This window comes from Desulfurellaceae bacterium, assembly GCA_021296095.1.
Taxonomy (GTDB): Bacteria; Desulfobacterota; Binatia; order Bin18; family Bin18; genus JAAXHF01.
Map to the genome: position 1 here is coordinate 1 of JAGWBB010000074.1, position 56,129 is coordinate 56,129.

A 56,129-nucleotide genomic window follows, 5' to 3' on the forward strand; every position below is an offset into this window, starting at 1 on the left:
AAGGGACACAACACGCGCCGCTTTCAGAACAGGCTTGATCGAAAACGGCGAAACATGGATGGCCATGATCCAAAGCCGCAACACGACCTCGCATACCTGTAATGAGGACACTGCCAGCCAGATTGTTGCGGCGATTCTTGACACCTACGCAACGCCTTATTTGTGAAAGCCCGGCATAAGGCCTGAGAGGCGGGCCGGGCTCAGCCGCACGTGGTTTCTAGCAGCGCGGCGCAGACCTGATAGGGGTCCATATTGGCGGCCGGTCGCCGATCCTCCAAATAGCCGCGTCCCTCGTTGGCCGTGGCCATCGGAATACGCACCGAGGCACCCCGGTCGCTGATACCGTAGCGGAATTCGTGGATGCTGCACGTCTCATGCAGGCCGGTCAGGCGTTCTTCGTTGTGGGCGCCGTACACCGCAATGTGTTCCTCGTGCCGTTTTTCCAGCGCCTCACAGGCGGCTTTCACCACTGCTAAGCCCCCCTCCTCGCGCATGGCTTTCGTGCTGAAATTGGTGTGGGCGCCAGCCCCGTTCCAGTCGCCTTTGACCGGCTTGGGATGCAGGGTGGCATTGACGCCGAAATCTTCGGCGATGCGATACAACAGCCAGCGGGCGACCCACAATTGATCCGCTATCTCGGGCGCCCCTATCGGGCCGATCTGGAATTCCCACTGACCGGGCATAACCTCGGCATTGATGCCGGAGAGGGCCAGCCCGGCTTCTAGACAGGCACTCATATGCGCCTCGACGATTTCTCGGCCAAAGACCTCATCGGCCCCAACGCCGCAATAGAACGGTCCCTGGGGCGCGGGATAGCCACCCTCCGGCCACCCCAGAGGCGAGCGCCCGCGGAAAAACGTGTATTCCTGCTCAATGCCGAACCAGGGTTCGTGGTCTTGATACTGGTCTCGCAGTTGGACGAGGCGCACCCGCGTGTTGGACTCGTGCACGGACCCGTCCGGGAGCCGCACCTCGTTCATCACCAGGATATTGTCGCCGCGGCGGATGGGGTCAGGCACATAGTAAATGGGGCGGAGCAGACGGTCGCTGTCATGGCCTTGGGCCTGCATGGTGCTTGAACCATCGAATCCCCACAGGGGAATCTCTTCGAGGCTGCTGACCGGTCCGTCAAGGATTTTCGTTTTTGAGCGCAGCGTGGCCGTCGGTTGATTGCCGTCTATCCAGATGTATTCCGCGTGGGAAACGGAGAGGCTGTCGCAAAGCATGGAGAACGGATTCAATTCCCCTGCAATCCTCAGTGGAGCGTATCTGCCTGTTCCGCCTCGTTTCTGGCGGCGACGGCTTCTGGAGGCGGCTCAAGCGGCAGGACAACCGTCATCTCGGTAAAAGCGTCCTCCTGGCTGTCCACACGAATCGACCCCCCGTGGCGGGTGAGGATGTCGGTGGTCAGCGACAGGCCGAGGCCGGTTCCCTCACCCGTCTTCTTGGTGGTCACGAAGGGCTCGAAGATCCGCTCCCGCATCTCCTCCGGGATGCCGGGGCCGTTATCGTGGACACAGAACTCGGCCCGATCCCCGAGGCGGCGGCTGCTCACGCGCAGCTGCGGGTCATAGTCATCGTCCGACTGCTGGCGCTTTTCCTCAATCGCCTGGCAGGCGTTCGTGACCAAGTTGAGAAATACCCGGCCGATGTCCTGCGGCACGACCTCCAGCGGCCCCATCTCCGGGTCAAGGTCCTCGCTCATCGTCACGTTGAAGTTCGAATTGTGGGCACGCATGGCGTGGTAGGCGAGGTCCATGTACTGCTTGAGCAGGGCGTTCACGTCGGTCTCCCGCCACTCGCCCGGCGTCGAGCGGGAATGCTCAAGCATGCTGCGTACGATGCCGTCAGCGCGCTGGCCGTGCTCCTTCACCTTCTGGAGGTTGAGCCTGAGATCGGACAGGATGGCGTTGATTTCTTCAACAGTCTCAGCCTGGCCAGCCTGCCCGTCCTGGCCAGGCTGGCCAGGCTGGCCTTCCTCGATGATTTCCTCGATCTCGTCAATCAGTTCGACCGACACATCCGAGAAGTTGTTGATGAAGTTGAGCGGATTCTTGATTTCGTGCGCCACCCCGGCCGTCAGCTGGCCGAGCGAGGCGAGCTTTTGCTCGGCCACGACCTGTTCCTGCGCCTGTTTGAGATTCTCCAGGGTCTGCTCAAGCGTATGGTTCTTGGCGTCCAGCTCTTCGGCCAGCTTCTCGACCAGGTTCAGCCGCTGCACCTCCAGCGCATAGCGCCGGAACACTTCCAGGGCTTTGGCCATATCGGTCACCTCGTCATTGCCCCCCACCTTGACCGGTACCTCCAGGTCACCGACGGCCATGGAGCGCATCGCAGTCGCCAGCCCGACCAGGCGACGGACAAGATGGCGTCCGACGAATAACCAGCCGATGAGGAAAGCGCCGACGGTGCTCAGGATGTTGAGCAGCACGAGCAGGACGATGCCGGTCTGGGCGGCAGACCGCGAGGAGTTGCTGGCTCTGACGGCCTCGCTGTTGATCTCGGCCACCAGCTTGTTGACTTCAGCCAGCAGCAGTTCGGAAGCCGCCTGTCCTCGGGTCAGCGCTTCCTGTTCCTGTTCCAGCCGACGCAAGGCTTCCAGGCGCAGCGGAATGATACCGCCCTCGTCCGATTCCCCCATTTGCGTCAGGCGTTCCAGATCCTCGCCAAACAGGCGGTCGTGGGCGCGAACCGGCAGGGCCGCATAGGCGCGTCGGAAGTTCTGCACGGCGCTGTGGAAGCGCTCCTGCAAGGGCAACAGGAGCCCGCGGTCAGACAGACCGAGCGCCTCGTCCAGCAGCAGCACGGCGAGGTTGGCCTGGTGGTTGACCACAACCAGATTCCGATAGTAGGCGAGTTCGCCTTCAGACGCCCGCTCGGCGAGCGGACTCGGCCGGTCCGGCAGGTTGCGTAGCCCCTCGACCAGGTAAAAGGCCTGGTCGTCGATGGCGGTGGCAAGGTGCCGTTCGATGCGCCGGTTCGTCTCGGCCAGTTCCTCTCGGAGGCCCCCCAGGGTCTCGGCGATGACGAGGCGCCGGGCGGCCGATTGCTGGATCAACTCCAGGTAGGTGCTGAGTTCGCCCAGGTGGACTTCGATCAGCCGGGTCTGCACGCCGAAGGCGGAACGGGATTCCAGCTCTTGGATGAGCCCGCTGAGGGCGGCCCGCTCCCTGGCTATGGCTTTCGTCACCGCCTCGTGCTGCTGGGGCGAGTCAGCCGAGATGAGCCGTAGCGCCCCGGTGACCACGACGGCGCTTTGGCGAGCCGCGTCGACCGCACCGCTCAGGTTCGGGATGCTGTAATCCGAAAGCCGGATCTCGTAGTAGAGGATCTGGCGAAATGAAAAATAGGCCACCAGGCTGGCGCTCAGGGTGAGGAGGACACCGACCAGCAGGCCGATATACAGCTTCGGTCCAATCCCGAAGCGCATGCCGACATCCGCAGTGAGGAGTTGCACATAATTGGATCGATCGACGAGAGGGCGCTGTGACTCACTCCCGGCCCGACCTGCCTGTTCCGGTTTTGCTTCATTCACAGACGCCGCAGACTGCGGCGCGGACGCGGTGTCGGCAGAGGACAGCGAGTTCTCTTGTTGCTGCTCGTCGTGCTCACGCTTCCCTTTGGAATTGGAATCGGTGACAGGCTGACTCATGGCCGCGTCATTCTTCGCACGGGGCGAACCCGGCCCCGCTGGTCAATGATCGTCAGATACACACGGTCGGACCCCTGGTTGTCGGCCGGACCGTAGCGGAGCAGGAAGCCGCCCAGGTCTATGCTCTCAGCCTCCAGCAACGCGTTCAGAAAGCCTTCGCGGGTCGGATTCAGACCAGCCAGCCGTACTCCTTCCACGACCAGGCGGCCGGCCAGATAACCTTCCAGCGACACAAAACCCGGCTCGCTGTCAGGGTCTATGGCGGCCAGGGCCTGCTGATATTGGGCGACCACGGGAAGGCTGGCATCGGTGGGAAAGGGGACGACTTGCGTCACATACACTCCAGCGCCGTCCGGACCGAGCTCCCGCGCCAGGGCCGCACCGCCGACAAAGGAGATAGTGATAAAATATGGGTTGAAGTCGAGGCGTCGCGCCCAGCGGATCAGGGCGGCGGCGGGCTTATAGGCACCGATGATGACAATCGCCTCGGGCCGGGGGCGGCGCAGGTCGAGCAGGGCGACTTTGACCGCCTCGGTATTGCGCGGATAGTCCGCTTCTACGACCAAGGGCAGATTGTAGCGAGCGACAGCGCGCCGGACGCCCGTCAGCCCGGCGCGGCCGTAGGAATCGTTCTGGTAGAGAATGCCGATCCGTTGCACGCCCAGGTCGGTGGTCAAACGGGTCAGGATCTCCTCGGTTTCCTGGTAGTACGAGGCGCGCATGTTGACCACGTTGGAGCGCTGCCGTGCGTCGCGCAGGAACTCGGCCCCGGTAAAAGGGGCGATATAGGGCACCCCCGCCTCGGTGGCGATAGGCTGGGCGGCCATGGAGGTAGGGGTGCCGACGGCGCCGACCAGGGCGAAGACGTCGCGCTGGTCAATGAGCTGACGAGTGTTGGCGATGGCCGCCTCGGGCTCATACGCGTCGTCCAGAGACTCGAGGACGAAACGGTGGCCGTGCACCCCGCCCTCCCGATTGATTTCCTCGAAGGCCGCCAGCAGGCCCAGACGCATGCCCTGCCCCAGTTCGCTGGCCGGCCCGCTCAGCGAGGCCGACTGGCCAAAGACCAGCTCGCCGGTCGTCTGAGCCGGACTGTCCGCCGGCACCAGCCCCAGCAGGGGAATGACGAACACGGCAACTCGGACACAGGCGAACAGGAAACGCATGGAGTACCGTCCGCAGTTAAGAAAGCGTGGCGTTGAGGCGCAGCGCAACACAGGTGATATCGTCCGACTGTGGGGCGTCCCCGGCAAAGTCCTGCGCGGCGTCGACCACCGTCTTGACGATATCGCCGACAGTCGCCCCGGCCAGGCTGGCAAGCGTCCGGTCGAGCAGCGCTTCTCCAAATTCCTCCTGACCGGCGTTCTCGGCCTCGGTGATGCCGTCCGTATACAGGAAGAGGGTGTCGCCAGGGCAGAGCTGGATTTCGGCGTCGCGATATTCGTGCCCGGCGACCACTCCCAGCACCAAATTGCCCGTCGGCGGCACGATCTCAACCTGCGCATCGGCCCGCAACAGGCGGGGAGGATTATGGCCGCCGTTACAGTAGCGCAAGACGCCGCTGCGCAGGTCCAGCACCCCGTAGAAGAGGGTGACGAAGACACACCCATCGTTGTCCTCAGCCAGCAGATCGTTCACTTCGGTCAGACAGCGGGCGGGTGACGGGGAGTTTCTGGCCGTGCTCTTGAGCAGGCTGCGGGTCACCGTGGTGAACAGGGCAGCCGGAACTCCCTTGCCCGAGACATCGGCAATGACCAAGCCGACCCGGTTATCATCCAGGCTGAAAAAATCGTAGAAGTCTCCGCCAATCTCCCGGGCCGGGATCATCCGCGGCTCAATGGCGTGGGTCTCGCTACTCAGCGAGTTCCTGGGCAGGATGGACATCTGCATCTGCTTGGCAACATCGAGTTCTCGGGTCAGGGCGACCAGCCGGTCTCTCGACTCCAGGGCGCTTTCCAGGGTTTGGAGATGCTTGAGTGTCTTTTCAATGGTGATTTCGAGATCGTTGAAGTCGATTGGCTTGGTGACAAAATCGAACGCCCCCCGGTTCATGGCGGTGCGGATGTTCTTCATGTCGCCATAGGCGGAAATAATGACCGCCCGGACCTCGGGTCGGGTGTCTTCGAGCTGGCTCAGCAGCGTCAGCCCGTCCATCACCGGCATGTTGATATCCGACAGAACGAGGTGAATGTCGGGGTGCTCGGCGAGTTTTTCGAGCGCTTCCTTACCGTTATGGGCAAAAACGAAATCGAGTTCGCCTTTGCGGATCCGCCGGCGGAACTTCTGACGGACGAGCAGTTCAAGGTCTTCTTCGTCGTCTACCACGAGAAGCCGGATGGGTGATGCCTGCAAGGCCGACCGCCTCCTTTCGGAACAGGTGTTTAGAGACTGCTCAGGGCCTCATCGCGGCTGCCGTACACCGTCAGGATGCTATTGAAGCCGCTGATTTCAAAGATGTGCGCGATGTGTTCGGCCAGCCCGCAGAAGAGCGCTGCGCCGCCCTCCGTCTGCAGACGCCGGGCCGCCACCAGGAGCGTTCGCAGACCAGCGCTGCTGATATAGACCAGATGCTCAAAATCGAACACCAGCTTCTTCTCGCCCGCTTTGAGCTGTTCCTGGATAACGCTTTCCAGGATCTCGACGTTACTTCCGTCCACACGTCCCGAAGGACACACAATCGCAGCCTTTTCACTGCGCTCGGTTCGGACCGACAGGGTCTGCTCATTCGCCATCGGACTTTCCTCCTATCAGGTGACGCACCGTAATGCGATTCCGTCCGCCGACACGCTCATACGTGCTGCTATCGGCGAGCTGTTTAGCCAGAAAGACCCCCAGGCCACCAATAGGCCGGTCGGAGAGATCCAGACTGAGATCCGGCTCCGGGGCTTCCTCAAACGGGTTGAACGCCGGCCCGTTATCCTCAAGCTGGGCAACCACGGCGTCCCGGTCAACGGCCAGGCGCAGGCGCAACTCGGGTTCGGCAACCTCCGGCAAGCCATAGCTGACGCTGTTGGTGACGAGTTCGTCCAGAACGAGATTCAGGCGGCCTTGGAGATCCTGGGGCAGGGCGCGCGCCGCCCCGAAGTCCTCGACGGCCCGGGCCAGCACACTCAGGACCGACAGGTCGGGAGTCAGGGACAGCTCAACGACATTGTCGCTTGGGAACGATTCGGAAGACGGCATCAGCTTCCTCAGGTGCGCTCGCCGGACACGCGGGCTTCGGTCGGGTAATACACGTATGTCCGTTCCAGGGCTTCGTGGAACTTCCAGCCCAGGTCAATAAACTCGGTAAGTTCCTTCTCACCCCGCCCGCCCGCTGTCAAGTCGATGGCCGTTTGGCGGGAGAGGAGATCGTCCAGACGCCCGGCAATGTCGTGAGGCTCTGCCGGAGAACGCCCACGGACGGGCGGATCGATGACCTCCAGGCTGCCGCGCAGCCGGTCCACCGCAAAACGCAGCGAATAGGGGAACTCGGGGTCGTAGGCCAGAAAGTTGATGACCTCTGCACCGCTGATCTGGGCGCCGTGCAAATGGCAGTAGGTCTCGAAGGCATGACAGCCCTGGAGGAGACCGGTCCAGTCATTTTCCTCCTCGGCCGAGTCCTTGGCATGTGCGCCGATGAGGGCGGCGATGAGCTGGGCGCGCTCAATGAATCGCCCGACACGCATGAAGTGCCAGCCCGCATCGCGGCGCATCGCACTGGCACACACGCCGTCAAAGAGCTGCACCGCCTCGCCGATAGCCCGGTACAGCATAACGGGTTCTCTCTCCCAGACATCCACCAGGCTCGTGGCCCGCAGGCGCAGATACTCGCGGTTGAGGCTTGACCAGATCGCGTTGCTGAGAGAGTCGCGAACCTGCCGCGCGTTCTCCCGGGCTGCGGTCAGGCAGAAGATGATGGAGGCGGCATTGGCGGCCTCGAAGCTGAGGTAGTCGGTCAGGGTGTAACCATCGGCGAAAAAGAAGGCGTCCTCGTCCTCTGGACCACCGTAGATCTCCGCACCGGGCGGACGTGTGCCGAGGCTGTGGAAAATCCGTCGCCAGCCAGCGGCAATTTCCTGGGCCGGGCTGGACGGCAGGCGTTCGAGCTGCAACTCAAGCAGGCGGGCGGTGTGCGCGACCCGCTCGAGGTAACGGTTCATCCAGTAGAAAGAATCGGCGACCCGGGCGAGTATCACGGCGCATCCTGTTCAATCACCCAGGCGTCCTTGGACCCACCGCCCTGGCTCGAATTCACCACGATGCTGCCCTTACGCAGGGCCACCCGACACAGCCCGCCCGGCACCAAGCGGGTGTCTGCCCCGTGGAGCACGAAGGGCCTGAGGTCAACGTGACGGGCTTCGAGCCGTCCCTCAATCAGGCACGGCGCCCGGGACAAATCCAAGGTGGGCTGGGAGATGTAGTTCTCAGGATTGGCGCGGAGCGTGGCCGCAAACGCCTCCCGCTCTTCCCGGCTGGCGTGCATCCCGACCAGCATGCCGTAGCCGCCGGACTCGCCGACCGCCTTGACCACCAGCTGATCGAGGTGCTCAAGCGTGTAGGCCAGCGCCTCGGGTTCCCGGCACAAATAGGTTTCGACGTTATCCAGGATCGGCTCCTGGCCGAGGTAGTAGCGGATCATACGAGGCACATACGAGTAGATCGCCTTGTCGTCCGCCACACCGGTGCCCGGCGCGTTGGCGATCGCCAGATTTCCCGCGCGATAGACCTCAAACAGCCCGGGAACGCCGAGGCAGGAATCCGGGCGGAAGACTTCGGGGTCGATGAAGTCGTCATCGAGTCGCCGGTACAGCACGTCAACGGGCTGCAAGCCGCCAACGGTACGCATGTACAGCCGCTCCCCCTGCACGACCAGATCATCGCCCTTGACCAGTTCGATACCCATTTCTCGGGCCAGAAAGGCGTGTTCGTAGTAGGCCGAGTTATAGACGCCCGGGGTAAGCAGGGCGATATGTGGCTCTTCCCCCTGCCGGGGCGAGAGGGAGCGCAGGATGCCCAGCAGTTCCCGACCGTAGTGGTCCACCGAGCGCACCCGGTAGTGGCGGAAAAGACGCGGGAAGGCGCGTCGAATCGCGTCCCGGCAGGCCAGCATGTACGACACCCCCGACGGGACGCGGAGGTTGTCTTCCAGGACCATGAATCCGTCTGCGGTGCGTACGATGTCACTCCCACACACCGAGACGTAGGCCCCGTGCTGCACCTGCACCCCCTCCATTTCAGGCCGATAGTTCGGGCAGCCGTGCACCAGGTCGCGCGGCACGGTGCCGTCGTTCAGGATATGACCCGGGCCGTACACATCGGCCAGAAACAGATTCAGGGCCTGCACGCGCTGAGTAAGCCCGCGTTCAAGGTAGTCCCACTCCTGGGCCAGCAGGAGACGAGGCACGCAGTCGATGGGGAAGACCCGCTCAATGGACTCGTCGTCCCCGTACACGGTGAAGGTGATGCCCTCGTGCAGGAATGAGCGGGTCACCCGATCCTGGAGCCGCTCCACTTCGTCCCTGGACATCCCGCCCAGCGCGTCGAGGAGCATGCGGTAGTGAGGGCGCGGCCGCCCCTCGGACTCGAAGGTCTCGTCGAAGAAGCGGTCCTCAATGTCGTAGCGTCCAAAGAGATCGGACATGTCGTCCCGACCGTTGCTCGATCCAGACGAATCGCTCAAGGTCATGTCTCTGGTATTGCTGTTTTTTCCTGCCGTGTCAATCTTGGTCTGGGACGTGTTTTTCACGGTCCGGAAACGAGATTCACTGCTGACACGATGTCGCCTCAGCAAGGGCATCGTGGAATTTCGTAAAGCCGACCGAGCGGTTACGCGCCGGGTTGATATAGGCGGCAACGGCCCGCGCCGTTTCCACCTTGCGTAATCCTGTCTTGAAATACCCACGCTCTTTCAATATCCGCTCGAACGCCTCCCAGGTTCCTCCCTGGACTGAGTCGGGATTGCGATACCGGCTTTGATTCGGAACAGTCGGCGATATTTTCGGATAGGCGTTGCGCACAGCCTCCCAGTCACCGAAATACCACGCCTCCAACTCCTCAACAGCAATCCGATTGACCAATTGCCAGGACCGGTCATCCACTCGCGACCTCGTGCGCAGATTTGCTCCTGATGCTGCGTCTTCCAGTTGTTGCTTAAGCCGCAGGCAGTCATCGTCATCGCGGTCTACGACCACAACGATGCGCCAATCAGCGGGCAGCCATCGCGCGTAGCCCCTCAAACGATTTTCTAATTTTCCTAGCAGGTCGCGCTTGCCCTGGAACGTATGGATCTCGAAACTACGGTCTACGGGTAAAATGCACGGTAAGAGTTCTCGCAGAAACGCTTCCATTGAGAGCTCTTCAACGAGTAGTTCCAAGTGTCTGACAATCACCGCTTGGGGCCCCGTGGAGGAGCGGTCGGTACGCCTTGATTGACCAGCGGATCGCCCACGCCGAAATATCCCTCCATCCACAGGTTCCCCAGCAGACCGCCGTGCTCCAGGAAATTGCGCACCCTGGGGAGATCGGCCACGTGCTGGGACTGCGTATAACTCTGCTCGTCACGCCACAGGACGCGCACCTCTTCGGACTGCAAGGCATTCAGGAAAAAGGGCGAATGGGTGGTCACGAGCAACTGCGTGCGCTCACTGGCCGCGCGGCATTCCTCGGCCAGTTCGGACAGCAACCGGGGGTGCAGGAAGTTCTCCGGTTCTTCGATACCTAATGAAGGGCGGCGGTTGGGGGTCGTACAGCAGCACAAGGTAGGCCACCAGCATCTTCAGGGTGCCATCGGAGGCGAAACGGGCCAGCACCGGATGGCTGAACGGGGCGTCCTTGATCTGCAACAGCAAGCGACCGTCGGGCACTGTCTCGGCCAGCACCCTCTCAATACGCGGCACCCGGCGGCGCAGCACATTGAAGATGTCATCCAATCGTTCTGGATGCTGTTCGGCCAAGTATTGGATGACGTTGGCGAGATTGTCGCCCGTTTTGCTCAGCCGTTCTTGGGGTCCTGCCTCGGGCTGTCCGCGCGCGCTATCGGCTGACAGGTAGGACACGTGCCAGCCGGTGATAAAGTCGCGCAGCGCTGCCACGCGCGGGTGCTCGGCGAACTGCCCTGGCGCGTTGACTGCCAGCAGGTCGGGGGATTTGAGCGGAATATCCGTCCGCCGTTCTTGGCTGTTAGGTCGGTCTCCGCTGATGGCCTGACCCTGGCCCTGGCGATAGTCAAGGAAACGAAACGGTTGCCCATAACTCCCCCGCTTCCAGCGCAGCCACTCCTCCACGACCACCGGTGCGCGGTCACGTTCATCAACGACCAGATGAAACGACCAGATGATAGGTGACGAGCGGGTAGCCGGGCTCACGATACTTGATCTCGATGGTCACCGGTCCCTCTGCACCGCGCGTCTTCAGTTCCCTGGCCCGCCCACGTTTATCCCAAGCCCGGCGCAGCCCCAGTTCAAAGCACTCGGCGAGAAATGCGAACACGTCAAAGACCGTTGACTTGCCGCTCCCGCTGGGGCCGAGCAGCACGGTCAAGGGCGTCATTTTCTTAAATTCGGCTTCCCGCAGCGCCCGGAAATTCTGTACCTTCAGAGACTCAATGCGCGCCGGGGAATGTTGCCGGTTTCCGGACATGGCAAAGCGCCGCTGAACCTATGCGTTTTCATCCTCATTCCTCATCGGGCACATCCCGCCCCAGCCAAGGCATCAGGCGTGAGCCGGAGGGCGCGGCCATTCTGGCCAGCCAGCCGGCCCGCCGGGTGAGTTTCTTTTGCGCCACGATGGTCTTGTCCATCAGCAGGGCTTGGAGCGCGTTCAGCCAGCACTCGTAGTAGGTCGGCCTCGCGTCAGACGGCTGGCGGTCGGCCTCGCCGATGGCGGCGATCAGCCGCTGCTGGAACTCCGCCCAGGCGAAGTGGCCCCGCTCACACAGAGCCACCGCCATGGCAAAGGCAATGCCTTCCCACGGGTCTTGGAAGAGCAGCTCTCCGCTCTGCCGGGGCAGGGCTGTCGGTCCGGCCATATCGGCCACCCGACGGTCGGCGGCGGGTGGCCGGGGATGTGTGTCACGTGGGGCCTCGGGCACACCGATCATGGCGGGTCGGGTGACCAGGGGGGCTCTTGGGTGCCGGCCGGACGTTGGGGGAGTACCAGATAGCGGGTCTGGGCAGTGCTGTTCCAGACCAGGATTTCGCGCTCTGGAGCGATCTCCAGACCAAACTCGCTCAGGACTTCGCGTGGCCGGCCACCAATCCGAGAACGGTAGGCCGAGCTTTTGTACCAGAACGGGGGCAGGCCCAGGACCGGCCACGGATAACACGAACACAAGGTGCACACGACCGCGTTGTGAACCCCAGGCGTGTTCTCGACCACCGTCAGCTCCTCGCCCTGCAAGCCCCCAAAGCCCAACTCGGCAATCGCCTCGGCGCCGTTCCGCAGCAGCCGCTCCTTGTAGGCCGGATCGACCCAGGCCCGGGCAACCACCTTGGCCCCGTTCAAGGGTCCGATGTCGTTTTCGTAGGTGTCCAGGACGGCGTCAAGATCGGCCGGCGTGACGAGCCCGTCCTCTTCCAGGACAGACTCCAGCGCTTTGGCCTGGACCTCACGCGCCTTGTTTTCCACCCGGCTGAGCCGGCGCTGGGTGTAGGCCGGTGTTGGACCGTGGTGATCGTGCTGATCGCTCATGGGCGGCACGCTAGTCTGGAACAGACGGCGAGTCAAACAAACGGGCTTGGACCGTGTGTGGTGCCGATCATCTTGCGTTCCCCACCCGTCCCGCGATAGGTATAGGCTGACACGAGGAGGAGACTACTGTGCACGAGTTTGATTTCGCCGCTCCAGACAGCTTGCAGCAGGCGGTCGAGCTGCTGGGTCGTGCCGACGGCGAGGCGCACGCCCTGGCCGGCGGGACCGACCTGATCCCCCAGATCAAAGAAAACCGGCGTCGCCCGAGTCTGGTGGTGGACATCAAAAAGATTCCAGAACTCAACGTGCTGTCATACGACGCCGCCGGCCTGCGCATCGGCGCGGCGGTGTCGTGTACCCGTATCGCCGAGTTTGACGCGGTCAAGCAACACTATCCGGCCCTGGCCGAGGCCTGCGCTCTGGTCGGCTCGTACCAGATTCAGAACCGGGCCGCCCTGGGCGGCAATATCTGCAACGCTGCACCCTCGGCCGATGCGGTGCCGCCGGTTCTGTCGTACGCCGGCAGGCTGCTGCTGGCCGGTCCGAACGGCCAGCGTGAGTTGGCGGCAGAGACATTTTTTACCGGTCCGGGGCAGACCGTCCTGGCCCGCGGAGAAGTGCTGGTCGCCATCCAGCTGCCGCCGCCGCCGGCCAACTCGGGCGCGGCGTATCTGCGCTTTATCCCGCGCGAGGAAATGGACATTGCGGTAGCCGGGGTTGGCTCCTTCGTTCAGCTCAGCGCCGACGGGCAGCGCTGCCAGCAGGCGCGGATCAGCCTCGCCTCGGTCGCTCCCACCCCGGTCCGGGCCGACGAGGCCGAGGCGTTTGTGGCCGGCAAGCCACTGGACGCGGCGACCATTGCCGAGGCCGGTGAGCTGGCGGCACGGGCGGCGCGGCCCATCTCGGATGTACGAGGCTCGGCCGCCTATCGGCGTGAGCTGGTCAAGGTGCTGACCCGCCGGACCCTACAGACGGCGCTGGACAGAGCCAGGAGAAGCGCATGAAACGGATGATAGAACTGACCGTCAACGGTGACTCCCACACCGCCATTATTGATGCCCGCGAGACCCTGCTCGACAGCCTGCGCTATAAGCTGGACTTCATGGGTCCCAAGGAAGGCTGCGGAAACGGCAACTGCGGAGCCTGCACCGTCGAGTTGAACGGCCAGCTGGTCAACTCGTGTCTGGTCCTCAGCCTGGAAGCCGAAGGCGCCGAGATCAAAACGGTCGAAGGGGTAGCCGCCGGAGACCAGCTGCACCCTGTCCAGCGGGCCTTTATCGACAACGCCGGGCTACAGTGCGGGTTCTGCACGCCGGGCTTTATCATGTCGGCCAAAGCCCTTCTGGAGCGTAATCCGAATCCCAGCGAGGCCGAAATTCGGCTGGCCATTTCGGGCAATCTGTGCCGCTGTACCGGCTATGACAAGATCGTCAAGGCCATTCAGGCCGCATCTCAGGCTCTGTCACGGGCCGCCTAAGACGAAGAGGCAGCGTGTCCTGCGACCCAAGGGTGATACGTTGCCTCTATGAGGAGAAGGTATATGGCAGAATATACGGTTATTGGCACGCGTTTGGCAAAGGTCGATGGTCCGGAGCGGGTGACCGGCAAGGCCGCCTTTGGCGCCGATCTGAGCCTGCCCAATATGCTGTGGGCCAAGCTGGTCCGCAGCCCCTACAGCCACGCCCGGATCAAAAAGATCGATCCCAGCAAGGCCCTGGCCCTGCCCGGGGTCAAGGCCGTCATCTGCGCCGACGATCTGCCGCCCCTGGCCAAGGGCACGACCGCCCCGCTGGTCGGCGAGGTCAGCATCGACATGAGCGCTATCCGCGAGCTGGTCATGGCCTCGGACAAGGCCCGCTATCACGGCCAGGCCGTGGCTGCGGTGGCCGCCACCGATCCGTTTACGGCCGAGGAAGCGGCCGAGCTGGTCGAGGTCGAGTACGAAGAGTTGCCGGTGGTCGGCGACGTGATGGAGGCCATGCAGCCCGACGCCCCGCTGGTGCACGAAGACTTGTACACCACCGAGGAAGCGACCCAGGAAAAGTCAGCCCACCCGAGCAATATCGCCACCCACATGGTGTACAGCCACGGCGACCCGGAGGCCGGTTTCAAGGAGGCCGATGTCGTCCTGGAAAAGACCTACACCACCCAGATGGTCCATCAGGGCTATATGGAACCCCAGGCGTGTGCGGCGCGGGTCGAACCGGACGGCAAGCTGACCGTCTGGACCTCGGCTCAGGGGCATTTTACCGTCCGCAACCAGCTCGTCGCCCTGCTGGATCTGCCGGCCAGCCGCCTGAACGTCATTCCGATGGAAATCGGCGGCGGCTTTGGCGGTAAGGCCCTGGCGCTGTTCGAGCCCACCGTGGCGACCCTGGCCAAAAAGACCGGCCGACCGGTCAAACTCGTCATCTCCCGTGAAGAGGTGCTGCGGGCGACCGGACCGGGTTCACCGGCGGTCATCACGGTCAAGGCCGGGGCCAAAAAGGACGGCCACCTGACGGCCGCCTCGGCCATCATGCGTTACGACGCCGGGGCGTTTCCCGGCTCGCCGGTCTCGCGCGGCCTGCTGGTCGGCCTGGCGCCGTACAAGCTGGCCAATATGCACGCCGAGGGCTATGACGTGGTCACCAACAAACCCCGGGTGGCCGCCTATCGGGCGCCGGGCGGGACGCCGGCCGGGTTTGCCGTAGATTCCCTGATGGACGAACTGGCCGAAGCCCTCGACATCGACCCGCTGGAATTCCGCCGTCGCAACGCGGCCGAGGAGGGCGATATCCTGCCGCTCGGCATGCCGCTCAACCGCGTCGGTCTACGTCAGATGCTCGACCAGATCAAAACCCACCCGTGCTGGACCGACCCCCTGGAAGGTCTTAATCGGGGCCGGGGGCTAGCCCTGGGCTACTGGATCGGCGGGTCTTTCACCTCCAGCGCCGAAATCAAGATCAACCCCGACTCGACGGTGTCGATCTTTGTCGGGACCGTCGACCTGACCGGGACACGGACGACGATCAGCCAGATGGTAGCCGACGAACTCGGGCTCGATCCCAGCGAGATCACCATCAAAGTCGGCGATACCGATAGCGCGCCCTACGCCGACCTCAGCGGCGGCAGCCGGATTACGTATACGATGAGCGCGGCCACCCATCAGGCCTGTCAGGATGTCCTGGGGCAGCTCAAAGCCCGGGCTGCGGAAAAACTCAAGGTTTCACCCGACGAGGTCGAGTACGCCCAGAAAAAGCTGTGGGCCAAGAGCGATGCGAAGGCGGTGGTGACGCTGGAAGAGCTTGCCCGCGAGAGTGTGGCCTGGGGCAGCGGGCCGATCATCGGCAAGGGCAGCACGACCCGCATGCAGCCGGCCCACGCCTATGCGGCCCACGTGGTCGACGTGGAAGTCGATCTGGATACGGGCAAGGTCCAGATCCTGCGCTACACCTGTTTCCAGGATGTTGGCAAGGCGATCAATCCGGCCCAGGTCGAGGGGCAGATTCAGGGTGGGGCGGTCCAGGGCATCGGCTGGGCGCTCAACGAGGAGTACGTCTTCGACAACGGGGTACTGACAAACGCCAGCCTGCTCGACTATCGCTGCCCGGTTGCGCTGGATCTGCCGATGATCGAGGTCTCCTTGACCGAGGTCCCGGCCTCGGAAGGCCCGTACGGGCTGCGTGGGGTGGGCGAGGTGCCGATTGTGCCGCCTGCGGCCGCACTGGCCAACGCCATCTATCGGGCGACCGGCGCGCGCCTCCAGCAGCTGCCGATGAACCCGGAGCGTATATTCTGGGCGCTGCACCAGAAGACCGACCAGCCGCTGGCTGCGGCAGACTGAAGAGCAATCCGGTCGGTATGGGGGGGAGCTGCGGCCCCCGGTCCGAGACACGTCCGGTCCATCCCAGGCGGCCACCGCCTTCCCGGGCTCACGCGCCGGTGGAGGCCGGACTCTTTCTGCAAACGAGGATGAACACATGCCATCAGACACAGAGGCGCTGAGCTGGTCGCCGAGCGGGCTTGAAAGCCTGGCGCAGAAAGTCGGCACGCCCTTCCTGATGTATCGAGCCGATATCATTCGGGCCAAGATCGCCGCCATCACAGCCATGACCGACAGCCCGGGCTTGCAGGCCCGCTTTGCCATGAAAGCGTGTTCCGGCCACCAGGTCTTGCACGCCATGCGACAGAACGGGATCTGGATTGACGCGGTCTCGGGCAATGAGGTCTTGCGGGCGCTACGCGCCGGGTTTCCGTCCGGTCAGAATCCGCCGACCATTCTCTACACCTCAGACGTGTTCCGCGACAACGCGCTAGAGGTCATCCGGGCCGAGAACATCCTGCCCAACCTCGGCACGCCGTCCATGATCGGAGCGCTGGCCCAGGCCGGCTATCGGGGCGCGGTTGGCCTGCGCCTCAACCCCGGCTTCGGGCACGGCCACGTCAAGGAGTGCGATACCGGCGGACCCAGCTCCAAACACGGGCTGTGGTACGAAGATATTGAGGCCATCAAACACGAGCTTGAGACGACCGGTTTCAAGGTCAGCCTGCTGCACGCCCATATTGGCACCGGGCCTGAGATTGCCGAGTTTCAGACCAATATGCGCCGCCTGGTCGATTTTTTTGTCGAACGCCTGCCGCTCTTTCCCCAGGTTGAGGCGATCAACTTCGGGGGCGGCATTCCGCATCCGTACAAGCCTGGGGCGGCCCGCATCGACCTGGACGCCTGCGGAGCGGTGTTCCGTCACGCCCAGCAAGCGTTTCAGGAGGCGGCCAGGCGCAACATCCGGGTCGAGATCGAGCCGGGCCGTTTTTTTGTCGCCGACGGGGCGTCGCTGATCACTCGGGTTCATGGCCTCAAGTCGACCCGGACGAACGAGAAAGGCCCGGGTCAGAAATTCGTCATGGTTGACGCCGGGTTCTGTGACCTGGTCCGTCCGGCCATGTACGGCTCCTACCACCACATCGAGGTCATCGGCAAAACCGGCCAGCCCGAGGAAGACCTGGTTGTCGCCGGCCCGATGTGCGAATCGGGCGACGTGTTTACCCGCGATGCCGACGAGGTGCTCGACCCCCGCCCCCTGCCAACCCCGGAGGTCGGCGACCTGATCGCCATCCACGACGCCGGCGCCTACGGCGAGACCATGAGTTCCAACTATAATTCGCTCGGCCGTGTGCCCCAGGTGTGGTGTGACGATAATGGCGCCTACCTCGTCTCTCGGCGTCAGACGCTGGACGATATCATCCGGACCGAGTGTTTTGAGGAGTTGTAAGCGGGGCACGGATGTACAGGTGGGCCGTGCGCCATCCCTCATGTGGCCGGTCAGGACGACCCGCCTTGTCTGCCGCAGTGTGTGGGTCGCGGTCGCCTGCCTGTGCCTGTTGTCCGGCGGCTCGGGCGCGACGACCGAGGCTCCCCACACCGCCTTTTTCCAGGCCAACACCTTGTACAGCCAGGGCGACTACGACCGGGCCATCCACGCCTATGAACAGCTGCTGGCCGCAGGCCAACATAGCGGGCACGTGTATTTCAACCTGGGTAACGCCTATTTCAAAAATGGTCAGATCGGCCGGGCGATCCTGAACTACGAGCGGGCGCGGCGCATGACGCCCGGCGATACCGATATTCAGGCCAACCTGGCCTATGCCCGTTCCGTCGCCGGCACCGAGGACTGTCCGCCCAAGCTGTGGCAGAACCTGGCTTTTCCCCTGACCCACCACTTGTCCACCGAAACCCTGGTGTGGATGACGAGCGCGGCCTACAGCCTGGCCCTGCTGACCTTTGCCGTGTACCGCGTGTGGTCGCGGCATGCCCGCTGGCTGGTGTCCCTGGCCCTGGTGTGGGTCGGGCTGTTTGCGCTAGCCGGGGGGTCGCTGGCGCGTCAGGTCTATGTCGACAGCTGGCAACGGCCAGCCCTGGTCCTGGCCGACGGACAGACACCGGTCCGCTTTGAGCCGGCCGAAACCGGAACCGAGCACTTTGTCCTCAAACAGGGCGCGCTGGTCCGCCTGCTCGACAGCCGTCCGGGCTGGCATCAGATCGCCCGCTGCGACGGCCGGCGCGGCTGGCTGGCCGCACCCAGCCTGGAGCGCCTGTGGACAACCGACGATTAGGGGCTGAATCGGCGGGCGTGGGTTTTTGAGCAAGTCAACGAGTGGTTTGCCAGGACCATAGCGGCGGAACACTTGATTCCGCAGCTGTTCCCTGGTGATGTCCTGCGTTTTGACTTGGCGGCGGCACATTGACGATTTGCAAGAGTTCAAGGAAAGATGTGAATATCTGGGACAGGTGCAGCGAAAAAGAGGGGGGCGGGGCTTCGATATCAGAGGACCTCGAAGCTGCCTTTGTTTCGGCGCAATCTCATACGACCTGCTGCGCAAGCTGGATGTGAATATTTGCGGCCTACGAGCTTATGAGAACCGGGCGGCAAGCGGCCCGAACCGCCTGATGAGGCCAGTGGCGTTACGGCAGCAGATCGGGCAGCCCCCGGTGGTCTGCACGGTCCGCGGCACCGACCGCTATGACCGCGCACTCGGGATCTGTCAGGACGCGACCGGCACGGACCTGAACGGCTGGTTGGTGGCCTACCGGCGCTACTCGACGACCTCGGTGCCAAAGGAAGATCAAGCCAAGACGGCAAAATCAGGCATCTGGGCGGATGAGTTCGTGCCCCCCTGGAACTGGCGGTGTGGGGACCGACTCGACTGACGCAACCGTAGCACGACAGAAAGGAGATACTGATGTCTTTCCTGCTTCGCCTTTGCCTTGGGCTCACGGTCTTGGTGCCGTCTCTGGCGCACGCCCAACTCACCGGTGTCCTTGAGATTCCCGGCAACGGGACCACCGTGTCGGGCGTCGGGATGATCGCGGGCTGGAAGTGTGAGGCCGAGGGGGACATCACCATCACACTCGACGGGGGAGCCCCTTTTCCCGCGACGTATGGGTTGTCCCGTGAAGATACCCGTGGGCGCTGTGACAATGACGGGAAGAATGGATTTTTCAGCTACGCGAACTGGGGGACCTTGGGCGATGGAGAACACACCGTCGTCGCCTACGACCATGGCCAGGAGTTTGCCCGGAGTACGTTCTCGGTGACAACCTTCGGGACGGAGTTCCTGACAGGAGCACACACCCAGGTCAGTGTCCCGGACTTTCCGCAGGCCGGTGAGACCACGAACGCAGCATCTGGAAGCGGACTCGCGGGAACCGGTATGCCGAGCGACGCTCACGATGAATCCGGGAGAGACGTGCCGTGGCACCATCTCTCTTGAGCTTGAGACCTCCCGCCTGGGTGCGGTCAGCACCGGCTTTACTTTTGCGGTTGAGGCGGAGGGCCGGGGGTGCATCAGTATCAGTGGCATTCCTGCACTCGACTATTGCTATTCGGCCCGCCTGCCGGACGTGCTGGGGCGGATCGGGGTTACTGTCATCAGGAATGAGGATGGGAGTTGGACCATTGATCGCTTCCCCCTTGTTGATCTTGGGGAGTGCGTTGTTGACTTAACGGTACAGCCGGGAGCGAAGTGCCGTGGCTCTCTCGACCTGCCCGTTGGCGAGATTGACTTTACTTTTTTTGTGGAGGACAGCGGACGCGGGTGTATCGAGGCCGAGGTGGATGTGCCTCTCGTCGGTGATGAGGACATCGAGGCGTGTTTTGATGATCGTGAGGCGTTCCAAAAGGCGCTGAACAAAATCGACGACATTCTCGAAATCAGCGCGTTTGCCGCCGAGAACGTCGATGGCAGTTGGACTATTCTCGACTTCCTGTAGGCGCATCCCCTCTCGCCGGAAAGCACGGATGGCAGTGTGGGCAGCGGCCGGCGCTGGTCCGCCTGCTCGACAGCCGTCCGGGCTGGCATCAGATTGCCAGCTGCGACGTCCGGCGCGGCTGGCTGGCCGTGCCCAGCCTGGAACGCCTGTGGCGACGGCTAGGGTTCACTGGCGCGCGGCCTGTCTCTTAACCCCAGGTCGCCTCGTCGCCTAGCAGCTCGAGCGTGTCGTCGGCGTCGACCGGGTGAAACAGGCCGGCCCGCACGTCACGGAAATAGCGCTCCAGGGGTAGCCGTTTGTAGTAGGAGATGCCGCCGACCGTGCGCATGGCCAGATCGACCACGCGGACCGAGTTTTCAATGGCGATCATCCGGGCGGCCACGCTTTTGCGGCCCCACATGCGGATGTCCTCGTGTTCGACCTCGGCCCCGGCTTTCCACATCGCCGCCCGCGCGCCCTCAATCAGGACGTCCATTTCGCCGACCTTGTTATACACGCTGGGCAGATGGCTCATTGGCTGCTTGTGCGGAAAGCGCGGGCGGTCGCGCATGAACTCGACCACAAAATTACGCGCCGCCACCGCAATGCCGATATATACCCCGCCCATGGAAAACGGGGCTTTGAGAAACAGGCTCAGGACGCCGCCCCGGGTGAAGACCGGCCGCTCCAGAAAAATCGCGTCGTCCGGGATAAAGGCGTCCTGGAGTTCGGTGCTGCGCGACTCGGTCGCCCGCATGCCCATCGTATTCCAGTCGTCTTTCATCAACAGGCCGGGGGTGTCGCGGGGAATCAGAAACGAAATGATCTTGCCCTCTTTGGGATTGTCGCTCGGTCCCCAGGTGGCCTCGGAAAAGTAGCGATCCAAGGCAATGCTCTGGGTGCTGAAGATCTTCTTGCCGCTGACCTTCCAGCCGCCGTCCATCGGTTCGGCCGTGGCCCTGGGCCGCAACACGGTGACCGCATTATTGGCCTCCGAGCCCGAGCCGCCGACAATCCAGCGGTTGGCCGCGATCTGGCGCAGCAGGGCTTCGGCCCGCGCGTCTTTGGTCGTGCGCCACACGTCGGTCACTACGCCGAGAATGTTGAAATGCATATTGATCGCCAGGGCGGTCGGACCACAGCCCTGAGCCAGGCGTTCCTGGGCCTTGATCCGCTCCAGCAGACTCACCCCACCTCCCCCCAGCTCGGTCGGAATGGTCATGATCGAGTAGCCCGTCTCGCGCAGCTGAAGGAGCGCTCTTCGTCGTGCTGGGCGGCGCGCAACGCAAAATCGTCGGCCATGCGGCCGGCTATCTCGATCCAGTGCTGCTCACCCGGGCTGTGATGTTGTTGCATGTCCATGCTGTTCCCCTCCGTTCCCTATCTGGGTGTGAGTCCGACTTCCCCGGCAAAGCGTTCCATCAGCCTCAGCACCTCGTCAAACTGATCGGTCCAGGCAAAGAAGGCCAGGACAACGTGGTCCAGACCGCCGGCCTCATAGCGCGGCAGGGCGGCCAGCACGTCCTCGAAGCTGCGTTCGTACGACAGGGCGGCATAGGTCAGCGAGTCGGGGTCGCGGCCGGCCTGCTCGGCCAGCCGTTTGATGGCCGCAATATCCCCGGCAAAGGCGTCCGGGTCACGCCAGAACACGTGCCCATACCAGCCGTCGCCGAGCGTGGCGGTGCGCCGCAGGGCGCGCTGGCTGTGGCCGCCGATCCAGATCGGCGGATGCGGCTTCTGGACGGGTTTGGGCGCGCACACAATGTCGGAGAATTTCTCGTAGCGTCCATCAAAGTGGGCCTGGTCCTGGGTCCACAGCGCTTTCATAACCTGCAAGTATTCATCGGTCTGATCCCCACGCTGACGGTAGGGCGCGTGGAGCACCTCAAATTCCTCTCGCAGCCAGCCCGAGCCACCGCCGAGTATCACCCGTCCGTGCGACAAGACATCCATGCTGGCCACCATCTTGGCCGTCACGACCGGATTCCGGTACGGCACAATCAGCACCCCGGTACCCAGCCGGACGGTCGTGGTACAGGCCGCGACATAGCTCAGGACGGTCAGGGGATCGAGAAAGTTATCGTTGCTGTCAACCGGGAACCTGCCCTCGGGGTGATACGGATACTTGGACTGGAGCTGGGCCGGAAACACGACGTGGTCGCCAACCCAGACCGAGTGATAGCCCAGCGTATCCGCCCGCTGGGCCACGGCCTGAATCCGCTCGACCACCTGCTCGCGGGCAAACGCGCCGATGTGGGGAAGCACAACGCCGAATTCCATGCGCCCTCCTTTTGCCAGCCTCCGAAAAGCGGTGCCGGTCTTCTCAGCGTCTTGCCACGTTTTGGCCGAAAAGCCAAGAACCACAGGGCCACGTTCCAGCTTGACAGTCCCGCGACCTGACGGAAGACTTGAACGCTCAGGATGGAACATAATGGACACGGGTGCAGGGAGAAAGCCGCAGCTTGTGGACGCGGTCGGACTGTGGTGCGCCCTGGGCTACGCGGTCCTGGCCGTTCTGGCCCGGCAACCCGGCGAACCGCAGCTGCCCGCCTTCGGCGTCCTCGTCATCTGGAGCGGTCTGCCGGTCTTCGGCCTGTTCCTGTACTTCCGCAGCCGTGAGGAGTCTTTTCCTGTCGGCCGGCTGCTGGTGTGGGCGATCGTGTTCAGGCTCTGCGGCTTGATCGGCGGACCGTTCTTCGAGGACGACTTCTACCGCTACCTGTGGGACGGCTACCGTTTTGCCACGACCGGCAGCCCGTACGGCAGCCCACCCGAAGCGTTTTTTGTCGATCCGGGCGTTCCCCACGCCTTCCGCGCGGTGCTGGACCACATCAACCACCCCGAACTGCCGACCATTTACGGTCCGACAATGCAGCTCGCCTTCCTGTTGAACTACTGGCTGTGGCCGGCCAGCGTTGCAGGCTTGCAGGCGCTCCTGATTCTTGTCGATCTGGCCAGCATAGGACTGCTGCTGCGCCTGGCGCCGGCCAGGAACGTCCTGCTGTACGCCTGGTGTCCCTTAGTCATCAAGGAGGTCGCCTTTACCGCCCACCCGGACGGTATCGGCGTGTGTCTGCTGCTGGCCGCAATCGTGCTCGTCCGGTCGTGCTACTGGCACGCTGCGGCCGTGTGTCTGGGGCTGGCTGTCGGGGCGAAGATATTCGCCCTGGTCCTGGCCCCGTTCGTGCTGGTCAGGGCCAGCGCCCGGCACTGGGCGCTGTTCGCGGCCGTGCTGGCCGGGCTGTATGCCCCGTTCGCCCTGAGCGGTGGGACAGACCTGGAATCCCTGCTGGTCTTTGCCCGCGAGTGGGAGTTCAACTCGGCCGTCTTCGGGCTGGTGACACTCGCCGTGCCCGCATTCGAGACCAGGCTCGTGCTGGGGATAGTGTACGGGGGGTTCTGGGGTTGGTACTATTGGCAGTATTGTCGAAACGACGCGCGCGGCATCCCGCGGGGCGACTGGCTGTACGGCGTGTTGCTCGTGGTGTCGCCCGTTATCAATCCATGGTACCTGCTCTGGCTGTTACCCTTTGCCACGGTCTTTCCAAGCGCGTGGGCGTGGACAGCCTCCGTGGCCGTCCTGCTGTCATATATGACCGGGCTCAACATGAACGACTACAGCCTGCAAGCCTATCAACAGCCGACCTGGGTGCGGCTTGTGGAGTTCGGTCTGATCCTGCTGGCGCTGACCTGGCCGTTGTTCGGAGCCCGTCTGCACGGCGCCGTCCGCTAGACTACAGACGCGACCCTGCGCAAGGAGAAATGCTTATGCGGTTTGTCCAGATCAAGAAGAGCCTCGCCCGTGCCAGGGACCGGATCATGCTGGGACTGCTCGGCGTCGCGCTGCTGGCCGGCGTTGCCAAGGCCGCCCCCGGCTCGGAACTGCTGTCAACCTGGGAGGCGAGCGTCGAAACCAACGCCGCGGCTATTGATCACAGCGCGTGGCAAAGCATCCTGGACACCTATCTCACCAGCCATCCGTCGGGCATCAATCGCTTCGATTACGCCGCGCTCAAGGCCAACGCCGAGGACGCCGCCAGGCTGGCCGACTATCTGACCTCGCTGCAGGAACTCGACCCGCGGCACTACTCCCGCCAGGAACAACAGGCCTACTGGATCAACTTCTACAACGCGCTCACCGTGCGGGTCGTGGTGGACGCCTATCCGGTGGACTCCATCCGCGACATTTACCAGGGCTGGTTGCCGCTCGGTCCCTGGGACGACGTACACGCCGAGGTCGCGGGCATGCCGCTGACCCTGAACAATATCGAGCACGGCATCCTGCGCCCCATCTGGCGCGATCCGCGCATTCATTACGCCGTCAACTGCGCCAGCCACGGCTGTCCGAATTTATCCCCGACGGTGTATACCGCGGCCAATACCGAGGCACTGCTTGAGGCCGGTGCGCGCGCCTATATCAACCATCCCCGAGGCGTAAGCTTCGTGGACGACGACTTCCTGCTGATATCGAGTATCTACGAGTGGTATGTGGAGGACTTCGGCGGCACCGAAAAAACGGTCATCGACCATCTCATGCAGTATGCCGAGGAAGCACTCGCTGCGCGCCTCAAGACCTTCAGCGGATCGATAGACTACGAATACGACTGGAACCTGAACACACCCTGAGGGATCGCCATACTCAGAACGCGTAGGTGTCAAACGCGTAGCCGAGCGACACGCTGAACACGTCGGACGCTGCGGTATTCCGCCCCTCGATGACCGTCGCGTACTGGAACCCGAGGTTAATGGTGTCCGTGATGGCGAGATGGAACCCACCGCCGATGAGTTCCATCTCCTCTTTGAGTTCGGGAAAGACCCCGGTGACCGGAGAGAAGCCAGGGTCGCCAATGTCGAAGCTGGACCACGGAGTGTCAACGCGCTGGTAGCTGATGTTCAGTCCCAGGCGATCAAACAGGATGATCCCACCCGACAAATTCAAAAAGAGATTGTCCGGGATCCCGTCGGTCCGGGTTCGGTAGCCAAATTCCGAGGAGACGGCAGACATATCTCCGAAGAACTTGCCGGCCAGCCCCGAGACCTCAAAGCCGTCACCGCCGTCACCGATCGAATTGATGTCACCGCTTTCGTAGTCGCCAGCAATGATCCCGCCGATGCGTATAGCCAGACTGGGCAGCAGCGGGTTCTCGGTGATCGTCTCGTCGAGGAGGCGATAGGTGAGGCCCAGGTTCACATCGGCCAGACCGTCGGGACTCTTGTCGCTGATCGCGCCGTTGCCGCGTGAAGGGTCAAAGCCATAGTGGCCCTGCGCGTAGCCGATGCGCCCATCCAGGGCCAGCTGGTCCAACAAGCCGTAGCGTACCTCCAGATACGTCGTGTGCTGGACGAGTTCTTCGCCGACATTGCCCGGCGTCGGGACTTTTGTGGTGTTGCGATAAAATTCGTCCGCAGTCTGGTAGGTGTAAGACAGACTGATGTCGCCGCTGCCCGGAGCCGGCAGCCACGGCGAGCCGCCCGAGAAGGCGGGTGAGACGGTGAGCGCTATGACCGGAGCGGCCACGGCAAAGATGAATGCGTACAATCGCTGCATGGATGTCTTCCTCCGGGTGTATAGGGATGTCACAGGCCCTGGGCGGCCGGGTGAGCGGACGGCGCGGGGCTCACAGCTGGTAGCGCCGGGTCAGGTAGTAGTGGACGAGTTCCTGTTCATCCGGCCTGCCCGCGCAGTCGGCGCCCTGACTCCCCGGACATAAGACCTGGATATGCTCATCGTCGGGCGTGCCCGGCTTGGCGTCCGCATCCCGGGCTTCGAGGCTGTTCTTGAGGCTCTGGGCGCGGGTCCGATCCAACTCCCCGCGCTGGATGGGACACGAGGAACAGACGAGCTTTTTGAAGGTGAGAGCCTTGCCCTGGGTGTAGGCGTCCCGGGGGCTGATGCCGCCGGCCGTCGTAATAGAGCCCGAGGTAAAGGCCGTCCCCGGCAAGAAGCTCCCTACGATGACCAAGGCCAGCAAACCGATACAATATTTCATGATTCCCTCTCTCCTCTCCTGACATTCTTGCAAACTCTTAACGCGTCTGGAGTTATAGGACAATACACATACCTACATTTACTCTGTATGTAAGATGAACAGCACACGCTTACCCGTCCCGGGACGGGGCAGCAGCCTCGCAGTCGGGTCAGAGGAGACGACATCGCACGGACCGGCTTCGTAGGATTGAGTCGCGCCGGTCTATCTCTCGGCCCAGCCCCCCAGGAGCATTCTGGCCTGCTGCAAATCCGCGGTGTCCAGCCCGGGGGCAAACCACCCGGACACCTCCGCGAGCAGCTGCCGTGCCTCAGCCGTTTTGTTCTGGGTCTGCCACAGCCGGCCCAGGCTCATGGCCGCCCGTAGCTCCAAAGACTTGGCCCGCTGTCTCCGGGCCGTCTCGGTCGCCCGCTGAAAACACACCTCAGCGGCGGACGTCTGGCGAGGGGTGCCCGTGTGGTCTTCGCGCGCGAGCAGGCACTCGCCCCTGCGCCGGTGTAGCTCGGCCTCATAGAAGCGCTCCCCGTGCTCTTCGACGGCCTGCAAGGCTTGGTCGAGGCTGTGCAGGGCGGCGTCCACCCGGCCCGTTTTGTCCTGCACCTCGGCCACCAGAGACAGAAAATACGGACGCAGCAACTCTGAGCCGGTCGCCTGCCAGGCGGCCAGTCCGTCTTCCAGCTGCGCCAAGCCGTCACCGGCCGGCGTCTGCATTGCCGTAGCCCAGCCCTGCAGCATCCGACCCATCGCCAACCAGTGGGGAAAGCCGTGTTTCTGGGACATGGCCACTGCGGCCGCAGCCGTGGCGTGGCTGGCCGACAGGTCGCCCCGCATCTGGTGCAACATGGCCAGCCAATTGTGGGCTGCGGCGAGGCTGTGGGGGAGGCCGTGGGCGGCGTCCAGGGCTTGCTGGCACTGGCGCAGAGCCTGGTCGGGATAGCCGAGCGCCCACACAGTCAAGGCGTTGTAAAACAGACACACCACCTTGGGATCGGAACCGTAGCGAAAGGCCAGGCTACGGTGGGTATCGGGCTGGTAGAGGGCAATCGCGTGTTCGAGATGCTCGCGGGCCAGGCCGAACTCACCCAGCCAGAACAAGGTGTTGCCGCACGCCCGGTGGACTTCGATCAGCGAGGCCGGATCGGGCAGACTGGAGGTCATCGACAGCAGCTGTTCGCCGAGTTCCCGGGCGGTGTGGAGTTCGCCCCGCATCTCATGGACCATCCACAGCCCGCGCAGGGCGGAAAACGCGCGGGACGGCTGACCAACCTGGTGGCCCAGTTCTTGGGCCCGGACGTAGGTGTCTTTGACCTCCGGGTCGGCATAGCCCTTGGTGGCAATCAGGCCGGGTCCACGCGTGGTGTGGAAATCCAGCTCGTGTTCGGCTCGCTCGGCTCCCTCGGGCAGGGATTTGAGCAGGGCCAAGCCCTGGCCCAGGTGTTCGACCGCTTCGACATAGGCCGAGCGTTCAAACGCACGTTGACCGGCACGTTTCCAGTAGTCGAGCGCCGCTTGCTGCAGACCCGCCTGGGTATAGTGGTGGGCAATCAGCTCGGGCTGGGTTTCGGCCGTCTCAGGAAAACGTTTCTCCAGGACGCGGGCAATATGGGCGTGCAGTTCGAGGCGCTGGCTTTTGAGCAGGGACTGATAGGCCGCGTCCTGAATCAGGGCGTGTTTGAAGACCCAGCGGGGGTGCGACGGCTCTCCCCGGCGGGAGATGATCTCGGCGACCGCCAGTCGCTCCAGACCGTGCTGCAAGGACTGGTCGTCGAGCGACCATACGGCCCGCATCACCTCGTGGGGAAAAGCACGGCCCAGGGCGGCACCGAGCTGGGCGACCTCTTTGGCCGGGCCGAGCTGGTCGAGGCGGGCCATCAGCAGGTCGTGCAGGGTGGCCGGAATGGCCAGGTCAGGCGTCTGAGACGCGGACAAAGAGGATGATTCGGCGTCCAGCACCATCGTGGTCAGTTCTTCAATGAACAGCGGAATGCCGTCGGTCTTATCCAGAATCTGTGCGACGAGGGCATGTGGCAGGCCCCGATCGCCGGCCAACTCGGCGATCAGCTGGGCCGCCTGTTGGCGTTCGAGACGGCCCAGGCTGAGCTGTTTCATGTGCGGGCGCATAGTCCAGGCCGGCGTAAAATCAGACCGAAAGGTCAGGACGACCAGCAGACGGGCGCCGGCAACCCGGTCAATCAGGACTTGGAGCAGATCCAGGGTCGAAGGGTCGGCCCACTGGATATCTTCCCACACGACCAGCAGCGGGCCTCTAGCGGCCTGTTGCAGCAGTCCGGCGACAATGGCCTGCTGGGTGCGCTGCTTCTGGCGCTGGGGGCTTCCCTGCCAGGCCGTATAGCGCTCGTCCAGCGGGATAGACAGCAGGGCTGCCAGCAGCGGGACGACTTCCTGGCGGCCAAAGGGGTGATCGGCCAGCAGGGTTTCCAGCCGGAGGAGCCTGTCGGCAGGCCGTTCCTCCGGCCCGGTCTGGATCTGGCGCTGGAAATACTCGATCTGGGGGTAGAAGGCGCTGTGCTGGAAGTGGTCCGAACAGCGAAATTCGAGTTCGGTGCCGCCCTCGGTCGGGATGACGGGATTTCCCGATGCCGGGCTCTCCGCTCAGCAGCACAACCTGGCCGGAGGCGTTCCTGGCCTTACGCCAACTGTCGAGCAATGCCGCCAGGGTCTCCTGGCGGCCGACCATGGGCGACAGGCCGCGGCGGACCGCAGCCCGAAAGCGATCCCGCGCGCCGCTCTCACGCAGGACTTGATACACCGCTATCGGCTTGGACAGGCCGCGCAGCGGACGCTCGCCGAGCGCCCGCCACTCACACAGCCCCTCAACCAGACGGGCCGTCGCCCCGCTGATGACGACCGTATCGGGACGGGCCAGATTTTGGGGGTCTCGCCCAGCGCCAGCCGCTCGTGTCGCCCGGCACCGCCCATTTCCCCGACCACCACCTGACCGGTATGAATGCCGACCCGCACCCGCAACGGTCGGGCGGCCTGCCTGAGCAGGGGCGAATCCTGGACCGCCCCGACGATGCGCAGGCCGGCCCGCACGGCCTGGATCGCGTCGTCCTCATGAGCGACCGGATGACCGAAATAGACCAGCAGCCCATCGCCCAGGTATTGGGCGATATAGCCGGCAAAGCCGGCCACCACCTCTGCACACAGCTCCTGATAGCTGCGGATGACATCGCGCAGCTCTTCGGGGTCCAGTTGCTCGGCCAGGCGGGTGGACCCCACCACATCGCAGAACAGGACGGTCAGCTGACGCCGCTCAGCCGCCGGGCGAGCCATCCCGGACACGGGCGTCAGGGCGGTGCCACACTGATCGCAAAACCTGGCCGCCGAGCGATTGTGGGTTCCACACTGGGGGCAGCGCATTAATCCTCTTCCTTCGGACGATTACGACGGACTGAGGGGCACCGAAGCCAGAAAGCGCGGCAGGGCACAGGCCGTCAGCCCGAGCGGAACGGCCAGCACAAGCGCCGCCCCAAAGACGTGGATCTGCTCGGTGACATAGCCGCCCAGCCAGGGGCCGAGGACAATGCCGATGCTGAAGGCAACGTTGTAGAAACCAAACGCCTTGCCGGCCTGGCCGTGGCTCAGCCCATCGGCAATCAGCGGCATGGACGGAGCCAGGGCGGCCGACAGGGCGATGATCACAGCCAAGGCCAGGACGAGGAGCGCCTGCGACTCCAGGGTCAAAAACAGGCTCGGAATCAAGACAGCGGACGCGAGCAGACCCAGGATCATCGGTTCCTGGCGTCCGCGGCGGTCTGACCAGGCGCCGATCAGGGGTTGGCAAATCAGGGCTGCAGCGCCCCAGGCTGCAAACAACACCCCGATCTCCTGGCGCGACCAGCCGATCTGGGCCAGCTGGAGCGGAAGCAGCATCTCAATCGCGCCCAGCGCCGCGCAGCTTACCAGAATGACCAGACAGGCACTGGTCAGACGGGACGACAAGAGCTGGCGCAGGGACGCCAGCGAGAGGGGCGGGTCATGCTCGGCTGGGGATTCGGTCGCCGCCATCCGGTCCGGAATGACAAAAAAGGCCAGAACGGCCAGGACAAAAGGCAGGACGGCAAAATACATGAACGGCTCGCGGGCCTGACCAAAACTGCCCAGCGCCGGCCCGCCAATCGCTCCCAGACTGAAGGCGATGGGCACGATGCTCATTTCCAGCCCGCGCTGGTCTTTATCCGCCAGACGGGCGGCCAGCGGCAGGGTCGCCGCCCAGGTTGCCGAGGCGGCCGCCCCCTGGGCCAGCCGACACAGCAGCAGGGGCCAAAAGCTCGACGCCATCGAAAACGCTACCGCAGTCAGGCCCAGCGCCAGCATTCCGGCCGTCAGCCACAGGCGCTCTCCGACCCGATCAACCACATAGCCAAAGGGCAGATACAGCAGCAGGGAGATCAGGCCATACGAGGCGTAAAAGATGCCGGCCCAGGTTTCGGTCAGCCCCAACTCCCGAGCCATAGACGGCAGCATGGGAATAATCAGGGTATAGCCGACCGAGTCGGCAAACATGATGGCGGCGGCAAGGGCCAACACAAACCAGCGTGACATGGAATCCGTTTCATGCGCCCGTCACGGGCGGGAACTCAGGCCATGTGTTTTCCCGGCCTCGGGCAATGACGGGACCGGGCGGGCGTCGCCGGCCATGATACGCCACCAGCGTGGCGGAAGAAATGGGGTCGGCCTTGCCAAGCGGCGGGCGGCGTGTCTATATCCAGACCCACTAAGGAGGACCGTGCATGGCAGGATTACTGAGCGGAAAAGTCGCGCTGGTCACCGGCGGCAGCACCGGGATCGGCAGAGCCTCGGCACTGACCTTTGCCCGGGAAGGGGCGCAGGTCGTGGTCGCCGACGTGGTTGAAGACAAGGCCAAGGAGACGGTGCGACTCATCAAGGAAGCGGGCGGCGAGGCCCGCTGCATCAAAACCGACGTGACCCGGGCGGCCGAAGTCGAGGCCATGGTCCGCTTTACTCTCGACGCCTATGGCCGGCTCGACTGTGCCCATAATAATGCCGGCATTGAGGGGACGGTCAGCAATACGGCCGAGTACGCCGAGGCGGACTGGGACCGCGTTATTGGGGTCAATCTGACCGGGGTGTGGTTGTGCATGAAGTATGAAATTCCGCCCATGCTCGAGCAGGGCGGCGGAGCCATCGTCAACACCGCCTCGGGAGCCGGCCTGATCGGCGCTCCGGGCATGCCGGCCTATGTGGCCAGCAAGCACGGCGTGGTCGGCCTGAGCAAAACCGCCGCCCTGGAATACGCCAAGGCCGGTATTCGGGTCAACGCCATGTGCCCGGGGGTCATCGAAACCCCCATGGTCGAGCGTCTGACGGGCGGTAATCCGGGCATGATGGAAGGCTTTGTCGCCATCCATCCGGTTGGCCGGGCCGGCCAGCCCCAGGAAATCGCCGAAGCCGTGGTGTGGCTGTGCTCGGACGCGGCCTCGTTCGTCACCGGCCACGCCATGTCGGTCGAAATAGGGAGGAGGACATGCCAGGATTAGTCACCGCCAAGGTTGCGCTGGTCACCGGCGGGGGGTCGGGCATCGGCCGGGCGACGGCCCTGACCTTTGCCCGGGAAGGAGCGCAGGTTGTGGTATCCGATGTCGTGGCCGAGGCCGGCCAGGAGACTGTGCGGCTGATTGCCGAGGCCGGAGGCGAGGCGCGCTTTGTGGCCGCCGACGTGTCCCGTGCAGCCGAGGTTGAGGCGCTTGTCGCCGGCTGTGTTGAGGCCTACGGGCGGCTCGACTGCGCCCATAATAACGCCGGCATCGAGGGGCCGGGCGCTCAGACGGTTGACTATGACGAGGCCGCCTGGGAGCGAGTCATTGCCATCAACCTGACCGGGGTGTGGTTGTGCATGAAGTACGAGATCCCCGAGATGCTGAAACACGGCCGCGGCGCCATTGTGAATACCTCGTCGGCGGCCGGCCTGTTGGGCTTTCGGGGCGGCTCGGCCTATGTCGCCAGCAAACACGGTGTGCTGGGCCTGACCAAAACCGCCGCCCTGGAATACGCCAAGGCCGGCCTGCGGGTCAATGCGGTGTGCCCCGGCGCCATCGATACCCCAATGATGGGACGCATCACCGGCCATAAGCCGCAGCGGGCCGAACGCATGGCGGCCAGCGAACCGGTCGGGCGTATGGGCAGCCCCCAGGAAATCGCCGAGGCGGTGGTGTGGCTGTGCTCGGACGCGGCCTCGTTCGTGACCGGCCACGCCATGTCGGTCGATGGCGGGCTGGTCGTGCAGTAGCGCCCTACTGACCGACCCAGAGCAGCGTCGCACAGCCCAGCGCCCAGCAGTAGTAGGCAAACGGCGACAGACTCCGAGCCTTGCGGAATGCTGGCGTAGCCGACCCCGGCCGCGACCAGGCTGCCGAGCGCGTACGAGGCCACATCAATCCCGCCGACCACGTCTTCCCAGTGCGACACGAGTTGCAGGCCAAAAGCGCCGCCAACGGCCGGGATGGACAGCAAAAATGAATAGCGGACCAGCAGCTCACGCTCCAAGCCGAGGAAGACCCCGGTCGCAATCGTGCTTCCTGATCGGGACAGACCCGGGATAAGCGCCAGCCCCTGGGCCAGTCCGATCAACACCGAGTCGCGCACGCGCATCTCGGCCAGGCTTCGACCCGACGGCCGTACCCTGTCGGTGGTAAACAACAAGCCGCCGGTGACCAGCAGGGCCAGCCCGGCGGCGTGCGGATCGCTGAACAGGGCCTCAAAGTGCTGACGAAAGCTGAGACCGATGAGCAGAGTCGGGACGGAGCCGGTTGCCAGCAGCCCCAGCAGACGCCGCGATCTTGCAGCCTGGGGATGGTGGGAGGACACGCACGACACAGCCAGGAGATACAGGTCGTGCCGAAAATAGACACACACCGCAGCCAGCGTACCCAGGTGGAGGGCCGCGTCGAGCAGCACGCCGGGTTGAGAGAAGCCGGGGATGCTGTGCTGGGCCACCACCAGATGGCCCGAGCTGCTGACCGGCAGGAACTCGGTCAAGCCTTGCAGCAGGCCGAGCAACACCACCGGCAGGCTGGACGGCACCGGCGTCTCCCTGTGAGTCGGGCCCTCAGACCGAAAAGATGTGGATGGAGGCTGCCGCGTTTTCTCCGCCCAGCACTCCACCGCCGTTTTCGGTCAGCCCCACCCGCGCGCCGGATACCTGGCGTTGCTCGGCCTGACCGCGCAACTGCCAGAAGATTTCGGCGATCTGAGCGACTCCGGTGGCACCCACCGGATGCCCCTTTGCCAGTAGGCCGCCGCTGGGGTTGACCGGCAGGCGGCCGCCCAGGGACGTGACGCCATCGGCAACCAGCTGACCGCCCCGGCCCGGCTCGCACAGCCCCAACTCCTCGTACACCAGCAGCTCGGCCGGCGCCGTGGCGTCGTGCACCTCAACCACGTCGAGATCGTCCGGTCCGAGTCCGGCCATGGCGTAGGCTTTGTTGGCCACCTTGGCCACAATGCCGGGCGCGTGGGGGTCGTGTTCCTGGCTCGAGCCGAGCGTCGACGCTCTGACAAAGACCGGTGTGGACGTCAGCTGTCGGGCTTTGGCGGCCGTGGTGACGATGACCGCAGCCGCCCCGTCGCCGATCGGCGAACACATCATCCGGGTCAGCGGCTCGGCAATCAGCGGGGCGGCCAGGACCTCTTCGACCGTGCGCGGCGTCTGGTACTGGGCGTGCGGATTGAGGCTGCCGTTGGTGTGATTTTTGGCCGCAATCCCGGCGTAGTGCTCTTTGGTCGTCCCATACTCGTCCATGTGGCGGCGGGCCAGATTGGCGTAATAGTCCATGAACACACTGCGGGATTGGCCCGCTCCGACACTCTGCTCGCCGCTCATTTCGCGTGCAAACGCGTCGGCCTGCTCCAGGTCGATAGCGCTACCGATGGCCTCGAAGGTGCGGCGCTTTTCGGCATGGAAGAGCTTCTCCATGCCCAGCGCCAGGACCGTGTCATACATGCCCGAGGCCACGTACAGCCAGGCCAGATGGAACGCGGTGGACGAACTCGCACACGCGTTTTCGGTATTAATCACCGGAATGCCGCCGATCCCCATCTCGCGCAACACAACCTGGCCGCGAATGCACTCCTGGCCGGTGATCAGGCCGGCCACCGCGTTGCCGACCGCAGCGGCTTGCAGCGCCTGGGGTTCGATACCGGCCGTGCGCAGGGCGTGGTCAACGGCCTCCCGAGCCAGATCCTTCATGCTCCGATCAATATATTTCCCAAAACGGGTCATGCCCGCGCCAACGACGGCGACCTCTCGCATATGTCCCTCCTGTCCAAAGGGAATCGTCATCTCCCCTGGATAGCTTTTGTCATCACAATTACCCTTTGCTCAATCTTCGCCAATGCGCTCCAACGTGCTAGGCTGGGCAGCTTAGCAGGCAGGACAGCAAACGCAAAGGAGACCGGTATGGAAGACGCACTGGCGGTGGTGGGGAATTGGATCGGTTTACTCAAGGCGGCCAAGTTTGCCGTGGCCGAGGTCAACCGCGACTGTGAGGAACGTGTCGCTGCCGGCAGCACCGAGGCCGCAGACGAGTTCCGCCACGACCTCGATACGGTCTTTGAAACCCTGAGCGCCCTGATCGTCGGTCTGGAGGAGCAGGCAGAAGTCCTGGAAGACGAGTTGGAAGACGACTGAGGGGTGGGCTTTAGACCCCGGACGGCTCGGGCCCGGAACGGCTCAAAAGGGAATTACGATTCCCTTTTCCAATCCTGCCAGCGCAGGAGGCGAAAGCGGCCAGCCCCAGTCCGTTCGACCACCCCCGCTACCCGCCGCGTCACCTCGCTCTCATCCACAAAGCCCACACTCTCGATGGTCATCACGCTCGGCGGGCTCAGACTGCCCGGACTCTGGCCATAGGCGACCAGCAGGCTGGAGGCGTCGGGTCCAGACATCTCGGACCGCTGCTGGACAAGCTCGGCGGCTTCCTCGGCTCCGATGCCTAAAATCGCCTGCAAAACTACCGGACCGGCTGTCATCAGGTTGGTCTTGTCCGCCCCGTCGGCGCCGCGTCGTCCGCCGTACACGGTGAAGACATCCGTCAAAACGCGGTCGTACAGCCGGCGGCTGATCCCGCGTACCAGCAGCAGTTCGTCCGGGGTGTCAAACGGACCGTCCTTGGCCGGATAGGGCAGCGGCAGGCTGAGATAGTAGTCGCTTTCGACCCCATTCAAACGCTCCAGGGGATCTGGATCGCGCCAGTCCAGAATCGCGTCGGTCAGCGCCTCACCCCACTCGGGCTCAAAGTCGAGATGGGTGAACACCGCCCGCAGGGCGTCCTCGGCAACGGTATTGATGTTGATCTTGCCGCCCTCATCGCTGACCCGGACCCGATAGCCACCCGCGCCAAACGTCTCCCTGACCCAGCGTCCGTCCCCCCGCAGCCACACCTCGACCGGCTCGAGCGGAGCAGACGGATCGAGCGCGCCGGGAGTATTGAGCGCGTCCTGGCCCAGCTGGACCGCCCGCAGAATGGCGTGCAGGGCTCGATGAAAGCCGGCCTGGGCCAGATAATAGGCTCGGGTTTCCTGCTCGTGGGTCAACGCCGTCAACGCCTCGACCCGCATCGTGCGTGACAGCTCAAAGGCCAGCACCATCAGCGCCATCAGCGCCCACAGCACAACCACCAGGACGATGCCCCGCTCGTTTCTCATCGGCGGCCCCGCCTACGGCGGCGGCCCTCCCCGTCTCCACTCTGGGGGCTCGCCCACAGCTCTGAGGGAGCGGTACGGACCTGAATCGGAACCTCCAACTCCCACTCCAGGGGTAGCTGGCCGAGCTGGGCGCGCCAGGCGCAGCGGATTGCCCTGGGCAGACGCCGATACTCCTGGCCATCCCACTCATCGGTCCACTCGTCCTCAGCCCACTCATCGTCGGTCTCAGCCCGCCCCAGATAGGCCCAGTTCAGTTCGTCCACCTCGGGTAGCAACTGCGTTTCCTGCACCACACCACCCTCAACCCCGTCTATCAAATCGATCGGCAGCACAGGGGCGGCGGTCCGCACCCACAGGCCCACCCGCCCGTCCTCTTCCCTGAGGAAATAGGTGATTTTGCTCAGTCCGCCGGCCTCGGCTCGCCCGTCTCCGGAGATGAAACTCAGCTCCTGAGATGCGCCGAAAAAATACACAAAGGTTTCGCCCTCGTCCTGCAGGGTGAGCGGATAGGCCGACTTGAGCTGACGGGTCAGCAGCGACAGCGCGGCCCGGGCATGCTGGTTATCGAGCGCCCGCGCCGTTCCCCGCCGAGTGGATTCGGTCCCGATGTTGAAGGCGGCGTAGACCGCCACGATGATCATGCTGACAATGGTCAGGCTGATCATCAGTTCCAGCAGGGTAAACCCGCCTGACAAAGGGAATCGTGATCTCATTCCCCATAATACGATCATCACGATTCCCTTTGGCCTCACGACTCGCGCCCTCCGTCCAGCCCGACCTCGTCCTCTTCGATGACCGTCCGCAGCGAGCGCAGGATAAAGACCTTGGGTTCGAGGTACTCCTGCCACACAATCCGTACCTCGATTTCTTTGAGATGCAGAAAATCCGTCGGGCCGTCCTCATCGGCAGGCGGGCGGTCGTCATCAGCGTCGGGATAGATCTCCCGCACCCGGACCTGCCAGCTATAGCCGCCCGGTAATTCCCCACCGCCCTCGCCGTCTTCAAGGACGTCCAGGGCAAAGGTGCGATCCATCACATTTTGTCCGTACAGCGCAGCCTGGGTTCGGGACGAGGCTTTGCTGCCCAGCCGGACGCTGCCGGCGAAGAGTTCCAGAAGGGTGACGAGGCCGACCGCCAATATCATCAGGGCGATCATGATTTCGAGCAGGGTGAAGCCGGCCGTGTGATGCAGCCTGGCCCCGTGGTGTGGCCTGTCCATGCCCGTCTTAGTCCTCTTCACGTTCATGGCGGATGCTGACCGTACCCAGAAGCGGATCGAGAGCGACGACAAAGACCAGCTCGGAGCCTCTCTCTCGTCCGTCCCGGGCCTGCTCAATCCGAATTTCTCCTCCGGAATTTGTCCCGTCCGGATAAAAATGAAACTCCACCTCGTCGTCTTCGCCACGCCACCGGCCAGAAGCCGATAACACACCGTCCCGGGACGCCACCTCGACCACCTTGCCGCCGTGGCGGTAGGCATTGCTGTTCGGATCCACCACAAAGACCTGGGCCTGGGCGCGCTGGACGGCATACACGCGCATCAGGCTGAGCGCCGAGCGCAGCCGCCAGGCGGTCTGCTCGGGATCGCCCCGGCCCAGCCACTGGCCGACCATCGGCATCGCCAAGCCGGCGGCCACGGCCATGATGAGCACGACCAGCAGGAGTTCCAGCAGGCTGAAGCCTGCGGTCTGTTTCCACGTCGGACGCATCGTCTGGACGCTCGGCGCGGCGGGGGCGTGCCTACTCGTCTGCCGGGGCGTTTTTCAGGGCCTGTATTTTGAACACAATGACCAGACAGGCCAAACCGCTGGCCACCAGACAGCGGACCTCGCTGAACGGCGCCGGCGAGGCCAGCAGTTCTTGGCCGCACACAAAGATCACTATCGCCATCAGGCCGATCATGACCCGGTCCCAGAGTTTGCGCATCATCCCTCTCCCAAAGTCAGCGACGACAGCCTGTTGAAGCAGAATGTCCTCATCGTTCCCTTTGCCTAGCGGATCGCGTCCATCCGGCGGGTCAGATCTTTGGTAATATTTTTCTGATGCGCCTCCAAGGTCCCACCGCCGATCTCCAGCAGCTTGGCGTCGCGCCACAGGCGTTCGACCACATACTCGCTGAAATAGCCGTAGCCGCCCAAGACCTGCATGGCGTTGTCGGCCACCTGCTTGGCCATAGTGGTGGCGACGAGCTTGACCCCGTCGGAGTCGATCCGCTGGCCCGGGGAGTCGAGGTTCATACGCGCCGCGGTGTGGTAGACATAGGTGCGGGCGGCCATGTACTGGGCGTAGGAATCGGCAATATAGCGCTGGACTTGCCCAAACGAGTTGATCGGCTCGCCGTAGGCGGTACGTTCGCTGGCGTAGCGAGTCATGACTTCGACGCACCGTGCGGCGATCCCGGTTGACATGGCCGCGATCGTGACCCGTTCGATTTCCAGGTTACGCATCATGTGCAGCAGGCTCTCGCCCTCCTGGCCCAGACGGTTCTCAGCCGGCACCGCGCAGTCCTCGAACACCAGCTCGGCGGTCATCGAAGCCCGCATCCCGGTTTTGCCGTGCAGGCGTTGGCCGAGTGAAAAGCCGGGGAAGTCTTTCTCGACCACAAACGAGCTCAGGCCCTGGTCGGTCTTGGCGTAGACCAGGAAAATATCGCCCAGCGTCGTGTCGTCCACAGCACCATTGGTGATGAACATCTTGCGGCCGTTCAGGTAGTACATGTCCCCGCGCCTGACCGCCTGAGACTTCATGCCCAGCACGTCGGTGCCGGCCGACGGCTCGGTCATGCACATGCCGCCCACCCACTCGCCCGACATGACTTTCTCGAGATAGCGACGGCGCTGTGCGTCGTTGGCGTTCCGGCAGAAATTGTTCACGAACAGCATCGCGTGAGCCAGATAGGCCAGACACAAGCCCGGATCAACCGCCGACAGCTCCTCGTGAACGATGACGGCCGCCACGGCATCCATACCGGCCCCGCCGTAGCGCTCCGGTACCGAGATACCGAGCAGACCCAGGTTGCCCAGCTGGCGGAACAGGTCGAGGTTGAAGCGTTCCTGCCGGTCCGATTCAAGCGCCTGGGGTTCGACCTGTTCGCGGGCGAAATCTCTCACTGTTTGGCGCAGCAGGACGTGTTCCTGGCTCGGTTCAAAAAGGCTGTCGGTTCCCATACCGCGCTCTCCCCGGGCGGCCTCAGGCCGGTGCCTGGTCCTGGGTCACACAGGCGCGGACCTGCGACTCAATCGCCGTGCCGGCAAAGAAGTCGGGGTTCATGCTCGTCCACAGCCGGACCGGATTGGCAAACACAAAGTCACGAAAATCGTCCTGGCTGAGCACGCCGTCCTCAACCCCTTCGTAGGCCTCGCCCAGTACGTCGGTCATGTCCGGCACGTCAAAGTGGCCGATGTCCGAGCCGAAGACCGCGTTGAGTTTCGCCCCAAACGGATTGACCTGACGGTTGAACGCCCAGGCGTTGACCGGGTCATCCGCCTCACAGCCGAAATAGAAATTCGACACGAACAGGTCCCGAATGTCCTCGGCGCGCTCGATCTGACACCGGGCGAAGTCGTCGAGCTGCTCGGGTTTGTCGGTCAGCAGCCCCTGACCGATGGACGAGCGCAGTTCACCGACCTTGTCCACCACCCCGGCAGAACCGTAGCGCCGGATCAGGTCAACGAGGAGTTCATGGTTCAGGTTGGCCGGATTGACCGCCTCCAGCGCCCCGGGATTGCGCTTGCTCCAGTGGCCGATCAGATCGCTGTACAGGCCGCACGCCCAGCCGACTCCACCCTCCAGAAACGAGAAACGCAGCCGGGGAAAGCGCCGGGTCACCCCGTTCATGAAGATGGACTTGCACACGGCTTCGCTGGCTGCGGCAAAGTGGCCGATGTGGTTATACACAAAGTTGGAGATCGAGGTCCGCAGCCCGATGCCCGACGAGGCCGAATGAAAGCTGGGTGGGATACCGAGTTCCACACACTTGGCCCACACCGGGTCGTAGTCGTGCTCGCTATCCAGCCCCAGAGTATCGTGCCACTGGGCGTAGCGGCTGGCCTCGGGCGTGTGTCTGGCCACCGCCGGGACCGGCCGGCGCTGGAGGCTGGCCAGCATGGCCGCCTTGGTGCCGCAGTGCGCGGCCACAAACTCCAGCTCTTCAACCGCCTCCTGGGGCGTGTGCATGGGAATCACCGCAGCCGGGGTCAGCCGGTCCTCCAGGCCCTTGAACTGCTCGGCCGTATACATATTGAACGCGCGGCAGGCCGCCCGGCGCACCTCCTCGTCGCGCAGAAAGGGGGCAAACAGGGCGCCCCCGGTAGGATACATGACCGAAAAGTCCAGCCCCAGCTCGCCCATCCGTTCGTACAACAGCCTGGGCAGCATGGCCGTGGCCCGGTCACGCGTATTCTTGGTCGGCACCCCCCACCAGGCGGGTTGCAGCATCCGCCGCTCACGGCGCTCCTGGCCGGACATCTGAGCCCACTTCTTATTGCCAAACTGGTTGGCGACTTTCTGGTAGCGCTCGACAATGCGCTGGCCGCCGACCTGGTGCAGATAATCCATGGCCGCGGGTTCAAACTCGATCCAGTGACCATCGGAATCGATCACCGGGTGAGATAAACGGGCGTGGATATGTGCGGCTGATGCGTGTGGCATGGGTTTCCTCCTCGTGCGCCGGACAGCTCGGACTTCCAGCCTCACCGATTGCTGCGCACAATGCAACTCCGGTCGGTGCTGGACTGTCCTCGCCTTTCCCCTAAACGCTCGGCGCGGACAGGTCAAGATGTGACGGGCGGGAGACGGGCCGGAGGCTGGCGTCGGCGGTGTCGTGGAAGGCAGGTCTGAGGAGCAGGTGAGAGTACCTCACGACACCAGACAGGCTTGGAGCGGAACAATTGCCAGAGAGTCCGGACCCAGACTGTATCCGGAAATCCGATGCTGCAGTACCGGATAGGACGGTGTCTCGCCCGAACGGAGTTGCTCCGTTCTCTGGAGAACCTGGCGGACGTATTGCCGAGTCTCCACATAGGGCAGGTATTGACGCTCCTCCAGGATGGTCGGACCCATATTGTAGGCGGCTAAGGCGGCCGACCGATCAGCAAAACGGGTCAGCATGATTTTGAGATAGGACAGTCCACCGTAGACCAGGACCGGCAGGGAGTGCTCCGAGGGAGACAGGCCGACTTCTTCGAGGGCGACCGGTCCGATTTGCAGAGGTCCGCGGCTACCCCGGCTACCCGGTTTCATCGGATCACGGGCGTCACTTTCCTGAATCAGCAGGGCAACGGCCAAGGTCTCGTCAAGTCCCAACTGACGGGCCAGACAGCGGGTATACTGCTCGAGGGTGAGTCTGCTGTATGACTGGGACTTGCTCTGTTGCTGAGGGGAATAGTCGGTGGCTGGCAACTGCGGAGTCGCCGCTATCCGTTTGATTTGGCTCGGCTCTCGACTCGGCTCTTGGCTCAACTCTTGGCTCAACTCTTGGCTCAACTCTTGGCCCGGTTCTTGCGCGGGTGTCAGCGCCGAACTCGTCGGCGGTCGCAGGACGAGGAACCCGACGCTCAGCAGGACGACACCAAGGCAGGCATAATGCCACGCCGGATGGGTCAGCGAGGGAGACGGGGCAGCATTCATACGACACATTTCTCCTTGAGACGAAACTTTTCCTGAGTATGCGCAAATCGGCAAAACTGGAGGAAAGAGACAGGGGTAGCCCGTATCAGTCTTCGGAAGCGATGCAGGACGGGGGCGGGATGTCACCCGAATTGATTCGCCGGGACAAGTCTCGTAGCATGGGAGACATACGGCGCGCGCGGGAGATCCGGTATGGCGGCATTTCAGTATCCAGGGTCCGCGACTACAGACGCCTCGCTCGACCAACTTGCTGAGCGGGCGGTTGCTCTGGCCGCCCGCCTTTTGGCCAATGCCAAACAGCAGCAGAACGACCAGGAACTCGCCCACAGTAGCAAAATTGCCCGCATGATGGAAGACCCACCGGGCAAAGCCCTGACTCTGGCGCTGGCCGACCAAGCCTTCCGCAGCCGCGCTCCGGCCCGAATTGCCGACCAGCTCAGACACCTGATCGAGCAGTATGGGGTGCCACACTACTTCGCCGTGTGGGAACAGGCCGGCCTCTTTCTGGCCGGTCTGATGGCCACCTACATGCCCCAGCTGGTCGTGCCCCGGGTGGCGGCCAAGCTGCGCAACGAAACACACGGGGTAATTCTTCCGGCCGAGGAACAGGAGCTGCGGGCCTATCTGGATGAGCGCTACCGGACCGGCACCCGGCTCAACCTCAACCAGCTGGGAGAGGCCATCCTGGGCGAGCGCGAAGCCAACCACCGTCTCCATACCTATCTCTCTCTGTTAGAGCGTGATGATGTTGAGTATATCTCGGTCAAGATTTCGTCCATCGTCAGCCAGATCAACCTCGTCGCTTTCGAGCAGACCCTGGACGCCATCACACACCGTTTGCGTGTCTTGTATCGGGCGGCGATGGCTCGTAGCTATCTCACTCCGAGTGGGCAACGGGTCGCCAAATTTATCAACCTGGACATGGAGGAATACCGCGACCTGCACCTGACGCTGGAAGCCTTTCGGCGGGTGCTGAGCGAAGAAGAGTTTCTACACTATCGGGCGGGTATCGTCCTCCAAGCCTATCTGCCCGACTCGTATCCGCTCCAGCAGGAGCTGACCCGCTGGGCTCGGCAGCGGATCGAGCGAGGAGGAGCGCCGATCAAGCTGCGTATTGTCAAGGGCGCCAATCTGGCCATGGAGCGCATTGAGGCCGGCCAGCGCGGCTGGGAGCAGGCGCCCTATCCCACCAAGCTCGAGGTTGACGCCAACTATAAACGGATGCTGCACTACGGCTGTCGCCCGGCCCACGCCCGGGCGGTGCGGCTCGGCATTGCCAGTCATAATTTGTTTGACATTGCCTACGGCCTGCTGCTGCGAGACTACTACGGTGTTGCGGACGAGGTCGAGTTCGAGATGCTGGAAGGCATGGCCAACCATCAGGCCCGGGCAGTCCAGCAGCACGCCGGCGGGCTCCTGCTCTACGCCCCGGTCGTCAAACAGCAGGATTTCCACAGCGCCATCGCCTACCTGGTGCGCCGGCTGGACGAAAACACCACGCCCCACAACTTTCTGCACGACGTGTTTGGGCTCGAACCGGACAGTCCCGCCTGGAACAGGCAAAAGGCAGCCTTTATGGACGCCGTCCGCGCCCAGGCGAGTATCCCGTCCGGACCGCGCCGGACCCAGGACCGGACGGCTGCGGTCCGGCCCCTGCCCCTCGACGCCGCCTTTGTGAATACGCCGGACACCGATTGGTCGCTGCCTCACAACCAGCGCTGGGTCGCGGATATTGTCGTCCGCTGGAGCCGTCGGACACCCGAACCGATTCCGCTCCAGATCAGCGGCGCGTTCATTGGCGAGGCGTATCCAGGGCAGGGCCGGGACCCGTCCCGCCCGTACGCCGTCGCCTACCACTACGCCCAGGCCCGCCATGATCATATTGACCGGGCTCTGGATACCGCCCGACGGGCCCAAGCGGACTGGGCAGCCCGCCCGATTTCAGAACGCAAGAAGCTGTTGGGTCAATGTGCCGAGGCCTTGGCTCGGGATCGTGGGGAGTTGATCGGGGCGGTCATGCTGGACGGTGGAAAAACCGCCGCCGAGGCTGACGCCGAGGTCTCCGAGGCGGTCGATTTTGCCAACTACTACGCCCGGTGTCTCGACAGTCTGGAGACCCAGCTGAACGACTGTGCCTACGCCCCGCTAGGCACCGTCCTGGTCGTACCGCCCTGGAATTTTCCGCTGGCAATTCCCTGCGGTGGCGTCCTGGCCGCCCTGATGGCGGGCAATACGGTCATCCTGAAGCCCGCCCCGGAAGCCGTCCTGGTCGGCTGGCAGCTGTGTCACAGGCTGTGGGAGGCGGGCATTCCGAAAACCGTTCTACAGTTCCTGCCGACCCGTGACGACGCGGTCGGCACGGCTCTGGTCAGCGACGCCCGGGTCCAGGCGGTTATCCTGACCGGAGCGTATACGACCGGCCGTCTGTTCCAGGCGTGGAAACCGGACATCAGGCTCCTGGCGGAGACCAGCGGCAAAAACAGCCTGATCGTCACCGCCCTGGCCGATAAGGATCAGGCGATCAAGGAGCTGGTTCACTCCGCCTTCGGCCACGCCGGCCAGAAATGCTCGGCCGTCAGCCTGGCAGTCCTGGAGGCCGAGGTGTACGACGATCCGAGCTTTTTGCGCCAGCTTCGGGATGCCGCAGCCAGCCTCCAGGTTGGCCCGGTCTGGGACCTAGCGAGCAGGGTCACTCCCCTGATTCGGGAACCGAGCCCCGAGCTGTGGCGAGCCCTGACACGCCTGGACGACGGGGAATCGTGGCTCCTGGAGCCCAAGCCCGTCACTCCCCAGCTGTGGTCGCCCGGCATCAAGCTGGGCGTTCAACCCGGTTCCTTCTTTCACACCACCGAGTGTTTCGGACCGGTGCTGGGGCTGACGCGGGCCGACAACCTGGACCACGCCATATCAATCGTCAATACCTCCGAGTTCGGCCTGACCAGTGGCATCCACAGTCTGGACGACCGCGAAACCGCCCGCTGGCAGGAGCGAATCGAGGTCGGCAACGCCTATATCAACCGCTCAACCACAGGCGCGATTGTCCGCCGCCAGCCTTTTGGCGGCTGGAAAAAGTCGAGCTTCGGGGGCGGTGCCAAGGCGGGCGGGCCGAACTATGTGCTGAGCTTGGGCCGCTGGAGCCAAGCCCGGCTGCCGCGCCGACAGCTCGAACCTCCCCCCGCGCTGGCCGCTGTGCTGGACGACCTGATCGCCCTGGGCCAGACCCACGGCTTGTTGACCGAGCCCGAGACCGCCGTGTTGCGGGCCAGCGCCGGCAGCTATACCTACGCCTGGCGCGCCCACTTCGCCCAGGCGCACGACCCGAGCCGGGTCCCGGGAGAGCGCAACACCTTTCGCTACCGACCGCTCACACAGATTGTGTTCCGCATCGAAAAGAACGACCCATGGCGCACCATCGGACAGGTTCTGCTCGCGGCCACTATCTGTCAGGGACAGGTCACGATCAGTGTTGCGCCACAGGCTCCCAGCCTCGTCCCGCTGACGGCCCTCGGGCTCGAAGGCGCGTCTGTGTCAGCGCCTGGCCCGGTCCGGGGCAGACCGGCTGCGCGTCCTGGCCCCCGTCTCCCGGCCGGTCCAGGAGGCGGCCAACGCCGCTCACGTCCCGATTGTCGACGAGCCGGTGCTGGCCAACGGCCGCCTCGAACTGCGCCACTATGTTCGCGAGCAGACGGTGTCTGAGACGACCCACCGATATGGCAATATCCTGCCCCAGCCGAGGGCGGGAGCAGCCTGACCGACCTCACTCGTCGGCCAGGGCAAAGACCCACAACACGCCACCCTGGGGCACATGGACGGTGCGGCCAAAGGCTTTGTCGAGCAGTTCCTGTTTGCGCTGGGCATCCACACCCCAGCCGGACTGCACAGCAATATACTGCACGCCGTCAATCGCGTAGCTGCTGGGCACGCCGGTCACCCCCGAGTTAGTCCGCTGCTGCCACAGCACCTCGCCGCTTGTGGCGTCAAAGGCACGGAAGTAGCGGTCGTTGGTGCCGCCCGAGAACACCAGACCCCCGCCGGTGGTCAGCACCGGGCCCCAGTTGTGGGACCGAAAGGTCGTCGTCCAGACCTGTTTGCCGGTGTTCATGTCCCAGGCTTGCAGCTCGCCGATATGCTCTTTTGCGTCCTCGTGCAGGATGATCTCGATATCCGAGATTTTCAGCCCGACAAACAGATCGCCCGGCCGGTAGGTGGCCGGCTCGCCCTGCATGGCGCCGCACAGATTTTCGTTGGCCGGGATGTAGACATAGCCGGTCTTGGGATTATAGGCCGACGGCGGCCAGTCCTTGCCACCCCACACCGAGGGGCAGAACTCGGCCCGCTTGCCGATATCGGGGATCTTGTCCGGGTCGTACTCGGGCCGGCCGGTCTGGGGATCGAGCCGGGTGAAGACGTTCTGGCGGACAAACGGCTGGGCATCGACAAAGCCGATTGTATCGGCGCTGCGCTCCAACAGCCACAGGTAGCCGTCGCGCCCGGCGTGGACCAGACCCTTGAAGGTCCGGTCGTCGCGGCGCACGTCGAGCAACAGCGGGGCCGACACCTCGTCCCAGTCCCAGGACCCGTTCCAGTGGTACTGGTGATAGCCCTTGAGTTCACCGCTGTCGGCGTCGAGGGCGATGACCGAGGTGGCGTACAGATTATCGCCGGGACGGGCGCTGCCCATGAACGGCCCGCCGTTGCCCGTCCCCCAGTAGGTCAGATTCGTCTCCGGGTCATAACTTCCAGTGATCCATATCGACACCCCGCCGGTCTTCCAGCTGTCCCCGGCCCAGGTGTCGTGCCCGGGCTGGCCGGGACCCGGAATGGTATGGGTTTTCCACACCGACTCGCCCGTCTCGGCGTCGAATGCCTGGATGAAGCCCCGAATCCCCATCTCGCCGCCGGACATGCCGACAATGACCTTGCCCTTCACAATCAGCGGGGCCAGGGTCATGTAATAACCGGCCAGGTAATTCTCGACCTCGGTCTCCCATACTACCGCGCCAGTCTTGGCGTCCAGCGCTACCAGATAGGCGTCAACCGTGGCCAGGTAAACCTTGTCCCCATACAGGCCGACCCCCCGGTTGGTCGGGTGCAGCTGGAACAAATCCTCGGGCAACTCACGGCGGTAGCGCCACAGCAGGTCGCCTTTTCTGGCGTCCAGGGCCAGCACCTGATTCTGCGGTGTCGTAATGAACATCACCCCGTCATTGACAATCGGCGGGGCCTGATGACCCTCATCGACTCCGGTCGAGAAGGTCCACACCGGCACCAGACGCTTGACATTCTGAGGTGTGATCTGATCCAGCGGGCTATAGCCCCAGCCGTCATAGGTCGCCCGGTACATCAGCCAGTTTTCCGGCTCGGGCTTGAGCAGGCGCTCGTCGGTGATCGGGCTGTAGGTGTCAAGCGCCTGGGCTGCGGCAAAGCCGGGCAGTCCTCCCAGGACCAGCATAACGATGAGAACAATGAGTGTGGGCATACCGATTTCCTCGCTGTGTGCTACCAGCGTTCTCCGCCTCCCTCAGGCGACCGGCCGGAACTCGATGTGCAGCTCCTTGAGCGCCCGCAGGGCGAAGTTGGGGGCGACGCCGAAGTCGTTCCTGCCCGGCGCAAACCACATCTCGTCAACCCGCTCCAGCAGCGTCTTGAACGACCAGTACAGCTCGCGCCGGGCCAGCGGCGCACCCAGGCAGTGATGGACGCCGGAGCCAAAAGCCAGATGCCGGCCGGGCTTGTCGCGCTCCAGGTCCAGCGTCTCGGGGCAGGCAAACTCCCGCTCGTCGCGGTTGCCGGCGGCGTAGCGCAGGTTGATCAGCGCTCCCTTGGGAATGCTGACGCCGTGCAGCTCGATGTCTGCGGCGGCCACCCGGAACAGTCCCTGTACCGGGCTTTCCAGACGCAGCACCTCCTCAACAAAGGTGCGCAGGTAGGTGTCCGGCTCGGCCTTGAGCATCCGCCAGGCCGGTGGGTTGTCGATGAGCAGCTTCACGCCAAAGCCGATGGCGTTGGTCGAGGTCTCGGCGCCTCCGACAAAAGTGTCGGCCATCATTTCGGCGTGCAGCTCATTATCGTTAAGCGGCCGCCCCCACTCGGGAATGACACGGTTGACCAGCTCGGACAGCAGCGTGTCATCGGGCTCCTTGCGCAGCCGCTCGAAGATGGGCTGAAAGTAGTGCTGGGCCTCGATCTCCATCTCCACCGACCAGTGTTCCTCGGCTTCGGTCTGCATCATACCGAGACGTTGGACCCAAGCGTCGGTCCAGGCTTTGATCTTCCAGATGTCCGCTTCAGGAACGCCCATTTGGCGGCCGATAATAATCAGGGGCAGTGGGACGGCGAACTGCCTAACCCAGTCGCAACGGCCGTCGTCGATGAAGGCATCGATCAGCCTGGCGGCGGTTTCCCGGACGAAAGGGTCCATCTCGTTGATCTTCCGGGGGCGAAACGCCTCGTTGAAGATGGCTCGCATCTGCCGGTGGTTGGGGTCGTCACGGGCGGCCAGCGTCTGGGCCGGCACCCAGCCCCTGTCCTCGTACAGCTTCAGTATCCGCTTCGCGCGTTGCGGGTCGATCCGATTCCGTCCGCCGCTCTGCCCGCCGCGCATGCTGCTGACGAAGTGTTCGGTGTCGAGCAAGACCTGGTGCAAATCCTCGAAGCGGGTAATGACGTAGAAGCCGGTCAGCGGATCGCGCCACACCGGCGCCTCGTCGCGCAGCTTCTGGTAGGCGTGATACGGACAGTGCTGCAGGGCCACATCCAGCAGCTTGATGTCGTCAAGGGATTCCGGCACGACCGGCCGGTAGGGCGCTTTTGCGGTCATTGAGATTTCCTTGGCCTGATTTTCCCCGGGATTCTTTCACCTTCATACCGGACGCGCAACGCGGCTGCGGGGAGCTGCCCGCCTCACGTTCTCTTGCCGCCGACTCTTCCGCTGAACGGCCCAGCGACCGACAGGCTACCCCCGACCAGTTGCAGCGGCAGGACCGGCAGCGGCTTGGGCGCCGGACCGCCGTGAATACGCGCCCGGTCTTTTGGATCAAAGGCCGAGGAGTGACACGGACACACAAAGTGTTGTTGTTCGGCGTCCCACTCGGAGATATTGCAGCCAGTGTGAGTACACACCCCGGAGTAGGCGATAATGCCCTCCACCGCGACCTGCCGGGTTTTCGGACTCAGCTCTTGCTGGGCAAAACGGACCAGCAGAATCTGGTTCAGGCGCGACCGGTCGCGGGCGACCTGGCTGGCCGCGTCTCTGGGATAGGCCAGGACCGGCGGGCCGCCGAGCGGGATGTCATCGAGGGTAATCAGGCGGCCGTCGTTTTCCCAGAAGGGATAGACCAGCTCGTCCCCGGCTTGGGGCGGAAGTCTTCTGGGATCGTCCTTTTTCTTTGGGGCAGTCGCCGCGCTGTCGGCCAGCACCAGGCCCGCTCCGGCCGCTCCGATCAGCGACTTGAGCAGCGTCCGACGGCTGACACGCCGACCGTGCGGACAGTCGCTGCAATTCACAAGACTCCTCGGCATGGAGGTTCTTCTACGTGCGGAGCGGAGCCGAGTCAATTGCGGCCGGAGACAACGGCTCGGCAGAATACGACGAACGAAGAGAGAAGACCGAGCAGGAACCGGCCCAAAAACGTTCCTGCCTAACTCTGAGGTGCCAGGCTTGTCTTCTCACACAAATACCGATAAATCGTTACCCATAAGGTAACTTAAATGAGATATCAGTGTGGAAATCTTCTTTCGGAGCCGTAGGCTCGCCAGAACGTTCAGCTCCAGCGACGCTCTCCGGCAAGCGTACGGTGACCGCATGGCACGGACAATCATGAACCGTCTTGCAGTTCTCAAGAATGCCCAGACCTTATCGCTGGTACCGGCAACCCGGCCAGAACGCCGACACCAGCTCACGGGCGGTCGAGGCGGGCAGTACGCCGTTGATCTCGTCCATCCCCACCGGCTCATTTTTGTACCGCGCCACAAACCGCTCCCACGTCGGACGGGCGGTGGGCTCGACACGGACCGGGTGACCGCAATCACTATTCTCGAAGTTATCGACTACCACTGAGGGAGGGCAAGGCCATGGCCACGGAGACCAATCAGTACCGACCCGACTACGCCGTCCCACCGGGCGTAATCTTAGAGGAACGCCTTGCGGCGCACGGCATCTCCCACGCCGAGTTCGCCCGGCGCTGCGGTCGTTCCGCAAAGCTCATCAGCGAGATCATTGCAGGCAAGGCTCCGCTTGAGCCGGCGACTGCGCTGCAATTCGAGAAAGTCCTGGGCGTCGATGCGGGCATCTGGCTCGGCATTGAAAAAGATTATCAGCTGCACCGGGCACGCGAGGCTGAGGCGGAAGAGACAGAAGGAGTGAGCTCGTGGGCGCGGACATTTCCTCTGAAGGAGCTGATAAAACGCAGAGTCATAGAAAAGCCCGCCTCTAATTCCGACGCGGTGTCCAAACTGCTGACCTTCTTTGGGGTCGGGTCGATCAACGCATGGTGCGTGAAGCACGAACGAATGAGTGTCGCCTATCGGCACTCGCCGAGTTTTGCGAGCGATAAAACGGCGCTGGCAACGTGGCTGCGACTCGGAGAGCTGGAGGCTGAACAGCAGGAGGGTGGCGATTACAACGCGGCTCGATTCAAACAGGCGTTAAAGGAAATTCGAGGACTCACACGAGTCCCGATGGCGAGTGCCATAGAAAAGGCGTGGCAGCTCTGCAACGGCACCGGCGTCGTGCTTGCGCTCGTCAAACCTCTCCCGAAGACTGCTCTCAGCGGTGCAGCCTGGTGGCCCACCCCTCGCAAGGCAGTGATCGAGCTTAGCGCTCGCTATAAAACAGGCGATCATCTCTGGTTCAGCCTGTTTCACGAGGCTGCTCATCTCCTTCTGCATAGCAAGAAGGGCATTTTTATCGACTGGACGAATGGGAAGGAGGAACGTACCGACATCGAAGCACAAGCCGATGCCTGGGCGTCCGACTTTCTTGTGCCTCGCTCCCATTGGGAACAGTTCACTGCCGCGGGTGCGTATAGTGAGAGCGCTGTTCGTCAATTCGCCGAGGAACAGGGCATAGCCCCGGGCATCATTGTCGGGAGACTTCAACATGAAAGACGTCTACCCTGGCGGACGCCGCTGAACAGCTTAAAGGTCCGGCTGAAGTGGGGAACGACAGCATGAGCGGCCCGGCGATATCATCATCGGGGACAATGAAGGGTAGCCCTGTGGGTCGGGTTAGCCGGAGGCGTAATCCGACAGCCCGGCTGAAAGTTGGACTCAGGAGCTTGTATTGACAGCAAGCCTCCCCCTCCGCTAGAACACGATCTCCTCAGGCCGGGATGGCGGAATTGGCAGACGCAGTGGATTCAAAATCCACCGAGTCTCGCTCCCGGCACCAATCTTTAGGTACTTACATGATCCCACCATTTTCGACCTTGCCGAAATTGTCCGCCCCAGTCGGTGGGCAAAGAGGATCGCACGCTGGGCCGGGTGGCGTGGGCGGGGCCGCAAGCCGGCGGGACGGTGATAGGCTCGGATCGCGCACGCTACAGAGTGCTGGTTGAGATAGTGTTGGGACGAAGGATATGAGGAAAGGAAAGTGTTTCGACTGTGGCGCTAACTCCAACTCTCAAGTCGATGGAAGACCTCTTTGGAAAGCTTGAACGGGAGGCTCATCGCGCATGGCGTGCGGATGAGGAAATCGGGGTGGAGCAGGCAATCTCTCAGGCCGATCATTTCTACAATTTTTGTGTAACCGCGCATGCAATGAAGGATTACTTTTTTGAATCCATAAAGATCGTTGAGGATGCAGACAAACAGTCATACCGTGAGAAATGGAATAAGGATAAAATTCTCCTCGCCGCCACGGAGATCGCGAACGCCTCGAAGCATTTCATATTGAGAGACAGAAAGACGAGAGACCCAAAAGAAGTAAAGACCAACAACGTGGAGCCAACGACAAGGGAAGCGGAAGTCTTCCAGCTTACCGTCTCTGATGAAAAAATCGCCTTTCAGGAGAAGTCCGCAATCCAGCCGGATTTGATTATTGAACTCGAGAACGGGGAAAAGTGGGGCCTGTGGAATTTTAAAGCCCATATCATAGATTATTGGGCGAAGTGCCTTATAGCACTCAATCCTGAGTGGATACCGGGACACGAGGCAAAGTAGGGCGGAGCGCCACGGCATTGCACTGGGTATGATGGTGGGAGGTCTGGGTGGTCCTTGCAGCAACAAAAATAGAGGTGCAGCCAAGCTCCTGGGTGCTCAGTGGTCTGAGTTTTTGCTACATTTTTGCTACACCTCAATTCTTCTTTGAGCGCAGCGATATTTTTGCCTTCATCAGGAAGGGTCACCTGAACGAGGTTAGCGAGACGATCCCGTTGCCGTTTTATGAGTAAGGAGAGCCATAATGGAGGAGCGAAGCAGGTATAGGCCCGTACTGGTCCTGGCGCCGGGCATGTGGCTAGCAGGGGGGACCTGGGTGCTTGCCCAGGTGGATATGGAGGGTTCGGGTTTCACCCTGAAGAATTACAAAACCTACCTAAACTGCGCTGTGGGGACTCGGGAAGACATGCTGACGGATGAAGAGCATCAAGCATTCGTGTGTGCAGGGCAGACGATGAACTCCCCGATGACCTCCATTATCATCCTTGCGGACCAGGAGGGTCCTCTTGAGATACGACTCAACATAGGAGAGCAATCCCATCCCCACAACCGCATCCCTGTGGCTATCCGCATTGACAAACACTCCCCTGTCAGTAGAACGGCATACTGGAACAGCATAAATCGTGTCGCTGTGATTCCGGATCAAGACCTTGCCCGTTCTCTCCTGGATGAGTTGGCCACAGGGTGGCGCGTCGTTATTCGGGTTGGGCTCGCACAAGGACACATCGAACTGCATGGGTCGGCCGCTGCGATTGCCGACTTCCGCAGCAGAATACGACCTTAAACTGGGAAATTCTGTTGCCCGGTGGCTCGGCCCGTCGTCAACGTCTCTTGGATGGTCCAGTCTAGTGTCATCCGGCAACCAAATGCACAATGAGGGGCAGGAGAACCATTTGATCGTGAACATTGAGATCCATGACAAAGCCCAGCTCGTTAGGTGGACAAAAAATCCACCGCTGGAGACAGCGTGCGAGTTCGAGTCTCGCTCCCGGCACTCATGCAAGCGGGCGACAGCTGCCTGTGACGACAAGAGGCATGTCCATGACACAAGACGCATACGAGCTTGAGGATCAGGCCGATCTGATCGAGTTTTACTTTGAGCAGGGCGTGACCGACGGCCTGCCGGTCGTCCCGCCAACCGAACAGCGGGTGCAGGCCATGCTGGCCGCTACCCGACGGCCTGCGGATGAGGTGATTGCTGCGGTGCCACCCAACTATGCCGACGCCACGGTCGAGAAGATCGCCGTCAACGCCGTCATGGCCGGCTGCAAACCGGCCTATCTGCCGGTGGTGATCGCCGGTGTCCAGGCCATGTGTGATGAGCGGGCGAACCTGCACGGGGTGCAGGGCACGACCCATACCGCCACGCCCCTGTTTATTGTCAACGGCCCGATTCGCCACCAGCTCGACATCAACTGCGCCACCGGCGTGTTCGGCTCGGGCTGGCGGGCGAACGCCACGATCGGCCGGGCGCTGCGGCTCATCATGGTCAATATCGGCGGCGCCCAGCCCGGAGAAATCGACAAATCGGCCATGGGCCACCCCGGCAAGTACACCTATTGCATTGGCGAGTATGAGGAGGTGAGCCCGTGGGAACCGCTGCACGTTGAGCACGGCTACGGGCGGCAGCAGAGCACCATCAGCGTATACTGCTGCGATGCGCCCCAGTGCATCAGCAACCACGGCAGCCGGACCGCCCGGGGTATCCTGAGCACGATTGGGGCCAGCATGAGCGTCGGCTGGAGTGACAAGACATATTTGTCGGCCAATTATCTGGTCGTCATCGGTCCCGAGCACGCCGAGACGATTGCCGCCGACGGCCTGGACAAGCGGGCCGTCAAACGCTTTCTGTATGAGAATGTCCGGCGACCATTGCACGAGCTGCTGCCCGGCCCGGACGGCAGCGAGGGCCTCAACCCCGAGCGTCTGCCCGGCTGGCTCGACGCCACCAACACGGCCAGCCTCATTCCAAAAGTCGCCAGCCCGGACAATATCATTATCGCCGTTGCCGGCGGCACGGCCGGGCGCTTTTCGGTCCATATGTGTGGCTGGGGGGGCGGCGCGGGCAGCAGCCAGCTTGTCACCGTCCCGATTGACGACAACTGATAGACCCACAGGAGGAATCAGCCATGGCCAAACTCTACAACCCGACCGCCGCCCCGGTGCAGGCCAGCGCCTCGCTCGCCGCCCGCGTCCCGGATCTGCGCGGCAAGACGATTGGCTTGCTCGATATCAGCAAAGCCAAGGGTAATTTCTTTCTCGACCGGCTCGCCGAGCGGCTTGAGGCCCAGTTCCAGCCGGCTGAGATCATCCGGCGCATGAAGCCGACCTTTGCCCGTCCCGCCCCAGCCGACACCCGCCAGGAGCTGGCCCAGAAGTGCCATCTGATCATCGAAGCCCTGGCCGATTGAGGCTCGTGTACAACGTGCAGTGTGCACGACGGAATCTTTTTTGAAAAAGCCGGCATTCCGGCGGCGGTCTTTGCCACTACCGAGTTCAGCAATGCGGCGCGCGCCCAGGCCAAGGCTCTGGGGCTGCCCGATTTTGAGGTCATTCTGGTTGAGCATCCCATTCAGCCCCTGACCGCGGAGGAGGTCCACGGTCGGGCCGATGCGGTCTTTGCGCAGTTGCTCACCAAACTGACCGGCGGCTCGTCCCTGGGGTTGCGGGCTGCGGGCTGAGGACCGGGCCAGGGGCGACCGACCGGTTGCCCCTACTGGACATCGGCAATCTTCAGCAGCTGCTTGCCCAGATTCTTGCCCTCAAACAGACGCAGGAAGGTGCGCGGGGCATTGGCAAAGCCTTCCTGAATATCCTCCTGATGGACGAGCTGCCCGCTGTCCAGCCAGCCGCTCAGCTCCTGCACGCCCTCGGCAAAACGCCGGTAGTAATCGACCAGAATAAAGCCCTCCATGCGCGCCCGCTGGAGAATCAGGTTGAAATAGTTCTTGGGGCCGGGCTGGAGTTCTGCGTCGTTGTAGCGGGAAATGCCGCCGCACAGCACAATGCGCGCCTTCATCGCAATCTGAGCCAGCACCGCGTCCAGAATCTCGCCGCCGACATTGTCGAAAAAGATATGAATGCCGTCCGGGCACAGCTCCCGCAGCCGGGCGGCGACATCTTCAGACTTGTAATCGATCGCCGCGTCAAAACGGGCCGCATCGGTCAACCAGGCGCACTTGTCCGGTCCGCCGGCGATGCCGACCACACGGCAGCCCTTGATTCTGGCGATCTGGCCGGCAATAGAGCCGGTGGCGCCGGCCGCCCCGGACACGACACACATCTCGCCGCCCTTGGGCTGGCCAAGATCGAGCAGCCCGAAATAGGCGGTCAGGCCGGTGATGCCCAGCACGCCCAGGGGTGCGGTCAGCGAGGCGCTGGCCGGAATCTTCGAGGCCGGCATCAGGCCGCCTTTACCGGTAGTGACGGCGTACTCCTGCCAGCCGAATCCGCCCTGCACGCAGTCTCCGGGCTGATAGTCGGGGTGTTTGGAGGCGACCACCTGTCCGGTGGCGACGGCCCGCATGACCTCACCAATCTGGATCGGCGGAATATAACTCGGCCGGTCGTCCATCCAGCCCCGCATAGCCGGTTCAAAGGCGATATAACAGTTGCGGACCAGGAACTGGCCGTCTTCGAGTTCTGGCACGGGCGCTTCGTGATACTGAAAATTCGACTCGGTGACCATGCCCTGGGGGCGGGAGGCCAACAGCCACTGGCGGTTCATGTCTGCCATACACATTCTCCTTACTCGGTCGGGTCAGATGTAGCGCTCTGGCACGCCGACTGCAAGATAGTTATACCTTGCACACCCTGGGGGATATCTCCTCTGGAATGGTCGCTTGGGGAGGGAGCGCGCTTAGCCTCGGCAGCCTTGTGGTAAATCAGCCTCGGCTGAAAGACTGGCGGATGATACGGGCGACCTCGGCCGGCTTTTCCATGGGCAGGAAATGGCTGGTGCCCGGAACAGTGACCAGGCTGCCCTGAGGCAAGCGCCGGGCGGCTTTTTCCGCCACCGCGAACAGGGGCGGGTCTGTCTGCTCGCCGCGGATGACCACGGCCGGACACACGACCCGGCTCATCAACAGGAGCCCTGGCAAAGACGTGGGCCTCGACCGTGACCGGGCACTTGAGCCGAATGGTGCCGTCCGGCAGGTCGGTCGTGCCGTGGTTGACGTAATCCCACAAGACGGCTTCTTGCCAGCCGGCAAAGGCGGCTTTTGTCCGGTAGGCGTCAAACAGCTGTCGGCGCGAGTCCCACACCTCACGCCGCCGCAGGGTCTGTTCGACCAGGGACCGGTTGGCCACCCGCTCCCGTGCGGAAAGGTCACCGGCTCAAGCAGGGCCAGCCCCTTCACCCGGCCGGCATGGCTGGCCGCATAGCCGGCCAGCAGGGCCGCCCCGCCTGAATGGCCTACGCCATAGAAATCCTGGAGCCCCAGGGCGGCAATCACCGCCGCAAGGTCCCCGGCCATGTCTTGCCAATGAGAGTCTCGTAGAGCCGGCTTGTCGCTGTCGCCCTGACCGCGCAAGTCAAGGGTGTATACGTGGTAAGCGTCTTCCAGATGCCGGATCAGCTCCCGGTAGACCCGGCCCAGAAAGCCGTTGGCGT

At 63.3% G+C, this 56,129-nt stretch carries 57 protein-coding genes and 1 tRNA gene (1 of these 58 running past the window's edge); 21 read left to right on the forward strand and 37 right to left on the reverse strand.

Going from position 1 to position 56,129, the window contains the following annotated elements; genetic code table 11:
• The coding region (locus tag J4F42_16480; GenBank protein ID MCE2487113.1) for a nucleotidyltransferase substrate binding protein at positions 1-166 on the forward strand (166 nt) is incomplete at its 5' end.
• A 34-nt stretch (positions 167-200) separates the two neighbouring features.
• Here J4F42_16480 and J4F42_16485 read toward each other — a convergent pair.
• From J4F42_16485 to J4F42_16550, 14 genes are all read right to left on the reverse strand, one after another.
• Positions 201-1,226: a glutamine synthetase beta-grasp domain-containing protein gene (locus J4F42_16485; protein MCE2487114.1), complete on the reverse strand. Its 1,026-nt coding sequence runs from the start codon at positions 1,224-1,226 to the stop codon at positions 201-203.
• Positions 1,227-1,255: 29 nt separating this feature from the next.
• Positions 1,256-3,430: a HAMP domain-containing protein gene (locus J4F42_16490; protein ID MCE2487115.1), complete on the reverse strand. Its 2,175-nt coding sequence runs from the start codon at positions 3,428-3,430 to the stop codon at positions 1,256-1,258.
• A 218-nt stretch (positions 3,431-3,648) separates the two neighbouring features.
• A complete protein-coding gene (locus J4F42_16495; protein ID MCE2487116.1) occupies positions 3,649-4,818 on the reverse strand; it encodes an ABC transporter substrate-binding protein in 1,170 nt (389 codons plus the stop codon).
• A gap of 16 nt (positions 4,819-4,834) precedes the next feature.
• Positions 4,835-6,004 carry a SpoIIE family protein phosphatase gene (locus tag J4F42_16500; GenBank protein ID MCE2487117.1) on the reverse strand — a complete coding sequence of 390 codons (1,170 nt, stop codon included), beginning with the start codon at positions 6,002-6,004 and terminating at the stop codon, positions 4,835-4,837.
• Between the two features lie 29 nt (positions 6,005-6,033).
• Positions 6,034-6,384: an STAS domain-containing protein gene (locus J4F42_16505; protein ID MCE2487118.1), complete on the reverse strand. Its 351-nt coding sequence runs from the start codon at positions 6,382-6,384 to the stop codon at positions 6,034-6,036.
• Positions 6,374-6,835 carry an ATP-binding protein gene (locus tag J4F42_16510; GenBank protein ID MCE2487119.1) on the reverse strand — a complete coding sequence of 154 codons (462 nt, stop codon included), beginning with the start codon at positions 6,833-6,835 and terminating at the stop codon, positions 6,374-6,376. The genes J4F42_16505 and J4F42_16510 overlap by 11 nt, the downstream gene beginning before the upstream one ends.
• 8 nt (positions 6,836-6,843) lie before the next feature.
• Positions 6,844-7,830, reverse strand: coding sequence for an alpha-E domain-containing protein (locus J4F42_16515; GenBank protein ID MCE2487120.1), 987 nt, complete (start codon positions 7,828-7,830; stop codon positions 6,844-6,846).
• The gene (locus J4F42_16520) at positions 7,827-9,275 is read right to left on the reverse strand and encodes a circularly permuted type 2 ATP-grasp protein (GenBank protein MCE2487121.1); all 1,449 of its coding nucleotides are present in this window, start codon (positions 9,273-9,275) and stop codon (positions 7,827-7,829) included. The genes J4F42_16515 and J4F42_16520 overlap by 4 nt, the downstream gene beginning before the upstream one ends.
• A gap of 121 nt (positions 9,276-9,396) precedes the next feature.
• Positions 9,397-9,981 (reverse strand): DUF4276 family protein, encoded by a 585-nt coding sequence (locus J4F42_16525; protein MCE2487122.1) that lies wholly within the window; start codon positions 9,979-9,981, stop codon positions 9,397-9,399.
• A 38-nt stretch (positions 9,982-10,019) separates the two neighbouring features.
• A complete protein-coding gene (locus J4F42_16530; GenBank protein MCE2487123.1) occupies positions 10,020-10,316 on the reverse strand; it encodes a hypothetical protein in 297 nt (98 codons plus the stop codon).
• Positions 10,276-10,998: a hypothetical protein gene (locus tag J4F42_16535; protein ID MCE2487124.1), complete on the reverse strand. Its 723-nt coding sequence runs from the start codon at positions 10,996-10,998 to the stop codon at positions 10,276-10,278. Before J4F42_16535 ends, J4F42_16530 begins: the two co-directional genes overlap by 41 nt.
• Positions 10,943-11,272, reverse strand: a complete 330-nt coding sequence (locus J4F42_16540; protein MCE2487125.1) for an AAA family ATPase — start codon at positions 11,270-11,272, stop codon at positions 10,943-10,945. Before J4F42_16540 ends, J4F42_16535 begins: the two co-directional genes overlap by 56 nt.
• Before the next feature lie 34 nt (positions 11,273-11,306).
• Positions 11,307-11,660 (reverse strand): nitrile hydratase accessory protein, encoded by a 354-nt coding sequence (locus J4F42_16545; GenBank protein ID MCE2487126.1) that lies wholly within the window; start codon positions 11,658-11,660, stop codon positions 11,307-11,309.
• Between the two features lie 68 nt (positions 11,661-11,728).
• Positions 11,729-12,322, reverse strand: coding sequence for a nitrile hydratase subunit alpha (locus J4F42_16550; protein ID MCE2487127.1), 594 nt, complete (start codon positions 12,320-12,322; stop codon positions 11,729-11,731).
• Between the two features lie 128 nt (positions 12,323-12,450).
• On the opposite strand from J4F42_16550, the gene J4F42_16555 reads away from it, so the two are divergent.
• The 8 genes from J4F42_16555 (at position 12,451) to J4F42_16590 (ending at position 20,075) form a co-directional block, all read left to right on the forward strand.
• Positions 12,451-13,326 carry a xanthine dehydrogenase family protein subunit M gene (locus J4F42_16555; GenBank protein ID MCE2487128.1) on the forward strand — a complete coding sequence of 292 codons (876 nt, stop codon included), beginning with the start codon at positions 12,451-12,453 and terminating at the stop codon, positions 13,324-13,326.
• Positions 13,323-13,799: a (2Fe-2S)-binding protein gene (locus J4F42_16560; GenBank protein ID MCE2487129.1), complete on the forward strand. Its 477-nt coding sequence runs from the start codon at positions 13,323-13,325 to the stop codon at positions 13,797-13,799. Before J4F42_16555 ends, J4F42_16560 begins: the two co-directional genes overlap by 4 nt.
• 63 nt (positions 13,800-13,862) lie before the next feature.
• Positions 13,863-16,148 (forward strand): xanthine dehydrogenase family protein molybdopterin-binding subunit, encoded by a 2,286-nt coding sequence (locus J4F42_16565; protein ID MCE2487130.1) that lies wholly within the window; start codon positions 13,863-13,865, stop codon positions 16,146-16,148.
• 136 nt (positions 16,149-16,284) lie between these two features.
• Positions 16,285-17,577 carry a diaminopimelate decarboxylase gene (gene lysA, locus J4F42_16570; GenBank protein ID MCE2487131.1) on the forward strand — a complete coding sequence of 431 codons (1,293 nt, stop codon included), beginning with the start codon at positions 16,285-16,287 and terminating at the stop codon, positions 17,575-17,577.
• A gap of 19 nt (positions 17,578-17,596) precedes the next feature.
• Positions 17,597-18,418, forward strand: a complete 822-nt coding sequence (locus tag J4F42_16575) for a tetratricopeptide repeat protein (protein MCE2487132.1) — start codon at positions 17,597-17,599, stop codon at positions 18,416-18,418.
• Positions 18,419-18,761: 343 nt separating this feature from the next.
• On the forward strand, positions 18,762-19,013 hold the full coding sequence (locus J4F42_16580; GenBank protein ID MCE2487133.1) for a hypothetical protein: 252 nt from the start codon (positions 18,762-18,764) through the stop codon (positions 19,011-19,013).
• Between the two features lie 32 nt (positions 19,014-19,045).
• A complete protein-coding gene (locus J4F42_16585) occupies positions 19,046-19,576 on the forward strand; it encodes a hypothetical protein (GenBank protein ID MCE2487134.1) in 531 nt (176 codons plus the stop codon).
• The gene (locus J4F42_16590) at positions 19,536-20,075 is read left to right on the forward strand and encodes a hypothetical protein (protein MCE2487135.1); all 540 of its coding nucleotides are present in this window, start codon (positions 19,536-19,538) and stop codon (positions 20,073-20,075) included. Before J4F42_16585 ends, J4F42_16590 begins: the two co-directional genes overlap by 41 nt.
• A gap of 187 nt (positions 20,076-20,262) precedes the next feature.
• Here the strand turns inward: J4F42_16590 and J4F42_16595 are convergent, their stop codons facing one another.
• Genes J4F42_16595 through J4F42_16605 form a run of 3 tightly spaced genes read right to left on the reverse strand, consistent with a single transcriptional unit; the run spans position 20,263 to position 22,334 of the window.
• Positions 20,263-21,276: an acyl-CoA/acyl-ACP dehydrogenase gene (locus J4F42_16595; GenBank protein ID MCE2487136.1), complete on the reverse strand. Its 1,014-nt coding sequence runs from the start codon at positions 21,274-21,276 to the stop codon at positions 20,263-20,265.
• Positions 21,273-21,416 carry a hypothetical protein gene (locus tag J4F42_16600; protein ID MCE2487137.1) on the reverse strand — a complete coding sequence of 48 codons (144 nt, stop codon included), beginning with the start codon at positions 21,414-21,416 and terminating at the stop codon, positions 21,273-21,275. The genes J4F42_16595 and J4F42_16600 overlap by 4 nt, the downstream gene beginning before the upstream one ends.
• 18 nt (positions 21,417-21,434) lie before the next feature.
• Entirely contained in the window at positions 21,435-22,334 is a 900-nt protein-coding gene (locus J4F42_16605; GenBank protein MCE2487138.1) for an LLM class F420-dependent oxidoreductase, read from the reverse strand.
• A gap of 151 nt (positions 22,335-22,485) precedes the next feature.
• Between J4F42_16605 and J4F42_16610 the strand changes: the two genes are divergently transcribed.
• Positions 22,486-23,787, forward strand: a complete 1,302-nt coding sequence (locus J4F42_16610) for a hypothetical protein (GenBank protein MCE2487139.1) — start codon at positions 22,486-22,488, stop codon at positions 23,785-23,787.
• Between the two features lie 35 nt (positions 23,788-23,822).
• Positions 23,823-24,680, forward strand: a complete 858-nt coding sequence (locus tag J4F42_16615) for a DUF547 domain-containing protein (GenBank protein ID MCE2487140.1) — start codon at positions 23,823-23,825, stop codon at positions 24,678-24,680.
• A 13-nt stretch (positions 24,681-24,693) separates the two neighbouring features.
• Here J4F42_16615 and J4F42_16620 read toward each other — a convergent pair whose 3' ends face one another.
• From J4F42_16620 to J4F42_16640, 5 genes are all read right to left on the reverse strand, one after another.
• On the reverse strand, positions 24,694-25,602 hold the full coding sequence (locus tag J4F42_16620) for a hypothetical protein (protein ID MCE2487141.1): 909 nt from the start codon (positions 25,600-25,602) through the stop codon (positions 24,694-24,696).
• 70 nt (positions 25,603-25,672) lie between these two features.
• Complete coding sequence (locus tag J4F42_16625; protein MCE2487142.1) at positions 25,673-26,044, reverse strand: hypothetical protein; 372 nt, start codon at positions 26,042-26,044, stop codon at positions 25,673-25,675.
• Positions 26,045-26,245: 201 nt separating this feature from the next.
• Complete coding sequence (locus J4F42_16630) at positions 26,246-28,291, reverse strand: hypothetical protein (GenBank protein ID MCE2487143.1); 2,046 nt, start codon at positions 28,289-28,291, stop codon at positions 26,246-26,248.
• A 522-nt stretch (positions 28,292-28,813) separates the two neighbouring features.
• On the reverse strand, positions 28,814-29,425 hold the full coding sequence (locus J4F42_16635; protein MCE2487144.1) for a zinc ribbon domain-containing protein: 612 nt from the start codon (positions 29,423-29,425) through the stop codon (positions 28,814-28,816).
• Between the two features lie 21 nt (positions 29,426-29,446).
• Complete coding sequence (locus J4F42_16640) at positions 29,447-30,610, reverse strand: MFS transporter (GenBank protein ID MCE2487145.1); 1,164 nt, start codon at positions 30,608-30,610, stop codon at positions 29,447-29,449.
• A 188-nt stretch (positions 30,611-30,798) separates the two neighbouring features.
• Here J4F42_16640 and J4F42_16645 point away from each other — a divergent pair, with 188 nt between their 5' ends.
• Complete coding sequence (locus tag J4F42_16645) at positions 30,799-31,566, forward strand: SDR family oxidoreductase (GenBank protein MCE2487146.1); 768 nt, start codon at positions 30,799-30,801, stop codon at positions 31,564-31,566.
• A 454-nt stretch (positions 31,567-32,020) separates the two neighbouring features.
• On the opposite strand, the gene J4F42_16650 is transcribed toward J4F42_16645, so the two are convergent.
• Positions 32,021-33,109: an undecaprenyl-diphosphate phosphatase gene (locus J4F42_16650; GenBank protein ID MCE2487147.1), complete on the reverse strand. Its 1,089-nt coding sequence runs from the start codon at positions 33,107-33,109 to the stop codon at positions 32,021-32,023.
• Between the two features lie 25 nt (positions 33,110-33,134).
• A complete protein-coding gene (locus tag J4F42_16655) occupies positions 33,135-34,337 on the reverse strand; it encodes a thiolase family protein (protein ID MCE2487148.1) in 1,203 nt (400 codons plus the stop codon).
• Between the two features lie 147 nt (positions 34,338-34,484).
• Here J4F42_16655 and J4F42_16660 point away from each other — a divergent pair, with 147 nt between their 5' ends.
• Positions 34,485-34,715, forward strand: a complete 231-nt coding sequence (locus tag J4F42_16660; GenBank protein ID MCE2487149.1) for a hypothetical protein — start codon at positions 34,485-34,487, stop codon at positions 34,713-34,715.
• Positions 34,716-34,768: 53 nt separating this feature from the next.
• Here J4F42_16660 and J4F42_16665 read toward each other — a convergent pair whose 3' ends face one another.
• The 8 genes from J4F42_16665 to J4F42_16700 all read right to left on the reverse strand — a co-directional run bounded on the left by J4F42_16665 (position 34,769) and on the right by J4F42_16700 (position 41,359).
• Positions 34,769-35,731, reverse strand: coding sequence for a general secretion pathway protein GspK (locus J4F42_16665; GenBank protein ID MCE2487150.1), 963 nt, complete (start codon positions 35,729-35,731; stop codon positions 34,769-34,771).
• Positions 35,728-36,426 carry a prepilin-type N-terminal cleavage/methylation domain-containing protein gene (locus tag J4F42_16670; GenBank protein ID MCE2487151.1) on the reverse strand — a complete coding sequence of 233 codons (699 nt, stop codon included), beginning with the start codon at positions 36,424-36,426 and terminating at the stop codon, positions 35,728-35,730. The genes J4F42_16665 and J4F42_16670 overlap by 4 nt, the downstream gene beginning before the upstream one ends.
• A 53-nt stretch (positions 36,427-36,479) precedes the next feature.
• A complete protein-coding gene (locus J4F42_16675) occupies positions 36,480-36,950 on the reverse strand; it encodes a prepilin-type N-terminal cleavage/methylation domain-containing protein (protein MCE2487152.1) in 471 nt (156 codons plus the stop codon).
• Between the two features lie 7 nt (positions 36,951-36,957).
• Entirely contained in the window at positions 36,958-37,440 is a 483-nt protein-coding gene (locus J4F42_16680) for a prepilin-type N-terminal cleavage/methylation domain-containing protein (GenBank protein MCE2487153.1), read from the reverse strand.
• A 31-nt stretch (positions 37,441-37,471) separates the two neighbouring features.
• Positions 37,472-37,657 carry a hypothetical protein gene (locus tag J4F42_16685; GenBank protein MCE2487154.1) on the reverse strand — a complete coding sequence of 62 codons (186 nt, stop codon included), beginning with the start codon at positions 37,655-37,657 and terminating at the stop codon, positions 37,472-37,474.
• A 65-nt stretch (positions 37,658-37,722) separates the two neighbouring features.
• Positions 37,723-38,898 carry an acyl-CoA dehydrogenase family protein gene (locus J4F42_16690; protein ID MCE2487155.1) on the reverse strand — a complete coding sequence of 392 codons (1,176 nt, stop codon included), beginning with the start codon at positions 38,896-38,898 and terminating at the stop codon, positions 37,723-37,725.
• Positions 38,899-38,920: 22 nt separating this feature from the next.
• A complete protein-coding gene (locus tag J4F42_16695; GenBank protein ID MCE2487156.1) occupies positions 38,921-40,381 on the reverse strand; it encodes an amidohydrolase family protein in 1,461 nt (486 codons plus the stop codon).
• Positions 40,382-40,588: 207 nt separating this feature from the next.
• On the reverse strand, positions 40,589-41,359 hold the full coding sequence (locus J4F42_16700; GenBank protein MCE2487157.1) for a lytic transglycosylase domain-containing protein: 771 nt from the start codon (positions 41,357-41,359) through the stop codon (positions 40,589-40,591).
• A 192-nt stretch (positions 41,360-41,551) separates the two neighbouring features.
• Between J4F42_16700 and J4F42_16705 the strand changes: the two genes are divergently transcribed.
• Positions 41,552-45,055, forward strand: coding sequence for a bifunctional proline dehydrogenase/L-glutamate gamma-semialdehyde dehydrogenase (locus J4F42_16705; GenBank protein ID MCE2487158.1), 3,504 nt, complete (start codon positions 41,552-41,554; stop codon positions 45,053-45,055).
• A gap of 61 nt (positions 45,056-45,116) precedes the next feature.
• Here J4F42_16705 and J4F42_16710 read toward each other — a convergent pair whose 3' ends face one another.
• The 3 genes from J4F42_16710 to J4F42_16720 form a co-directional block, all read right to left on the reverse strand.
• On the reverse strand, positions 45,117-46,838 hold the full coding sequence (locus tag J4F42_16710) for a methanol/ethanol family PQQ-dependent dehydrogenase (GenBank protein MCE2487159.1): 1,722 nt from the start codon (positions 46,836-46,838) through the stop codon (positions 45,117-45,119).
• Positions 46,839-46,880: 42 nt separating this feature from the next.
• Complete coding sequence (locus J4F42_16715; GenBank protein MCE2487160.1) at positions 46,881-48,179, reverse strand: cytochrome P450; 1,299 nt, start codon at positions 48,177-48,179, stop codon at positions 46,881-46,883.
• An 83-nt stretch (positions 48,180-48,262) separates the two neighbouring features.
• Positions 48,263-48,880: a ubiquinol-cytochrome c reductase iron-sulfur subunit gene (locus J4F42_16720; protein MCE2487161.1), complete on the reverse strand. Its 618-nt coding sequence runs from the start codon at positions 48,878-48,880 to the stop codon at positions 48,263-48,265.
• A gap of 283 nt (positions 48,881-49,163) precedes the next feature.
• Between J4F42_16720 and J4F42_16725 the strand changes: the two genes are divergently transcribed.
• The 7 genes from J4F42_16725 to J4F42_16755 all read left to right on the forward strand — a co-directional run bounded on the left by J4F42_16725 (position 49,164) and on the right by J4F42_16755 (position 54,198).
• Positions 49,164-49,418 carry a hypothetical protein gene (locus J4F42_16725; GenBank protein MCE2487162.1) on the forward strand — a complete coding sequence of 85 codons (255 nt, stop codon included), beginning with the start codon at positions 49,164-49,166 and terminating at the stop codon, positions 49,416-49,418.
• Positions 49,419-49,432: 14 nt separating this feature from the next.
• Entirely contained in the window at positions 49,433-50,533 is a 1,101-nt protein-coding gene (locus tag J4F42_16730; protein ID MCE2487163.1) for a HigA family addiction module antidote protein, read from the forward strand.
• 152 nt (positions 50,534-50,685) lie between these two features.
• Positions 50,686-50,750, forward strand: a tRNA-Leu gene (locus tag J4F42_16735).
• A gap of 212 nt (positions 50,751-50,962) precedes the next feature.
• Positions 50,963-51,520 carry a hypothetical protein gene (locus tag J4F42_16740; GenBank protein ID MCE2487164.1) on the forward strand — a complete coding sequence of 186 codons (558 nt, stop codon included), beginning with the start codon at positions 50,963-50,965 and terminating at the stop codon, positions 51,518-51,520.
• Positions 51,521-52,558: 1,038 nt separating this feature from the next.
• Positions 52,559-53,623 (forward strand): hypothetical protein, encoded by a 1,065-nt coding sequence (locus J4F42_16745; GenBank protein MCE2487165.1) that lies wholly within the window; start codon positions 52,559-52,561, stop codon positions 53,621-53,623.
• A gap of 23 nt (positions 53,624-53,646) precedes the next feature.
• Positions 53,647-53,928: a hypothetical protein gene (locus tag J4F42_16750; GenBank protein MCE2487166.1), complete on the forward strand. Its 282-nt coding sequence runs from the start codon at positions 53,647-53,649 to the stop codon at positions 53,926-53,928.
• 21 nt (positions 53,929-53,949) lie between these two features.
• The gene (locus J4F42_16755) at positions 53,950-54,198 is read left to right on the forward strand and encodes a hypothetical protein (GenBank protein ID MCE2487167.1); all 249 of its coding nucleotides are present in this window, start codon (positions 53,950-53,952) and stop codon (positions 54,196-54,198) included.
• 32 nt (positions 54,199-54,230) lie between these two features.
• Here J4F42_16755 and J4F42_16760 read toward each other — a convergent pair whose 3' ends face one another.
• Together J4F42_16760 and J4F42_16765 are read right to left on the reverse strand one after the other, a co-directional pair.
• A complete protein-coding gene (locus J4F42_16760) occupies positions 54,231-55,253 on the reverse strand; it encodes an NADP-dependent oxidoreductase (protein ID MCE2487168.1) in 1,023 nt (340 codons plus the stop codon).
• 148 nt (positions 55,254-55,401) lie between these two features.
• Positions 55,402-56,129: the 3' portion of an alpha/beta hydrolase gene (locus J4F42_16765; GenBank protein MCE2487169.1), read on the reverse strand. Its footprint extends 91 nt past the window's final position; only the last 728 of its 819 coding nucleotides appear in the window; its start codon lies off the right edge, out of view; it ends in the stop codon at positions 55,402-55,404.

Excerpts from the sequence above, each read along its gene's own strand:
- J4F42_16685 (MCE2487154.1), bottom strand. The coding sequence starts at position 37,657 with ATGCGCAAACTCTGGGACCGGGTCATGATCGGCCTGATGGCGATAGTG.
- J4F42_16485 (MCE2487114.1), bottom strand. The coding sequence starts at position 1,226 with ATGCTTTGCGACAGCCTCTCCGTTTCCCACGCGGAATACATCTGGATA.
- J4F42_16520 (MCE2487121.1), bottom strand. The coding sequence starts at position 9,275 with ATGTCCGATCTCTTTGGACGCTACGACATTGAGGACCGCTTCTTCGAC.
- J4F42_16665 (MCE2487150.1), bottom strand. The coding sequence starts at position 35,731 with ATGAGAAACGAGCGGGGCATCGTCCTGGTGGTTGTGCTGTGGGCGCTG.
- J4F42_16610 (MCE2487139.1), top strand. The coding sequence starts at position 22,486 with ATGGACACGGGTGCAGGGAGAAAGCCGCAGCTTGTGGACGCGGTCGGA.
- J4F42_16725 (MCE2487162.1), top strand. The coding sequence starts at position 49,164 with ATGGCACGGACAATCATGAACCGTCTTGCAGTTCTCAAGAATGCCCAG.
- J4F42_16550 (MCE2487127.1), bottom strand. The coding sequence starts at position 12,322 with ATGAGCGATCAGCACGATCACCACGGTCCAACACCGGCCTACACCCAG.
- J4F42_16695 (MCE2487156.1), bottom strand. The coding sequence starts at position 40,381 with ATGCCACACGCATCAGCCGCACATATCCACGCCCGTTTATCTCACCCG.
- lysA (MCE2487131.1), top strand. The coding sequence starts at position 16,285 with ATGCCATCAGACACAGAGGCGCTGAGCTGGTCGCCGAGCGGGCTTGAA.
- J4F42_16660 (MCE2487149.1), top strand. The coding sequence starts at position 34,485 with ATGGAAGACGCACTGGCGGTGGTGGGGAATTGGATCGGTTTACTCAAG.
- J4F42_16605 (MCE2487138.1), bottom strand. The coding sequence starts at position 22,334 with ATGGAATTCGGCGTTGTGCTTCCCCACATCGGCGCGTTTGCCCGCGAG.
- J4F42_16590 (MCE2487135.1), top strand. The coding sequence starts at position 19,536 with ATGAATCCGGGAGAGACGTGCCGTGGCACCATCTCTCTTGAGCTTGAG.
- J4F42_16760 (MCE2487168.1), bottom strand. The coding sequence starts at position 55,253 with ATGGCAGACATGAACCGCCAGTGGCTGTTGGCCTCCCGCCCCCAGGGC.
- J4F42_16675 (MCE2487152.1), bottom strand. The coding sequence starts at position 36,950 with ATGGACAGGCCACACCACGGGGCCAGGCTGCATCACACGGCCGGCTTC.
- J4F42_16545 (MCE2487126.1), bottom strand. The coding sequence starts at position 11,660 with ATGGCCGGACCGACAGCCCTGCCCCGGCAGAGCGGAGAGCTGCTCTTC.
- J4F42_16585 (MCE2487134.1), top strand. The coding sequence starts at position 19,046 with ATGTCTTTCCTGCTTCGCCTTTGCCTTGGGCTCACGGTCTTGGTGCCG.
- J4F42_16625 (MCE2487142.1), bottom strand. The coding sequence starts at position 26,044 with ATGAAATATTGTATCGGTTTGCTGGCCTTGGTCATCGTAGGGAGCTTC.
- J4F42_16690 (MCE2487155.1), bottom strand. The coding sequence starts at position 38,898 with ATGGGAACCGACAGCCTTTTTGAACCGAGCCAGGAACACGTCCTGCTG.
- J4F42_16565 (MCE2487130.1), top strand. The coding sequence starts at position 13,863 with ATGGCAGAATATACGGTTATTGGCACGCGTTTGGCAAAGGTCGATGGT.
- J4F42_16635 (MCE2487144.1), bottom strand. The coding sequence starts at position 29,425 with ATGCGCTGCCCCCAGTGTGGAACCCACAATCGCTCGGCGGCCAGGTTT.
- J4F42_16490 (MCE2487115.1), bottom strand. The coding sequence starts at position 3,430 with ATGCGCTTCGGGATTGGACCGAAGCTGTATATCGGCCTGCTGGTCGGT.
- J4F42_16645 (MCE2487146.1), top strand. The coding sequence starts at position 30,799 with ATGGCAGGATTACTGAGCGGAAAAGTCGCGCTGGTCACCGGCGGCAGC.
- J4F42_16600 (MCE2487137.1), bottom strand. The coding sequence starts at position 21,416 with ATGGACATGCAACAACATCACAGCCCGGGTGAGCAGCACTGGATCGAG.
- J4F42_16495 (MCE2487116.1), bottom strand. The coding sequence starts at position 4,818 with ATGCGTTTCCTGTTCGCCTGTGTCCGAGTTGCCGTGTTCGTCATTCCC.
- J4F42_16560 (MCE2487129.1), top strand. The coding sequence starts at position 13,323 with ATGAAACGGATGATAGAACTGACCGTCAACGGTGACTCCCACACCGCC.
- J4F42_16745 (MCE2487165.1), top strand. The coding sequence starts at position 52,559 with ATGACACAAGACGCATACGAGCTTGAGGATCAGGCCGATCTGATCGAG.
- J4F42_16680 (MCE2487153.1), bottom strand. The coding sequence starts at position 37,440 with ATGCGTCCGACGTGGAAACAGACCGCAGGCTTCAGCCTGCTGGAACTC.
- J4F42_16525 (MCE2487122.1), bottom strand. The coding sequence starts at position 9,981 with ATGGAAGCGTTTCTGCGAGAACTCTTACCGTGCATTTTACCCGTAGAC.
- J4F42_16510 (MCE2487119.1), bottom strand. The coding sequence starts at position 6,835 with ATGCCGTCTTCCGAATCGTTCCCAAGCGACAATGTCGTTGAGCTGTCC.
- J4F42_16750 (MCE2487166.1), top strand. The coding sequence starts at position 53,647 with ATGGCCAAACTCTACAACCCGACCGCCGCCCCGGTGCAGGCCAGCGCC.
- J4F42_16505 (MCE2487118.1), bottom strand. The coding sequence starts at position 6,384 with ATGGCGAATGAGCAGACCCTGTCGGTCCGAACCGAGCGCAGTGAAAAG.
- J4F42_16640 (MCE2487145.1), bottom strand. The coding sequence starts at position 30,610 with ATGTCACGCTGGTTTGTGTTGGCCCTTGCCGCCGCCATCATGTTTGCC.
- J4F42_16715 (MCE2487160.1), bottom strand. The coding sequence starts at position 48,179 with ATGACCGCAAAAGCGCCCTACCGGCCGGTCGTGCCGGAATCCCTTGAC.
- J4F42_16720 (MCE2487161.1), bottom strand. The coding sequence starts at position 48,880 with ATGCCGAGGAGTCTTGTGAATTGCAGCGACTGTCCGCACGGTCGGCGT.
- J4F42_16655 (MCE2487148.1), bottom strand. The coding sequence starts at position 34,337 with ATGCGAGAGGTCGCCGTCGTTGGCGCGGGCATGACCCGTTTTGGGAAA.
- J4F42_16710 (MCE2487159.1), bottom strand. The coding sequence starts at position 46,838 with ATGCCCACACTCATTGTTCTCATCGTTATGCTGGTCCTGGGAGGACTG.
- J4F42_16615 (MCE2487140.1), top strand. The coding sequence starts at position 23,823 with ATGCGGTTTGTCCAGATCAAGAAGAGCCTCGCCCGTGCCAGGGACCGG.
- J4F42_16730 (MCE2487163.1), top strand. The coding sequence starts at position 49,433 with ATGGCCACGGAGACCAATCAGTACCGACCCGACTACGCCGTCCCACCG.
- J4F42_16540 (MCE2487125.1), bottom strand. The coding sequence starts at position 11,272 with ATGTCCGGAAACCGGCAACATTCCCCGGCGCGCATTGAGTCTCTGAAG.
- J4F42_16705 (MCE2487158.1), top strand. The coding sequence starts at position 41,552 with ATGGCGGCATTTCAGTATCCAGGGTCCGCGACTACAGACGCCTCGCTC.
- J4F42_16595 (MCE2487136.1), bottom strand. The coding sequence starts at position 21,276 with ATGACCATTCCGACCGAGCTGGGGGGAGGTGGGGTGAGTCTGCTGGAG.
- J4F42_16620 (MCE2487141.1), bottom strand. The coding sequence starts at position 25,602 with ATGCAGCGATTGTACGCATTCATCTTTGCCGTGGCCGCTCCGGTCATA.
- J4F42_16700 (MCE2487157.1), bottom strand. The coding sequence starts at position 41,359 with ATGAATGCTGCCCCGTCTCCCTCGCTGACCCATCCGGCGTGGCATTAT.